We start from the raw sequence: 57,671 nt of genomic DNA, 5'->3' as shown, positions 1-57,671 counted from the left end.
GTGTCATCGACGACGCCATGTTGGAGTTGTCACCGGGTCTGACCGTGGTCACCGGTGAGACCGGCGCGGGTAAGACCATGGTCGTCACGGGGCTGGGACTGCTCTTCGGTGGTCGTGCCGATCCCCAGCGGGTCCGGCCGGGCGCCGACCGGGCGCTGGTCGAAGGCCGGCTGACGGTGCCCGAGGGCGGCCGCGTGGCGACTCGGGTGTTCGAGGCCGGTGGTGACATCGACGACGACGTGCTGATCCTCAATCGGACGGTGTCGGCGGAGGGGCGTTCGCGCGCGACCATGGGCGGTCGTTCCACGCCCGTGAGCCTGTTGGCCTACCTCGCCGATGACCTGGTGGCGGTGCACGGCCAGTCCGACCAGCAGCGTCTGCTGCGTTCGGACCGTCAGCGTTCGTCGTTGGACCGGTTCGCCGGTGACGACCTGGCCAAGACGATGAAGCGTTACTCGGTGGCCTACCGGCGCCATCGTGAGGTGTCGGCCGAGCTGGAGGAGTTGGTGGAACGGGCGCGTGAGCGTGCCCAGGAGGCCGACCTGCTCCGGTTCGGGGTGGAGGAGATCACCGCCGCCGAGCCGTTGCCGGGTGAGGACGCCGAGTTGCTCGCCGAGGAGACGAGGCTGGCGCACGCCGACGGGTTGCGGATGGCCTCCACCACCGCGCACGAGGCCCTCACCGGTGACCCGGCCGCCGCGGAGGTGCAGGCCGACGTGGTGGGGTTGTTGTCGGCCGCGCGTCAGGCGGTGGCCTCGGTGAGCGAGCACGACCCGGACCTGGCCTCGATCGGTGGCCGTTTGGACGAGGCGTCCTACATCATCACCGACGCCGCCACCGAACTGGCTTCCTACGCGGAGTCGGTGGACGCCGACCCGGGCAGGCTGGCCGCGGTGCAGGAGCGTCGTTCCCTGCTCACCCAGCTCTCGCGCAAGTACGGCGCGACCACCGACGAGGTGCTGACCTGGGCGGAGAACGCGGCCAAGCGTCTTTCGGACCTGGACGGCGACGACGAGCGCATCGACGAGCTGAGTGCGGAGACCGAGGAGCTGGCCGCCCGTATGGACGAGGCGGCCGTCGAGCTCACCGCGATCCGTGAGGCGGCGGCCGAGCGGTTCGGTACGGCGGTCACCGAGGAGCTGATCGCGCTGGCGATGCCGCACGCCCGGGTGATCGTGCGCATCACCACCGGTGAGGAGTTCGGTTCGCACGGGCGCGACGAGGTGGAGCTGCTGCTGGCCCCGCACCCGAGTGCGCCGCCGTTGCCGCTGCACAAAGGCGCTTCCGGTGGTGAGCTGTCCCGGGTGATGCTCGCCATCGAGGTGGTCTTCGCGGGTTCGGACCCGGTTCCGACGTTCGTGTTCGACGAGGTGGACGCGGGTGTGGGCGGTAAGGCCGCGGTGGAGATCGGACGGCGGCTGGCACGTCTGGCCCAGCGCGCCCAGGTGATCGTGGTCACGCACCTGCCGCAGGTGGCGGCGTTCGCCGACGCCCATCTGGTGGTGGAGAAGTCCACGGACGGTCTGGTCATCGAGAGCGGTGTGGTGCTGCTGGACCGTGGTGGTCGGGTGCGTGAGCTGTCGCGGATGCTCGCGGGTCTGGAGGACTCGGAGCTGGGGCGGGCGCACGCCGAGGAGCTGTTGACCAACGCCGACCCCGAGCGGGCGTATCCGGCGGCCTGAACCACCCGCTCGCGCGCACTCCGTCGCCGGTGTCCAGAATTCGGGCACCGGCGACGTTTCGTCCCGAAAACGCCGATCGGCCGACTGTCGTGACTCCGGGTGAATGAAATCTGACAGTATGCCACCGATGAAGGTATCCGAGGCGTTCAGAGGCACACTGCGATTTCGCCGCCCACGGGTGGAGCCCCCCGCCGGGCTGGTCGCTCCCGTCCGTTCGGACCGTCGAACCAAGAACCTGACCAAGCGCCTGCGCCCCGGTGACATCGCCGTGATCGACCACGTCGACCTGGACCGGGTCAGCGCCGAGGCGCTCGTGGGTTGCGGTGCGGCCGCCGTGGTCAACGTGGCCCCCGGCATCAGTGGCCGCTACCCCAACCAGGGGCCCGAACTCCTGGTGGGCGCGGGCGTCCCCCTGATCGACGACGTCGACCCCGAGGTGTTCACCCGCGTGCGCGAGGGCGAACGACTGCGCCTGGAGGGCGACACCCTGTACCGGGGGGTGGAGGTGGTGGCCCGCGGGGTCCGTCAGGACCGGGCCTCGGTCGGCGCCGCCATGGAACTCGCCCGCGCCGGGCTGGCCACCCAGCTGGAGGCCTTCGCCGCCAACACCATGGCCTACCTCCAGCGCGAACGCGACCTTCTGTTGGACGGCATCGGCATCCCCGCCATCGGCACGGCCGTGGAGGGCCGCCACGTGCTCATCGTGGTGCGCGGCTACCACTACCGCGAGGACCTCGCGGCGCTGCGCCCCTACATCCGCGAATTCCGGCCGGTCATCATCGCCGTGGACGGCGGTGCCGACGCGGTCATGGAGGCCGGGTGCCGGCCCGACATCATCGTCGGCGACTTCGACTCCGTCACCGACCGGGCCCTGGGCAGCGGCGCCGAACTCGTGGTGCACGCCTACCGGGACGGGCGCGCGCCCGGACTGCGGCGCCTGCGGGACCTGGGCCACGACGCCGTGGTCTTCCCCGCCACCGGTACCAGCGAGGACGTGGCGATGATGCTCGCCGACGGCGCCGGGGCGTCCCTCATCGTGGCGGTGGGCACCCACGCCACCCTGGAGGAGTTCCTCGACAAGGGCCGCTCGGGCATGGCCAGTACCTTCCTGACGCGGTTGCGGGTGGGCGGCAAACTCGTCGACGCCAAGGGAGTGAGCCGGCTGTACCGCTCGCGCATCTCGCCGTGGGCGCTTCTGACCCTGGTGGCCGCGTGCCTGCTCACCATCGTGGTCGCCGCGTACTGCTCATCGGCCGGTCAGGTCTACCTCACCTTCCTGGCGGCGCGTTGGGACGCGTTCGTCTACTCGTCGACGGGGCTGTTCACGTGATCGACTTCCGCTACCACCTGGTGTCCATCGTCGCCGTGTTCCTGGCCTTGACGGTCGGACTCGTCCTGGGCACCACGATGCTTCAGGACCCGCTGCTGGAGTCGATGCGGTCCGAGACCGCCGACCTGCGCGGCCAGAGCGAGGATCTGCGCGCCGAACGGGACGAGGCCGAACTGCTCAACGCCGGGGCGGACCAGCTGGCCGAGGCCACCGCCGATGACGTGCTCACCGACCGGCTCGACGGTGTCGACCTGGTCGTGGTCGCCGCGCCCGGCGCCGACGAGGACGTGGTGCGCGCGCTGGGGGCGCGTGTGGAGGAGGCCGGCGCGGAGGTCGCCGGGCGTGTGTCGATGCGGGACGCCTTCCCGGACGCCGAGGAGGCCACCTTCCTCGACGAACTCTCCCTCCAGGTCTCCGACACCCCCGACGAGCTGACCGGTGGGCCCTACGACAAGGCGGGTACGGAACTGGGGCGCGCCTTGTCCGCCCATGAGGACGACGACGAAGGCGGACACGACGCCGCCGCGACCCTGGCCGCCTTCGAGGAGGGCGGCCTGATCACCGTGCAGGGGTCGCCCGCGCGTTCGGCCCGGGCCCTGATCGTGGTGGCGCCCGCCGGACCGATCGAGGAGGACGCCGAGGCCGCCACCACGGTGTTGCTCACGCTCACCAAGGCGATGAACCGGGAAGTGGGGGCCACAGTCCTGGCCGGGGGAGCCGAGGCCGCGCGCGAGGGAGGGCCCATCGCCCGATCCCTGGCCGAGGATGCCCCCTACAGCACCGTGGACGTGGCGGGTCGCCCCGCCGGCGACGTGGTCGTCGCCCTGGCACTGGCCGAGGCCTTGGCGGGCGGGCGCGGTGCCTACGGTGTGGGCGAGGGCGTCTCCGGGTTCCTCCCCGAACCTCTGCCGGACGCCGCCGGGAGCGGGGAGTGAGCGTCGAGCCCGCCCTGACCTCGACGGCGCGCGGTCTCGCCGGAGCCGCTCTGGGCGGTCTGGCCGCCCGCTCCGTCTACCGGTGGCTGACGCGACGCCGTGACCGCGGGTGGGAACGGGTCAACTTCCGCGGTAGGACCGTCACCTTGAAGGAGGGGGCCGCGTTGACGTCGGGAATGTGCGCGGCCATGGCCCTGATCCCCGGGGCGAACCCGAGGGCACGGGCCGCCTCGGCTCTGGCCGTCACCGGTGCCGCCGCCTTCGGCGCCTACGACGACCTGTCCGGATCGGCCGACGTCAGGGGGCTGCGCGGCCACCTGGGCGCGCTGGCCCGCGGACGGGTCACCACCGGCGTGGTCAAGATGGCGGGCATCGGTGCCACCGGCCTGGCCGCCGCGTCCCTGTCGCGGCGGGGCCCGGTCGACACCCTGGTGGACGGGGCCCTGATCGCGGCCGGAGCCAACCTGGTCAACCTGTTCGACCTGCGCCCCGGCCGCGCGGTGAAGTTCTCCCTGCTGGTCGCCGCACCCGCGCTGGCCACCCCGGCCGCACCGCTGGTCGGCCCGGTGGTGGGGGCCTCGATCGCCCTGCTCCCCGACGAACTGGCCGAACGTTGCATGCTCGGTGACGCGGGCGCCAACGCCTTGGGCGCGGCGCTGGGCGTGGCGGCCGTGGCCCGGGCCCCGCGACCGGTACGGCTGACCCTGCTCGGCGGGGTGGTCGCTTTGACCTTGGCCGGAGAGGTCGCCGGCTTCTCCCGGGTGATCGACCGGACGCCGGTGCTGCGTCGCCTGGACCGTTGGGGTCGGTCGCCGACATGACCCGTGGGATCGCCGCGGCGGCCGCGCTCATCGCCGTGGTCACGGTGGGCGCGCGGCTGGCGGGCTTCGCTCGCACCGTCGTCTTCTCCCAGACGGTGGGGGACACCTGTCTGGGCACCGCCTACGTCACGGCGAATCAGCTGCCGGCGGTCTTGTTCGAGATCGTCATCGGTGGGGCCCTGACCGTCATGGTGGTCCCGGTGCTGGCGGTCGCGGTCAGGCGGGGCGAACACGAGCGGGTACGGCGGACCGTCTCGGCGTTGATCACCTGGGTCCTGTTGCTCTCCCTACCGTTGGCGGCCTTGTTGGCGCTGGTCTCGGTACCGGCGATGACGCTGATGCTGGGGGGCGGCGTCGGCTGTGGCCGTGCCGCGCTGATCTCCCTGGCCGCGCGCATGCTGGTGGTGTTCGCGCCCCAGGTCGTCTTCTACGGGCTGGCCGCGGTGCTCTTCGGGGTGTTGCAGGCCCACCGGCGTTTCCTGGGCCCGGCCCTGGCCCCGCTGGTCTCCAGCCTCGTGGTGGTCGCCGCCTACCTGGCGTTCGTTCCGTTGGGCTCCGATCACCGTCAGGAACCGGGGGCTCTGCCCTCGGTCGCCGAACTCACGCTGTCCCTGGGGACCACGGCGGGGGTGGCGGCGCTGTTCGTCACGGCGCTCCTCCCCACCCGGCGCCTGGGGCTGAGCCTCCGGCCACGATTGACCTTCCCGCCCGGGGTGGGGGCCCGAGTGCGGTACCTGGCCACGGCCTCCCTGCTGCCGTTGGTGGCCATGCAGTCGTCGCTGTTGTTGGCGGTGGCCCTGGCGAACCGGGGCGGTGGCGCCGGGGCGGCCGTGCACTACACCTACGCGTGGGCGTTGTTCACCCTGCCCTACGGGGTGATCGCCGTGCCCATCGCCACCAGTGCCTTCACCGAACTGGCGGTGGCGCACGCCGAACACGATCGGCCCGGGTTCGCCCGGTTGTCGGCGGCCGGGGCCAGGGCCGTGGTGGTGATCACCGCCGCGGCGGGTACCGCGCTCGCCGCCGCGGCCGGGCCGCTGTCGGTGGTCCTCGCCCGGGTCGATCCCCTGCCCCTGGAACGGGGACTGCTCGCCTACGCGCCCGGGGTGGTGGGGTTCGCGCTGATCGCCGTGACCGGTCGGGCCCTGTACGCCTCCCATGACGGCAGGCGGGCCGCCATCGCGCAGGTCGTGGGGTGGTCGGTGGTCATGGTGTGCTCCTGTGCCCTGGTGTGGGCGGTACCGGCCGGGTGGGCGATCACGGGGTTGGGCGCGGCCACCACCGTGGGGACGGGAACGGCCGCGGTCCTGTTGTGCGCCGGGGTGGTGAGCGTGCACGGACGTGACAGTCTGGCCGGACTGTCACGGTCCCTGGCCGCGGCGCTGCTGGGAGGGGTCGCCGGTACGGTCGCCGGCCGTGCCGTGGCGGTGGTGTCGGAGCCGAGCGGTGTTCAGACGGCCGTGGGGGCGGTACTCGTGTCGGGTGGGGCGGCTCTGGTGGTGTTCGGCGCGGTCGCGGCCCTGGTGGACCGGTCGGCGGTGCGCGTGGTGGCCGGTCGGGCCCAGGCGGTACTCGAACGCAGGAGGGGGACGCGGTGAACGGCAGGATCGCGCTGGTGGTCGGGACCAGTACCGGAGGTGTGGGTCGCCACGTGCGCTCGTTGGGCGAAGGGCTGCTGAGGCGCGGTCACCGGGTGGCGGTGGTGGGGCCGCCCGAGGTCGAGCGGGAGTTCGGTTTCGCCGAGGCGGGGATGAGGTTCTCGCCGGTGCGGGTCGGCAGGGGCCCGTCGTGGTCCGATCCCGGTGCGGTGCTGCGGCTGCGGGCACTGCTGGGCGGGGCGGACGTGGTGCACGCGCACGGTCTGCGGGCCGGAGCGATGTGCGCTTTGGCCGGGGCGCGTCCGCTGGTGGTGACCGCGCACAACGCGCCGCCCCGGGCGGAGGGGCCGTTGGCCGCGGCCTATCCGGCGCTGGAGCGGATCGTGGCGCTGCGCGCCGACGTCGCGTTGGGCGTCTCCGGTGATCTGGTGGAGAGATTGCGGGCCGCCGGGGCGGGGGACGCGCGCATGGCGGTGGTGGCGGCGCCGGACACGGGGCGGGCGCTCAAGGGCCGTGAGGAGACCCGCGGTGACCTGGCGGTGCCGCCCGAACGACCGTTGCTGCTCACGGTGGCGCGTCTGGCCGAACAGAAGGGGCTCGACACGCTGCTGGAAGCGGCGCCGGCGATCGCCGACAGAGTGCCCGAACCGGTGGTGGCGATCGCCGGGGACGGGCCGTTGTGGGGGGAGTTGCACGACATGGCCGCCGAGATGGACACGGACGTGCGCATGTTGGGGCGTCGCGGGGACGTGGCGGATCTGCTCGCGGCCGCGGACGTGTTCTGCCTCACGAGCCGGTGGGAGGGCCCCTCTCTGGTGATCATGGAGGCGTTGCGGGCCGGCCTGCCGGTGGTGGCCACCCGGGTGGGGGGCATCCCCGACCTGTACGCGGGCACGGTGCTGATGGTGCCGCCGGGGGAGCCGGAAGCGTTCGCCGCGGCGGTCGGGCGGGTGATCGACGACCCCGGGCTCGCCGCCGACCTGCGCGCACGTTCCCGTGAGACGGCGCGGGCACTTCCCACCGAGGACGACGCGGTGGAGTCGGTGTGTTCGATCTACAAGGCGGTGGCCCGATGGTGAGGGCGATACCACCGTCGGGGTGACTTCCTCCCGGGCGGGGTTCATGACATCCTGAGGACCGGCTCGGATGGCGTACTCTTTGCGAGTGCGCTTCACGCGCCTGCTTCACCACGTGAGGGGAGTATCCCTATCGCGGCGGCGCCGTCATCACGGAATACAAGGGCGTATTCCCGGTACCGTCGGTCCACACCGTCAAGGTGCGGGCGGGAGAGACCTCCGGTTAATCTTCGTGCGCGCACAACGCTCGCGCGCACCGGCCGGAGGAGAGTCAGTACGTGAACGTTCCCCTGTGGGTCTGGGCTGCCACCATCGCGGCCATGATCTTGATCCTCGCTATGGATCTGATCATCGTCGACCGCCCGTGGAGTAAGACCAAGGGCCCCATGGAATTCGGGATGAAGCAGGCCGCCTGGTGGGCGGTCTTCTACATCGGAATCGCCATCGTCTTCGGTTTCGGGGTCATGTACTTCGGCGGCGTCACCTCGGGTGCCGAGTACTTCGCCGGGTTCGTCACCGAGAAGAGCCTGAGTATCGACAACCTGTTCGTCTTCTATCTGTTGTTGACGGGGTTCGCGGTACCCAAGAAGTACCAGCACGAGGTGTTGCTGGTCGGCATCGTCATCGCGATCGTGATGCGAGGCATCTTCATCGTCCTGGGCGCCCAGGTCATCAATGCCTGGAGCGAGGTCTTCTACCTCTTCGGCGTCTTCCTCATCTACACCGGTTACAAGATCATCCGGGACCACCTCAAGGGTGACGAGGACGACAAGGACTTCACGCAGACCCCGGTGGTCCGCCTGGTCAAGCGTTTCTGGCCGGTGACGAAGGACTACCACGGCGCCAAGATGACCGTGAAGCTCGACGGCCGTCGCCACGTGACCCCGATGCTGCTGGTGATCGTCGCGATCGGCGTCATCGACCTGGTCTTCGCCGTCGACTCCATCCCGGCGATCTTCGGTCTGACCCAGGACGCCTACATCGTCTTCACCGCCAACGCCTTCGCCCTGATGGGTCTGCGTCAGCTGTACTTCCTGCTGGCCGGTCTCATGGACCGCCTGGCCTACATCAGCTGGGGCCTGTCGGCGATCATGGTCTTCATCGGTGTGAAGATGATCCTGCACGCGCTGCACGAGAACGGCGTGCAGGTCATCGAGGTCGGTATCGGCGCCTCGCTGACCGTCATCCTGGGCATCATGGCCATCACCATCGTCGGCAGCCTGATCAAGTCGCGTTCGGACGGCGACAAGAACGTCGAGGTCGAATCGGACCGGCCGGCCGACCGGTCCTGACCGACCCCGAAGAACTTCGAAGAATCCTGAATATTCGAACGACTGTTCGTTTATAGTGGTGGTGTCCTGGCGCTGGAGCGTCGTGGGCACCACCACTTCTGCGTGGTGGAAGAAACCGTCACGGGCGATCGTTAGTCTTGTCGGGCGGGGGAGGCGACCCCCTCCCCACATCCCCTGGAAGCGGCCGAATACCAGGCCGCCGTGGCCCGGACGGGCCTGCGATCGCCGTACCGCGAAGCCGCACACGGGTCAGCCGACGTCATTCGACGTGGTCCGATGTCCTGTGCGTCACAGCCGAAGGATGTCTCACTCGATGGTCGAACAACTGGTGGTCCGTGGAGCACGGGAGCACAACCTCAAGGACGTCTCCCTGGATCTGCCCCGCGACTCCATGATCGTGTTCACGGGTCTGTCCGGTTCGGGCAAGTCCTCGCTCGCCTTCGACACGATCTTCGCCGAGGGTCAGCGTCGCTACGTCGAGTCACTGTCGGCGTACGCCCGACAGTTCCTCGGCCAGATGGACAAACCCGACGTCGACTTCATCGAGGGTCTCTCGCCCGCGGTCTCCATCGACCAGAAGTCCACCAGCCGCAACCCGCGCTCCACCGTCGGAACCATCACCGAGGTCTACGACTACCTGCGTCTGTTGTGGGCACGCGTGGGCGTGCCGCACTGTCCCGAGTGCCACCGTGAGATCGCCCGGCAGAGCCCTCAACAGATCGTCGACCGGGTCATGGAGATGACCGAGGGCACCCGTTTCCAGGTGCTCGCCCCGGTCGTACGAGGCCGCAAGGGCGAGTACGTCGAACTCTTCAAGGACCTGCAGTCCAAGGGCTACACCCGCGCCATGGTCGACGGCCAGGCGGTGCGTCTGGACGAGACGCCCAAGCTGGGCCGCTACGACAAGCACGACATCTCCGTGGTCGTGGACCGGCTCAGCGTCAAGCCGAGCTCCCTGGGCCGGCTCACCGACTCGGTCGAGACGGCCCTGAAGCTGGCCGGGGGCACCATCGTGCTGGACTTCGTCGACCTGGAAGGCGACGACGCCGAGCGCGAGAAGGTCTTCTCCGAGCACCTGTACTGCCCCTACGACGACCTGTCCTTCGAACAGCTCGAACCGCGGTCCTTCTCCTTCAACGCCCCCTACGGCGCCTGCGCCGACTGCTCCGGTCTGGGCACTCGGATGGAGGTCGACGGGGACCTGCTGGTGCCCGACCCGGAGAAGACGCTCGCCGAGGGCGCCATCGCCCCCTGGTCGGGCGGTACCAACGGCGGCTTCTGGGAACGCATCCTCCAGGCCCTGGGCGAGGCCATCGGCTTCGACATGGACACCACCTGGGAGCGTCTGCCCCGGCAGGCCCGCAAAGCCATCCTGGAGGGGCACGACACCCAGGTCCACGTGAGCTACCGCAACCGATACGGGCGCAGGCGCTCCTACTACACCGAGTTCGAGGGCGTGGTGCCCTGGGTGCGGCGCCGTCACTCCGAGGTGGAGAGCGACCACACCCGTGATCGCCTTGAGGGCTACATGCGCAGCGTGCCCTGCCCCACCTGCGACGGGACCCGGCTCAAGCCGGTCGTGCTCGCGGTGACCATCGGCGGCAAGTCCATCGCCGAGGTCGCCTCGATGTCGCTGAGCGAGAGCGCCGCCTTCCTCTCCGAACTGCGGCTGTCGGACCGCGACATGGTCATCGCCGCTCAGGTGCTCAAGGAGATCAACGCCCGTCTGGGCTTCCTGCTGGACGTGGGGCTGGACTACCTCAGCCTGGCCCGCTCCTCGGGTTCGCTCTCGGGCGGTGAGGCCCAGCGCATCCGCCTGGCGACCCAGATCGGTTCCGGCCTGGTGGGTGTCCTCTACGTGCTGGACGAGCCCTCCATCGGCCTGCACCAGCGCGACAACGCACGTCTGCTGGAGACCCTGCAACGGCTGCGCGACATCGGCAACACCCTCATCGTGGTCGAGCACGACGAGGACACCATCCGCTCCGCCGACTGGGTCGTCGACATCGGCCCCGGCGCGGGCGAGCACGGCGGACACGTGGTGGTCTCCGGCATCGTCGACGAGCTGTACACCGCCACCGACTCGCTGACCGGCGACTACCTGTCGGGACGACGCGTCATCGAGCTGCCGGAGAGCCGCCGTCCCCTCACCAAGGGACACGAACTGGTGGTGCGCGGGGCCCGGGAGAACAACCTCGAAGGCATCGACGTCACCTTCCCGCTGGGCGTGTTCACCGCGGTCACCGGGGTGTCCGGTTCGGGCAAGTCCACGCTGGTCAACGAGATCCTGTACAAGGCGTTGGCCAAGGAGCTCAACGGTGCCCGCGACGTGCCCGGGCGGCATCTGCGGGTCAACGGCATGGGCAAGGTCGACAAGGTGGTGCACGTCGACCAGAGCCCCATCGGTCGCACCCCGCGCTCCAACCCGGCCACCTATTCCGGGGTCTTCGACCACGTGCGCAAGCTGTTCGCGCAGACCACCGACGCCAAGACACGCGGCTACCAGCCGGGCCGGTTCTCCTTCAACGTCAAGGGCGGACGTTGTGAGTCCTGCTCCGGCGACGGCACGCTCAAGATCGAGATGCAGTTCCTGCCCGACGTGTACGTGCCCTGCGAGGTGTGCCACGGCGCCCGGTACAACCGGGAGACCCTCCAGGTGAAGTACAAGGGCAAGAACATCTCCGAGGTGTTGGAGATGCCGATCGCCGAGGCCCTGGACTTCTTCGAGCCGATCAACGCGATCCGCCGCCACCTGCAGACGCTCGTGGACGTGGGCCTGGGGTACGTGCGGCTCGGCCAGCCCGCCACCACGCTCTCCGGTGGTGAGGCCCAGCGGGTCAAGCTCGCCTCGGAACTCCAGCGCCGCTCCACTGGCAAGACCGTGTACGTGTTGGACGAGCCGACCACCGGTCTGCACTTCGAGGACATCCGTAAGCTGCTGTCCGTGCTCGACCGGCTCGCCCAGAGCGGCAACACGGTGATCGTCATCGAGCACAACCTCGACGTGATCAAGACCGCCGACCACGTCATCGACATGGGCCCCGAGGGCGGTTCCGGCGGTGGCCTGGTGGTGGCGCAGGGCACCCCGGAAGAGGTCGGCGCGGTCGCCGAGTCCTACACCGGACGCTTCCTCGCCAAGATGCTCTGACTCTCGCCGACCGGGGGTCGGGACGGGGCACCCCACCTGGGCTACTACAGTTCGTAGTGGACTTACAGGCGTAGGCGAGGAGCGTTCGGTCGTGGCCGGAATGAGGACATGCGGGTGCGGAATGAGCAGGCGGCGCCTGCTCGGTACGGCGGGAGCGGCTACGGCCGTCGGCGCCGTGAGCGCTTGCGGAGAACCTCCCGAACCGCAGGAGGTGCGCCGCGGCCAGGTGGTCGGTCAGACCACCGAGGTTCCGGAGGGTGGCGGCACGGTGTTCAGCCACAGCAAACTGGTGGTGACCCAGCCGGAGAAGGGCGAGTTCAAGGCCTTCGACGCCGCCTGCACCCACGGTGGCTGCACGGTTCAGGAGGTGGAGGACGAGCTGATCCGGTGCCTGTGTCACGGCAGCGAGTTCGACTACACCTCCGGTGACCCGGTGGCCGGGCCCGCCAACGACCCCTTGGAGTCGTTCACCGTCACCATCGACGGCACCGACATCATCCTGGACTGAAGGCGTCGGAGCCGTACATGACGGAGCCCCGACCGGTGTGAGCGGTCGGGGCTCCGTCATGTACGGGGGGAAGGGGCCTCAGGCCTCGTCCGGGTTCCCGGAGCGGGCGTCACCGTTGCTCTCGTGCACGGCGCCGGAGGCGGCGGTGGCGCGGCGGAAAGCCGAGGTGGGGAACTCCGAGGCGTAGACGGAGTCTTCGTCGTCGCCGCTGGAGACGAACTCGGTGCGCTTGCGCGGCAGCGACTGCGGGTAGTTGGTGGCCAACCAGGTGATGAGGTGTTCGCGGATCTCACACGCGACGTTCCACTGGTCGCCGGTGTCGGCGGCGGTGGCCACCACGCGCACCACGATCTCACCGGTCTCGCTGATGTTCACGACCTGGCAGGACCAGCTGCGGCCGTCCCAGTGCTTGCTGGAGGTGACGAGCTTGCCTGCCTCCTCGCGAAGCTCGGCGACGGGCACTTCCCAGTCCAGGGGGAACTCGACCTTGGCGGTGATGTTGGTGCCGGCCTTGGTCCAGTTCTCGAAGCTGGTCGTGGTGAAGTTGACGACCGGGACCACCAGGCGGCGCTCGTCCCAGATCTTGATGGTGACGTTGACCAGGCTCAGTTCTTCGACCCGGCCCCATTCGCCCTCGACCACGACGACGTCCCCGATGCGCAGGGCGTCGCTGAAGGCCAGCTGGAGTCCGGCGAACAGGTTGCCCAGGGTCGACTGGGCGGCGACACCGGCGACGATACCGATGACACCCGCCGAGGCCAGGAGCCCGGCACCCAGGGCGCGCACGGCGTCGAAGGTGAAGAGGATCGAGGCGATCGCCAGGACCACGATGACGGACGTGATGACGCGGCGCAGCAGGCGGACCTGGGTCTGCAGCCTGCGGGCGCGACGGTCGGCGTCGCCGTTGCTGATGGACAGGCGCTGCAACACCATGTCGGTGGCGGCGTAGGCCAGGCTGAGACCCAGTGCGGTGAGCGTGCCGATCATCAGGATCCGCATCGCGTGCTCGATGGTCGAGTACGTGCTCCACCCCACGTCGCCCACGCCGGGCAGGGCCAGGTTGGCGCCGACCACCGCGGCCGCGGTGTAGGCGGTCACCGCCGAACGTGAGACCACGTAGCGGGTCATCGGCCAGACCTTGCCCAACTTGTGGTTGAGCACCCAATGCAGCACGAAGACCAGGATCATGGAGACCGCGACGGCGATGCCGATCGCGATCCAGTGCGCAACGGTCACGGCGTGGACCTCCTTGTCGTCAATGTCGGAAAGTTGCTGCGTTACCCGCCCAACCTAGAGCATGTGGATACCCAATCGTGACGTTTGGATGAACGATCATTGTGACGTGAGCGGGTCCATCCGCCCTCGTGAGCCGGGCAGGTGGCCGTCTGTCCCCACCACCCACCAGAATGGGGTCATGGCTGCGACTCCTCACCTTCGACCGGCACCCGGATCGATCCCGACAGAGCCCGGCGTCTACCGGTTCAGGGACACCGCCGGTCAGGTCATCTACGTGGGCAAGGCGAAGAACCTGCGGTCACGTCTGTCCTCCTACTTCCGTGACTTCGCCGGGCTGCACCCGCGCACCCAGCAGATGGTGTCCACGGCCGCCGACGTGGACTGGACCATCGTCGGCACCGAGGTCGAGGCACTTCAGCTGGAGTACTCCTGGATCAAGCAGTACAACCCGCGATTCAACGTCAAGTACCGCGACGACAAGAGCTACCCCTACCTGGCGGTGACCCTCAACGAGGAGTTTCCACGGGTGCAGGTGATGCGCGGCGCCAAACGCAAGGGGGTGCGGTACTTCGGCCCGTATTCGCACGCCTGGGCCATCCGCGAGACCGTCGACCTGATGCTGCGGGTCTTTCCGGTGCGGACCTGTTCGGCGGGGGTGTTCCGAGGCGCCCGAAACAGTGGCCGGCCCTGTCTGCTCGGGTACATCGGCAAGTGCGTCGCGCCGTGTGTGGGCAAGGCCACGCCCGAGGAGCACCGCGAGCTGGCCGAGGACTTCTGTTCCTTCATGGCCGGCGACACCGGACGGTTCATCCGCGGCCTGGAGGGCCGCATGAGGGACGAGGCCAAGGAACAGGAGTACGAGCGGGCCGCGCGGATCCGTGACGACATCGAGGCCCTGCGCGCCGCCCTGGAGAAGCAGGCCGTGGTCCTGCCCGACTCCACCGACTGCGACGTCATCTCCATGGCCGAGGACCCGCTGGAGGCCGCGGTCCAGATCTTCCACGTGCGCGGCGGACGGATCCGCGGCCGACGCGGATACGTGGTCGACCGTGTCACCGACGCCGACCCCGGCGAGCTCATGCGGACCTTCCTGCGCCAGATCTACGGCGCCCTGGGCGGTGAGGAGGAGGTCGAGGGCACCGGTACCTCGGTGCCACGCGAGGTCCTGGTCTCCCACGAACCCACCGATCGTGAGGCCGTCGCCCGGTGGCTGTCCGAGCACCGCGGTTCCACGGTGGACCTGCGGGTGCCGCAGCGGGGCGACAAGAAGTCCCTCATGGAGACGGTCGACAAGAACGCCCGAGAGGCGCTGGCCCGACACAAGACCCACCGCGCCGGCGACCTGAGCACACGTTCCCGGGCCCTCAACGAGATCCAGGAGGCCCTGGACCTGCCCGAGGCCCCGCTGCGCATCGAGTGCTTCGACATCTCCAACCTGCAAGGCGAACACGTGGTCGCGTCCATGGTGGTGTTCGAGGACGGGTTGGCGCGCAAGTCCGAGTACCGACGCTTCTCGATCCGCGGCAGCGGCGAGGGCGGGAGCGAACTGCACGACGTGGCCGCCATGTACGAGGTGGTCCGGCGGCGGTTCCGCCGTTACCTGGAGGAGAGCTCCAAGGCCGGTGAGCTCGCCCGCATGGGCGAGACCGGTGACCACGGCGCACAACAAGAGGCCACCGAGGGTGAGCCCACACCCGGTAAGTTCGCCTACCCGCCCAACCTGGTGGTGGTGGACGGTGCCCGACCACAGGCCGAGGCGGCCCGGCGGGCCCTGGACGAACTGGGCATCGAGGACGTGGCCGTGTGCGGACTGGCCAAGCGATTGGAGGAGGTGTGGCTTCCCGACGACGAGGACCCGGTGATCCTCCCGCGCAACGGAGAGGGGCTCTACCTCCTCCAGCGGGTACGCGACGAGGCCCACCGGTTCGCCATCCGTTACCACCGCCAAAAGCGCGCCAAGGCGCTCACCGGTAGCAGTCTGGACGAGCTGCCCGGGCTGGGTCCGTCCCGACGGAGCGCCCTCATCAAGGAGTTCGGCTCGGTGAAACGGCTGGCCGAGGCCGGCGTCGAGGACATCGCCGCCGTGCCCGGTATCGGTGCCAAGCTGGCAGAGGCCGTGCACGCACACCTGTCCGGTGGGGCGACGGCAGAGCAGAGTACTGACGGGGGAGGAGACAAATGACGGTCGAACTGGGTGGAGTGCTGCCACCCGAGGTGGTCATCGTCACCGGGATGTCCGGTGCGGGACGCAGCACGGCGGCCAGGGCCTTGGAGGACCTGGACTGGTTCGTGGTGGACAACCTGCCACCGGGACTGCTGCCGACGATGATCGAACTGGCGGGCCGCACCCATGGCGCGGTGCCGCGAGTGGCGGTGGTGGTGGACGTGCGTTCGCTGGCCTTCACCGAGGACCTGCTGTCCACGGTCGAGGAGCTGCGCAAGCGCGACATGACCGCGCGCGTGCTGTACCTGGAGGCCTCCGACGAGGCCCTGGTACGTCGTTTCGAAGGGGTGCGTCGCCCTCACCCGCTCCAGGGCGAGGGACGCGTCACCGACGGGATCGCCCGCGAGCGAGAGACCCTGCTCGCCATCCGTGGCGAGGCCGACCTGGTCATCGACACCTCCCAGCTCAACGTGCACCAGCTCAAGGCGCGGGTGATCGGGTTCTTCGGGGAGAGCGACGAGGCGCGCACCCGCGCCAACGTGGTCTCCTTCGGGTTCAAGCACGGCCTGCCGGTCGACGCCGACCTGGTGTTGGACTGCCGTTTCCTGCCCAACCCCCACTGGGTGCCCGAGCTCAGACCCATGAACGGGCGTGACGAGCCGGTGAGCGACTACGTTCTCTCCCAGGACGGCGCCAAGGAGATGCTGGAGGCCTATGTCGAGGTGCTCAAGCTGACCCTCGCCGGTTACCAGCGCGAGGGAAAGCACTACATGACCCTCGCGGTCGGCTGTACCGGCGGCAAGCACCGGAGCGTGGCCATGGCCGAACAGTTCGCCGAGCGACTGCGGGGACAAGGGGTGGACGTCAACGTCGTTCACCGCGACGTCGACCGAGAGTAATGACTGCGACCCCGGCCCGTCACCGCGCCGACACCGACCGGTCAACCGAATCGCCAAGAGGGGCGTCTTCCCTTACATTGGCCCGATCATGGTCGGTTCTGCGGATCCGTGCAGGGACTCGGGCACGACGGATCGGGGACGTGGCCGGGGTGTTCGTTGGACCAGGGGACGAGGGGACAGGCCGAAGGCATGCCGAAGAGCGCCGAGCCGGAGGAGCCGGATGAACCGGAGGGGGATGACACCGCGCGTCCGCCCCGGGTGGTCGCGCTGGGAGGCGGACACGGTCTGTACGCCTCGTTGTCGGCGCTGCGCAGGGTGACCACCGACGTCACCGCGATCGTGACCGTGGCCGACGACGGGGGGTCCAGCGGCCGTCTGCGCGAGGAACTGGGGGTACTCCCGCCCGGCGACCTGCGGATGGCGTTGTCTGCCCTGTGCGGGGACGACGAGTGGGGTCACACGTGGACCCAGGTGCTCCAGCACCGCTTCCGCTCCGAAGGCGACCTGCACGGTCACGCCGTCGGCAACCTGCTGATCGTCGCCTTGTGGGAGCTGTTGGGGGACTCGGTGGCCGGCCTGGACTGGGTCGGGCAACTGCTCGGCGCCCACGGCCGAGTGCTGCCGATGTCGTCGGTGCCGTTGGAGATCTCCGCGGAAGTGCTCGGGGTGGACCCCGAACGTCCCGACGACATCACCACGGTGCGCGGCCAGGTGGCCTGCGCGAGCACCAACGGCCGGGTGCGTTCGGTGTCGTTGCTGCCCGAGGAACCCCCGGCCAGCACCCAGGCGGTCAAGGCGGTTCGGGAGGCCGACTGGGTGGTCTTCGGCCCCGGGTCCTGGTTCACCAGCGTCCTGCCGCACCTGTTGGTCCCCGACCTGGCGCACGCCCTGATCACCACCCGCGCCAAGCGGATGGTGGCGTTGAACCTGTCGCCGCAGAAAGGGGAGACCGACGGCTTCCGCCCCGAGACCTACCTGGAGGTGCTGCGCGAGCACGCGCCCAAGCTGGGGGTGGACGTGGTGTTGGCCGACACCGGGACGGTCGAGGACCCGGCCCCGCTCGCATCGGTGGTCGCCGAACTGGGCGGACGGCTGGAGCTGGCCGACCTGAGCCTGGGAGACGGCACCCCCAGGCACGACACGGACAAGCTCGCCGCGGCGTTCGAACGTGTGCTGACCGCCCCCGAGGAACTCGACGAACACGAACCTTGATCGGGTCCGGGTTCGGATCGACCCTCGTCCGGGAAGGGCGATCGCATGGCAGAAAAGCACCGCATCCACCTGGAACGTGTCTACGACGAGGTCCGCGCCCTGAAACACCCGGACCAGGAGGAGAAGCCCCCGCCCGGCGAGCGTTTCCTCGTGGATCGCATGTGGCCGCGCGGGGTGAGTAAGAGCGCCATGGAGGACGCCACCTGGCTCAAGGACGTGGCGCCCAGCTCCGACCTGCGTACCTGGTTCGGGCACGATCCGGAGCGCTTCGACGAGTTCGCCGAGCGCTACCGCACCGAACTGGAGGACGCCCCCGAGGTACTCGAACCCCTTCTGGGCGCGGCTCGGCGCGGGCAGGTGACCCTGCTGTACGCGGCCAAGGACACCGAGCACAACCACGCCATCGTGCTGCGCGATCACCTGGAATCGTTGTCGGGCTCCCAGGGGTCCCAAGGCTCCGGGGGCAATTGACCGCACATCGCCACGAAGGCCGACACGCCGCCTGTGACCTGGGCCGGTGGATCGGCGACACGCCGTGCACGGGTCGGCGTCCAGGCCCGCGTCACGTAGTCTGCGACGAGTAGGTCGCCCGGTTCCCATACCGGGTGACGGTGGCCGGTGTCGGGTGTCGGACACCGGTTTCCTGACGGCTCAAGGGGGAGGATCGCGGCGATGGCGATGACCGGCGTGGTGAAGGACGAGTTGAGCCGCCTGGTGATTCTCAAGCCATGCTGCCGTAAGGCGGAAGTGTCCACCATCCTGCGGTTCACCGGAGGCCTGCACCTCGTGGGCGGCCGGATCGTGATCGAGGCGGAGTTGGACACGGGCGCGGCCGCGCGCCGGCTGCGCAAGGACATCTCGGAGGTGTTCGGACACGAGTCCGAGGTGGTCGTGCTGTCCCCGAGCGGGTTGCGCAAGGGCAATCGGTACGTGGTGCGGGTGATCAAGGAGGGCGAGTCCCTGGCCCGACAGACCGGGCTGGTGGACAACAACGGTCGTCCGGTGCGCGGGTTGCCGCGACACGTGGTCGCCGGTGGCGCCTGTGACTCGGAGTCGGCCTGGCGTGGAGCGTTCATCGCGCACGGCTCACTCACCGAACCGGGCCGGTCGATGTCGCTGGAGGTCACCTGCCCCGGGCCGGAGGCGGCGCTGGCACTGGTGGGCGCGGCCCGTCGACTCAAGGTGCACGCCAAGGCACGTGAGGTGCGCGGTGTGGACCGTGTGGTGGTACGCGATGGCGACTCCATCGGGGCGCTGCTGACTCTGCTGGGCGCTCACCAGAGCGTGTTGGCCTGGGAAGAGCGTCGGATGCGCCGTGAGGTGCGCGCCACCGCCAACCGCCTCGCCAACTTCGACGACGCCAACCTGCGGCGCAGCGCCCGCGCGGCGGTCGCGGCGGGCGCCCGCGTGGAGCGGGCCCTGGAGATTCTGGGGGAGGACGCCCCCAAGCACCTGGTGGCCGCCGGTCGGCTGCGACTGGCGCACAAACAGGCCTCCTTGGAGGAACTGGGACAGCTCTCGGTACCGCCGCTGACCAAGGACGCCATCGCCGGGCGTATCCGAAGGCTGTTGGCCATGGCGGACAAGCGGGCGAGCGACCTCGGTATCGAGGGGACGGAGGCGAACCTCACTCCGGACATGCTGGTGCCCTGAGGACGTACGACCCGGCAGGTCGGGCCGTACGCCCCCGGACACGGGAGCAACGGAGATGTTCGCCTTTGTTAACTGCGGAAACTCGGGGATAACTTCCGAAAATGGTATAGACCTCTTTGGTTCGTGGTGCCAGGATGGGTAATGAATCCGCGAGGGTGGAAGGGTCGTTGAGCGTGGGGTCCGAGCAGGTCTCCGTCGACGCTCCGCTAGGCTCTTTGTGAACACCTGTTATGCGTTCACGCTGTTCAACATGGTCGATTCGGGCCTTGCGGTACCGGATCCCCCAGACGTGAACGCCCGGGTGAAACTGCTGGGCGATAAATGAGGAGTTTGGTTCCGTGACCATCCGTGTAGGCATCAACGGCTTCGGTCGTATCGGCCGCAATTTCTGGCGTGCGGTCGCCGCTGGTGGCAGTGACATCGAAATCGTCGCGGTCAACGACCTCACCGACACCAAGACGCTCGCGCACCTGCTCAAGTACGACACCGTCCTCGGCACCCTCAAGGGTGAGGTCGAGGCGGGCGAGGACTTCATTCGCGTCGACGGCAAGACCGTCAAGGTCATCGCCCAGCGCGACCCCGCCCAGCTGCCCTGGGCCGACCTGAACGTGGACGTGGTCGTCGAGTCCACCGGCATCTTCACCAAGGCCGAGGCCGCCCAGAAGCACATCGACGCGGGCGCCAAGAAGGTCATCATCTCCGCCCCGGCCAAGGGCGAGGACATCACCCTCGTCATGGGCGTCAACGACGACCAGTACGACGCGGCGAACCACCACATCATCTCCAACGCCTCCTGCACCACCAACTGTGTGGCGCCGATGGCGAAGGTGCTGCTGGACAACTTCGGCTTCCAGCAGGGCTTCATGACCACGGTGCACGCGTACACCAACGACCAGGTCATCCTGGACCTGCCGCACAAGGACCTGCGTCGCGCCCGCGCCGCCGCGCAGAACATCATTCCCACCAGCACCGGTGCCGCCAAGGCCACCGCCCTGGCCATCCCCGAGCTGGCGGGCAAGCTGGACGGTATGGCCATGCGCGTGCCCGTGCCGGACGGCTCGGCCACCGACCTGGTCGTCACCGTGGACCGTGAGGTCACCCGGGACGAGGTCAACGCCGCGTTCAAGGCCGCCGCCGAGGGGCCGCTCAAGGACGTGCTCGTCTACACCGAGGACCCGATCGTCTCCTCCGACATCGTCGGAACCGCGCCCTCCTGCACCCTGGACGGCGGCATGACCATGGTCATGGGCAATCAGGTCAAGATCCTGGGCTGGTACGACAACGAGTTCGGCTACTCCAACCGCCTGGTCGACGTGGTCAAGCTGGTCGGCTCCAACCTGTAACCACGGGCTCTCACGGCTCGTGGCCGCATACGCGTGTTCCGGCACCCCTTCCGCTTCGCGCGGTGGGGGTGCCGTCGCGTGCGTGCACCCAGACTTCCCAACCCCAACGAGGAGACCAGCATGCGGACGATCGACGACCTCGACGTCTCCGGAAAGCGCGTGTTCGTCCGGGCCGACCTGAACGTGCCCCTGGACGGTGACCGCATCACCGACGACGGGCGTATTCGGGCCGCCCTGCCCACCATCACCAAGCTGCGCGAGCGCGGCGCCCGTGTCATCGTCGCCGCCCACCTGGGCCGCCCCAAGGGCGAGCCGGACCCGAAGTTCTCGCTGCGTTCCGTCGCCGTCCGCCTGGGGGAGCTGCTCGGCGCGGAGGTCGCCTTCGCCACCGACACCGCCGGCGAGTCGGCCCGAGCCACCGCGGAGGCCCTGGCCGACGGCGAGGTCGCGCTGCTGGAGAACGTGCGTTTCGAGCCCGGCGAGACCAGCAAGGACGACGCCGAGCGCGGCGAGCTCGCCGACCGTTTCTCGCGGCTGGCCGACCTGTACGTCGGTGACGCCTTCGGTGCCGTGCACCGCAAGCACGCCAGTGTCTACGACCTGCCCGGAAAGCTCCCGCACGCCGTCGGCGGTCTGGTGCTGACCGAGGTCGAGGTGCTCAAGAAGCTCACCGGTGACCCGCAGCGCCCCTACGCCGTGGTCCTGGGCGGGTCGAAGGTCTCCGACAAGCTCGGCGTCATCGACAACCTCCTGGGCACCGCCGATCGCCTGCTCATCGGCGGCGGCATGGTGTTCACCTTCCTCAAGGCCAAGGGCTACGAGGTGGGCTCCAGCCTTCTGGAGGCCGACCAGCTCGACACCGTCCGCGGCTACCTGGAGCGCGCCGAGCGTGAGGGCGTGGAGATCGTCCTGCCGGTGGACGTGGTGGCCGCCGAGAAGTTCGCCGCCGACGCCCCGCACGACGACGTCGACGTGGACGCCATCCCGGCCGACCGGATGGGTCTGGACATCGGCCCCAAGAGCAGGCTCCTGTTCGCCGAGAAGCTCGCCGATACCAAGACCGTCTTCTGGAACGGCCCCATGGGCGTCTTCGAGATGGAGCCCTACGCCGGCGGCACCCGCTCCCTGGCCAAGGCGCTCATCGACTCGGACGCCTTCACCGTGGTCGGTGGCGGTGACTCCGCGGCGGCCGTGCGCGCCCTGGGCTTCGACGAGGCGGCCTTCGGTCACATCTCCACCGGCGGCGGTGCCAGTCTTGAATACCTGGAGGGCAAGGCCCTGCCCGGTATCGACGCCCTCGCCGAATAGTTTCGCAGAACCGACAAGACGTTGAAGGAAGTGACGACGATGTCCAAGCGCCTGCCGCTCATCGCGGGCAACTGGAAGATGAACAACAACCACCTGGAGGCGATCGCGCTCGTCCAGAAGTTGTCCTTCGCCCTGAAGGACAAGGACTACGACAACGCCGAGGTCGTCGTCGTGCCGCCGTTCACCGACCTGCGCAGCGTGCAGACGCTGGTGGACGGGGACAGGCTGAGCATCAAGTTCGGTGCCCAGGACGTCTCCGCCCATGACAAGGGCGCCTACACCGGTGAGATCTCCGGTGCGATGCTCGCCAAGCTCGAATGCTCCTACGTACTGGTGGGCCACTCCGAGCGCCGCGAGTACCACGCCGAGGACGACGCCCTGGTCAACGCCAAGGTCAAGGCCGCGTTCAAGAACGACATCGTGCCGATCCTGTGCGTGGGGGAGGGCCTGGAGGTCCGCAAGGCCGGACGGCAGGTCGAGCACGTCCTGGCGCAGCTGGACGGCGCCCTGAAGGAGATCCCCGCCGAGCAGGCCGAGAGGCTCGTCGTGGCCTACGAGCCGGTGTGGGCCATCGGCACCGGAGAGGTCGCCACCCCCGAGGACGCCCAGGAGGTCTGCGCTGCCATCCGCGCGCGTCTGTCCGAGCTGTACTCCGGTGAGGTCGCCGAGGCCACGCGCCTCCTCTACGGCGGTTCGGTCAAGGGCGACAACATGGCCGGCATCATGGCCAAGGACGACGTCGACGGCGCCCTGGTCGGTGGTGCGAGCCTGAAGGCGGAGGAGTTCGCCAAGGTGATCCGTTTCGGTGAGAACGGCTGACCGAACGTCTTGTTTTGTCCCATCCGTCACGCTCCGATGTCCAAGTGTGACGGATGGGGTGCCCGACAGGTGCACTGTTCGGGCTAGACTTCGCTCAGGGGTCCACCGTGCCTCGCGGTTGACCCTTCCGTGTCCCCAGGACGCGGTAAAGTCCGAAAACGTCCCCGGCTCTCCTCCTTCTACGGCCCGTTCCCGGTCGGCACCCTCATGTCGTCGCAGGTGATGGGTGGGGAAAGGGGGGCCGAGGTGTCCATCCCCCCGCTGCGGGGTCGAGCTACGGGTGAGCGTGTGATCCTCGGTCTGTCCATCTTCGTGATGCTTCTCAGTGTGCTTCTGATCCTCCTCGTGCTGATGCACAAGGGTAAGGGCGGTGGCCTTTCCGACATGTTCGGCGGTGGCGTCACGTCCTCGCTCGGTGGGTCGTCGGTGGTCGAGCGAAACCTCGACCGGATGACCGTGGGCGTGGGCGTCGTGTGGATCGTGACGATCGTCGTTCTCGGCCTGTTGATCAACCGGGGAATGTAGCACCGCCCGATCGCGGTCCCCTCGTCCACAGTCAAGCTCGCCCGAGTCAACCGGTGAGCGAGTTCGCCGAAGGAGTTTTTCGTGGGTAGTGGCAGTGCCATCCGTGGCAGCCGAGTCGGAGCCGGCCCGATGGGCGAGGCGGAGCGGGGCGAGGCCGCTCCGCGTGTGAGGGTTCCGTTCTACTGTGCGAACTTGCACGAGGTCGTCCCCAGTTTCGCCAGCGAGGCCGCGGTCCCCGACGAGTGGGATTGCCCGCGTTGTGGTTTCCCCTCGGGCAAGGACAAGGCCAATCCGCCCGCGCCGCCTCGTACCGAGCCGTACAAGACGCACCTGGCGTACGTGAAGGAGCGGCGCAGCGAGGAGGAGGGCAAACTCATCCTGGATGAGGCGCTCGCCAAGCTGCGCGCCGATCGTGCCGCCGTGGAGGCTCACATGAAAGCCTCCCAGAACTGACCTTCCGGTTCCTCAAGGCTCGTCATCGGGGCCCGTCGCTGAACGCGCGGGCCCCGACGTGTTCTCACGCGGCCGGGTATATGAGAAGCATGGGGACTTTCTCATTCCCGGGACCCGTGTGGCTGATGGGAAATACGATGTCCGACACACCCCCGAAGCCCCCCTTGCCTTGAGGAGATGGTGTCGATGTCCACGTGCCCCACCGGAGGAGACCACGACTGGATCCTCGGCGACGACCGTAAGTTCCAGTGCGCCAAGTGCGGGGCTCAGAGCGCCAGGCGGCTCTGAGGAGTCTCGCCCGGTCGGGCCGTCCCACCCTCCTCGGGCTCGTTCTTGGCCCTGGCCCGCCACGCCACCGGCACGCCCAGGCTCTCGGCCACGCCCTTGGCCCACCGTTCCAGCGGCGCGAATCGGTCGGGGCCCTCCTCGGGGAGCATCGTCCACCCTCGGTAGATCACCCCGTCCTGAACCAGGACCTCACCGTTCACCTCAAGGGCCGTCTCGTACTCACGTGTACCGCGTCTCATGAGCAGGACTGTAGCGGTCGGCGCCGCTCGGCATCAGGCATTCCACGCAACTTGTATCCCAAGTCGGACACAACCCCACAAAACCCGGCATGGCAGGGTGAGTCGGCGCACAAAGCGCCCCCGGAACTTGGAAGAATGGGGGCATGGCTTCCCCCGAACCTCCGGAACTCCCTTCCGACGCGCCGGGCGTTCCCTCGGACCTGACCAGGGCCCCCGCGAGCGTGTCCCACCTGCGTCGTTACGTCAGTCTGCGCGGACCCAACACTCGCATGTGGATGACCGCCGCCTACTTCTCCGCCGCGCTCACCTTGGGTTTCCTCCTCGTGGTGGGCTCGATGATCTGGCACGTCGCCCGAGAGGAGACCACGGTCGGTTCGGTGTCCCTGTGGGCCTTCGCCGCGCTCGTCATGTTCTTCATCGGGCCGGGCGGCAACGTGTTCCTCGTGCGAGGGCTGCCCCAACGCATCACCAGTCAGGGCATCAACGCCGACAGTGACGGCGTCACCGTCCTGCAGGAACGCAAGTGGTGGTTCCCCGGGGAGGGCACGTTCATCGCCTGGCCGGAGATCCACCGCATCCGTGAGGTGCACACCGGCGGGCGCAGGATCCTGTACTTCATCGAGTTCGCGCTGGACACCCACCGCGTCGAAGCCGAGCTGCCGAGCTGGGCGGAGAGCGCCGAGAGTCTCGACCTGGAGGCGGACCCCGCAGCGGCCACACAGTTCTACGTGCAGGTTCCCCTCGAACGGAAGGAACAGATCCTGCGCATGATGGAACGCACCGCTCCGTTGCCCGCCATCGTCGAACGCAGCGCGCCGCTACGCTGAACGACCGTTGAGCCGGCGGGTGAGCTCGTGGGCGGCGTCGCGCACCCGTGCCGCCAGCGCGCCCGGCGTCACCGGCCGGGCGCTGGGAACGGTGAGGCTGATCGCCGCCGCCGGGCGCCCGTTGTGGTCCGAGGCGGAAGCGGCCACCGACACGAACCCCTCGGTGACCTGGCCGTCCTCCAAGGACCAGCCCTGCCCGCCCTCCTCGGCCAGTAGCGTTCGCAGGTCGCCGGGGGTACGCGGTCCCTGCCCCGTGCGGTCGGTGAAGGCCGCCACGTTCGGGTACAGGGCGCGCACCTGGGCTCGCGGCAGCCGGGCCATCATCGCCCGCCCCGACGCCGTCAGGTGGGCGGGAAGCCGCACGCCCACCCCGGTGATCAGCGTGGGTGCGTGCGGTGGCTGTTCCTTGAGCAGGTACAGGGTGTCGGCCCCGTGCAGGACGCCCAGGTGGGCGGTGGCCCCGGTGGACTCGGTGAGTTGGTGCAGCAAGGGGCGGGCCAGCCGTTCGACGCCGTCGTGGCGAAGGTAGGCGGAGCCGATCTCGAACGCCGCGACCCCCAGTCCCCACCGGCGTTCCTCGGGCAGGTGGGTCACGAACCCTTCCTCGGCCATGGCCTCCAACAACTGGTAGACACTGGATCGAGGCAGTCCGAGCCCGTTGGCGATCGCCGTGGCCGATACCGGGCCCGGCCGAGTGGCCAGGAACCGCAGTAGCCGCAACGCCCGCGTGGCCGCCGGAACATGGCTCATGCCCTGATCGTCCCACAACCCTCGAACCACGGTGTCCGGTATTTCGGACGGAAGTCACGTGTCAGCGCTTCCGGCGAAGCGGTGGACGGGGTCGAATGGGGGCATGTCCACAGCAGTCGCTTCCGTTGCCGTCGGTGGTGCCCCGCTCACCCCGGCCCAGGTCCTGGCCGTCGCCCGCGACGGCGCCCATGTCATCCTCGGTGAGGAGACCCGCAAGGCCGTCCGCCACGGCCGGGAACGGGTCGAGTCCCTCGCCCGCGGCGAGGTCCCCACCTACGGGATCAGTACCGGGTTCGGTGCCCTCGCCACCCGGCACATCGCCCCCGAGATGCGGGCCCGTCTCCAACGTTCACTGATCCGTTCGCACGCCGCCGGCGCCGGACCCGAGGTGGAGACGGAGGTCGTGCGCGCCCTGATGCTGCTGCGTCTGCGCACCCTGGCCTCGGGCAACACCGGGGTCCAACCGGTCACGGTCGACACCCTCGCAGGCCTCCTCAACGCGGGGATCACCCCCGTGGTGCACGAGTACGGCAGCCTGGGCTGCTCCGGCGACCTGGCGCCGCTGTCCCACGTGGCGCTCGCACTGATGGGGGAGGGACGGGTCCGCGACGCCTCCGGCGAACTCAAGGAGGCCGCCGAGGCCCTGACGGCGGCCGGGATCGCCCCCGTGGAACTGGGTGCCAAGGAGGGCCTGGCCCTGATCAACGGCACCGACGGGATGCTGGGCATGCTCGCCATGGCCTGTATGGACCTGGCGAGGCTGCTCAAGGTCGCCGACGTCACCGCCGCCATGAGCGTGGAGGCCCTGCTGGGCACCGACCGGGTCTTCGCCGCCGAACTCCAGGCGCTGCGACCCCACCCCGGACAGGCCGCGTCGGCCGCCAACCTGCGCGCCCTGCTCGCCGACTCCCCGGTGGTGGCCTCCCACCGAGGCCCCGACTGCAACCGGATCCAGGACGCCTACTCGCTGCGTTGCGCGCCCCAGGTGGCCGGCGCCGCCCGCGACACCCTCACCCACGCGTTGTCGGTGGCCGGACGTGAACTGGACAGCGTCATCGACAATCCCGTCGTGCTCGACGACGGCCGGGTGGAGTCCAACGGCAACTTCCACGGCGCCCCCGTCGCCTACGTGCTGGACTTTCTGGCGGTGGCCGTGGCCGATGTCGCCTCCATCGCCGAACGCCGCACCGACCGCATGCTCGACGTCTCCCGTTCCCACGGGTTGCCCGCCTTCCTGGCCGACGACCCCGGCGTCGACTCGGGCCACATGATCGCCCAGTACACCCAGGCCGCCATCGTCTCCGAGCTCAAGCGCCTGGCCGTGCCCGCCAGCGTCGACTCCATCCCCAGTTCGGCCATGCAGGAGGACCACGTGTCCATGGGGTGGGCGGCCGCCCGTAAGCTGCGCCGCGCCGTCGACGGGCTCACCAACGTGCTGGCCGTGGAGCTGCTCACCGCCGCACGCGCCCTGGACCTGCGCTCGCCCTTGGAACCCGGGCCGGCCACCGGCGCCGTGCTGAAGCTGGTGCGCGAGAGGGTCGCCGGCCCCGGCCCCGACCGCTATCTGGCCCCCGAGATCGCCGCCGTGGCGGATCTGGTCGCCGACGGTTCCGTGATCGAGGCCGCCGAGTCCGTCACTCCGCTCGTCTGAGACCCCCCGAGGAGACCTTCCATGAGTACGCCACGCACCGTACGCGCGGCTCGCGGCACCACCCTGTCGGCCAAGGGTTGGCAGCAGGAGGCCGCCCTGCGCATGTTCCACAACAACCTCGACCCCGAGGTCGCCGAGCACCCCGAGGACCTCGTGGTCTACGGCGGCACCGGCAGGGCCGCGCGCGATTGGCGCAGCTTCGACCGCATCACCGCCTCCCTGCGCGACCTGGAGGGCGACGAGACCCTGTTGGTACAGTCCGGGCGGCCGGTCGGCATCATGCGCACCCACGAGTGGGCGCCGCGCGTGCTGCTGGCCAACAGCAACCTGGTGGGCGACTGGGCGAATTGGCCCGAGTTCCGCCGTCTGGAGGCCGAAGGCCTGACCATGTACGGGCAGATGACCGCCGGTTCGTGGATCTACATCGGTACCCAGGGCATCCTCCAGGGCACCTATGAGACCTTCGCCGCCGTGGCCGCCAAGTTGGGTTCGAGCGGGCACGGTGAGGGCACGCTGGCGGGCACCATCACCCTCACCGCCGGGCTCGGTGGAATGGGCGGCGCCCAGCCGTTGGCCGTCACCATGAACGACGGTGTGGCGATCGTGGTCGAGTGCGACGGCAGCCGCATCGACCGCCGTATCGAACACCGCTACCTGGACGTGCGCGCGGGCAGCCTCGACGAGGCCCTCGAATTGGCCGAGCGTGCCCGCGTCGAACGCCGCCCGCTGTCCATCGGTGTCCTGGGCAACGCCGCCGAGGTCTTTCCCGAGCTGCTCCGCCGCGGCGCCCCGATCGACATCGTCACCGACCAGACCTCCGCCCACGACCCGCTCGCCTACCTGCCGGTGGGCGTGCCCTTCGAGGACTGGAAGGAAGCGGCCGCGGCCGATCCCGAGGGGTTCACCGTCCGCGCACGCGAGTCCATGGCCGCGCACGTGGCCGCCATGGTGGGCTTCCTGGACGCCGGAGCCGAGGTGTTCGACTACGGAAACTCCATCCGCGACGAGGCCCGCCAGGGCGGCTTCACCCGCGCCTTCGACTTCCCCGGCTTCGTGCCCGCCTACATCCGGCCCCTGTTCTGTGAGGGCAAGGGCCCCTTCCGCTGGGCCGCCCTGTCCGGTGACCCGGCCGACATCGCCCGCACCGACCAGGCCGTCCTCGACCTGTTCCCGGACAACGACCACCTGCGCCGGTGGATCCGGATGGCCGGCGAGAGGGTCGCCTTCCAAGGGCTCCCCGCCCGTATCTGCTGGCTGGGCCAAGGGGAACGCGCCGCCGCCGGGCAGCGCTTCAACGAACTCGTCGCCTCCGGTGAGATCTCCGCGCCACTGGCCATCGGCCGCGACCACCTGGACTCCGGTTCGGTGGCCTCGCCCTACCGGGAGACGGAGGGAATGAAGGACGGTTCGGACGCCATCGCCGACTGGCCGTTGCTCAACGCCCTGGTCAACACCTCCTCCGGCGCCTCCTGGGTGTCCATCCACCACGGTGGTGGTGTGGGCATGGGCCGCTCCATCCACGCGGGTCAGGTCAGCGTCGCCGACGGAACCGACCTGGCCGCCGCCAAGCTCCAGCGCGTGCTCACCAACGATCCCGCCATGGGCGTGGTCCGCCACGTCGACGCCGGTTACGAGGAAGCCGAACGGGTCGCCGACACCCACGGCATCCGCGTGCCGATGAGGGAGGGCGAGTGAGCTTCGACCGGCTCTGGGCCGAACTGGCCCCCGTCGGACGCTCCGCCCACGGCGGCTACCACCGGTACACCTGGGCGGGCGCCGACACCGACGCCCGCGCCTGGTTCACCGATGCGGCCGCCGCCCGTGGCCTGGACGTGCGCACCGACCGCAACGGCAACCTGTGGGCCTGGTGGGGCACGCCCGGACCGGGCGCCGTGGCCACCGGTTCCCACCTGGACTCGGTGCCCGACGGTGGGGCCTTCGACGGTCCGCTCGGAGTGGTCGGCGCCCTGGCCGCCGTCGACGAGTTGCGTTCACGTGGATTCACACCGGGCCGCCCGCTGGCGGTCGGTGTGTTCGTGGAGGAGGAGGGCGGCCGGTTCGGGGTGCCCTGCCTGGGCAGCCGCCTGGCCACCGGGGGGATCGATCCGGACCGGGCCCGCGCGTTGACCGACGCCGCCGGTACGACCTGGGCCGATGCCATGGCCGCCCGCGGGATGGACCCGGACGGCATCGGACCCGACCCCGACCTCATCGGGATGTTCGACGTCTTCGTCGAACTGCACGTGGAACAGGGTCGCGCCCTGGCCGACACCGCCCACCCGGTGGGGGTGGCGGGTTCGATCTGGCCGCATGGGCGCTGGCGCATGGACTTCACCGGACGAGCCGACCACGCGGGCACCACCCGGTTGGTCGACCGGTCCGACCCCATGCTGCCGCTCGCCCACACGATCCTGGCCGCACGGGCACTGGCCGAGAGCCATGACGCGCGCGCCACCGTCGCCAAGACCCATGTCACCCCCAACGGCACCAACGCCATCCCCTCACTGGTCAGCGCCTGGTTGGACGCCCGAGCGGCGGACCAGACCGTCCTGGCCGCGGTGGTGGAGGGGGTGCGCGAGGCCGCGGAGAGGGCCGCCCACGAGCACGGGGTCGCCCTGGCCGTGGCGGCCGAGTCCACCACGCCCCTGGTGGAGTTCTCCCACGACCTGCGCGACCGTCTGGCCGCCACCGTGGCCGACCGGGTCCCCGAGTCGGCGGGTCCGGTGCCGATCCTGCCCACCGGTGCCGGGCACGACGCCGGTGTGCTGTCCGCGCACGTGCCGACCGCCATGATGTACGTGCGCAACCCCACCGGGGTGTCCCACTCGCCGCTGGAGTGGGCCGACCCGAAGGACTGCCACGCCGGGGTCACGGCCCTGGCCGACGTCCTCGCCGACCTGCTCGGCGAGCCGGGGAGGACCACGTGAACCGACCGCGACGCCTGTGGTGCGAGTGGGCGTGGCTCGGTGGCCGCGTCCCCGAGCACGGGGTGCTCCTGACCGTGGAGTCCGGCCGGCTGATGTCGGTGACCTCCGGTGTGGAACGCCCCGCCGACGCCGAACACCTGACCGGACTCACGCTGCCCGGCCTGGCCAACGCCCACTCGCACGCCTTCCACCGGGCGCTGCGCGGACGCACCCACGCCGACGGCGGGTCCTTCTGGACCTGGCGCGAGGTGATGTACCGGGTCGCCGAGCGCCTGGACCCCGACTCCTACCACCGGCTGGCCCGGGCGACCTTCGCCGAGATGGCCTTGGCCGGGGTGGTGTGCGTGGGCGAGTTCCACTACCTGCACCACGGGCCCGGAGGCCGTCGCTACGCCGACCCCAACGCCATGGGTCACGCCCTGGTCGCGGCCGCCGCCGACGCCGGTGTGCGCATCACCCTGTTGGACGTGTGCTACCTGGCCGGAGGCCTGGGCGAGGACGGCCGGCACCTACCGCTCGTCGGTCCCCAACTGCGCTTCGGCGACGGCACCGTGGAGGCCTGGGGGGAACGCGTGGCCGACCTGGATTTCGGCGGTGACCACGCGCGCTCGGGCGTGGCCGCCCATTCGGTACGGGCCGTGCCGGTGCGGGACCTGCCCGAGGTGGCGCGCTTCGCCACCGGAGGGGGACTGCCCCTGCACGTCCACGTCTCCGAACAGCCCGCGGAGAACGCCGCCTGCCTGGCCGCCCACGGGCTCACCCCCACACGACTGCTGGCCGAGGCCGGTGCGCTCACCGAGCGCACGACCCTGGTGCACGCCACCCACCTGACCGACGACGACGTCGCCACCGTCCGGGAACACGGCTCGGCGGTGTGCCTGTGTCCCACCACCGAACGCGACCTCGCCGACGGACTGCCCCGTACCGGCGACCTCGTCGCGGGGCCGCACCCGGTTCCGCTGAGCCTGGGCAGCGACCAACACGCCCAGACGGACCTGTTCGAGGAGGCGCGGGCCGTGGAGTTGCACGAACGACTGCGCACCCACCGGCGCGGCACCCTGGACGCCGGGGCGCTGCTGCGCGCCGCCACCGTCGACGGTCACTCCGGTCTGGGGTGGGACGACGCCGGCACGTTGGCGCCCGGGTCCCGGGCCGACCTGGTCAACGTTCCCCTGGACGGTGTGCGCCTGGCCGGGGCCGATCCGGCCAGGGCCACCGACGCCGTGGTCTTCGCGGCCACCGCCACCGACGTGCGCCACGTGATGGTGGACGGAGCCTGGACCGTCCGCGACGGAGTCCACACCCGACTGCCCGACACCGCCCGCGAACTCGACTCCGCGATCAAGGAGCTTCTGTGAGCACCGACGTCCCCGGCACCGTCCTCGTCGACGGCATCGCCACCCTGGTCACCAACGACCCCTCCCTGGGGGAGGGGCCGCTCGGCGAGATCTCCGACGCGGCCCTGGTCATCGAGGAAGGACGCGTCGCCTGGGCCGGACCGCGCGCCTCGGCCCCGGCCGCCGACGCGCGGATCGACGCCGACGGCCGCTGCGTCATCCCCGGGTTCGTGGACAGCCACTCCCACGTCGTCTTCGCCGGGGATCGCAGCCGCGAGTTCGCCGCCCGGATGAGCGGCGTCCCGTACTCGGCGGGCGGCATCCGCACCACGGTCGCCGCCACCCGCGCCGCCTCCGACACCGAACTCCTGGCCGGTGCCCGACGCCTGGTCCGCGAGGCCGGCGCCCAGGGCACCACCACCCTGGAGGTCAAGTCCGGGTACGGGCTGACCATCGAGGACGAACGCCGCTGCCTGGAGGTGGCCGGTCGTGTCACCGACGAGGTCACCTTCCTGGGCGCGCACGTGGTGGCCCCCGAGTACGCCGACGATCCGGAAGGCTACGTCGACCTGGTCACCGGGCCCATGTTGGACGCCTGCGCGCCGTACGCCCGCTGGGTGGACGTGTTCTGCGAACGTGGAGCCTTCGACGAGGAGGCCTCTCGCCGGGTGCTCACCGCCGGTAGGGAACGAGGGCTGTTGCCCCGGGTGCACGGCAACCAGCTGGGGGAGGGGCCGGGGGTGCGCCTGGCCGTGGAGCTGGGCGCGGCCTCGGTGGACCACTGCACCTATCTGAGCGCCGAGGACGTGGACGCGCTGGCGGAGGCCGCCCGGCGCCCCGAACCCACCGTGGCGACCCTGCTGCCCGGCGTGGACTTCTCCACCCGCCAGCCCTACCCGGATGCCCGCGCGCTGATCGACGCCGGCGCCCTGGTGGCGCTGGCCAGTGATTGCAACCCGGGTTCGTGCTTCACTTCCAGCCTGGCGTTCTGTGTCGCCGTGGCGGTCCGGGACATGGGGATGACCCCGGACGAGGCGGTGTGGGCGGCGACCAAGGGCGGGGCGATGGCCCTGCGCCGCACGGACGTGGGCCACCTGGCCCCCGGCGCGCGCGCCGACCTCACCCTGCTGGAGGCGCCCAACCACCTGTACCTGGCCTATCGGCCGGGTGTCCCCCAGGTGGCGGCGGTGTGGAAGGACGGCGCGCTCATCTCCGGACGACCCTAGGATCCCGGACACGAAGACGGGGGCCGGCGAGACCATGGGTGGTCACCGGCCCCCGTTTCACGGCGTGGGAGCGTGCTACTCGTCGTCGCCGGCGTCGGCGCTCTCGGCCTCGGACTTCTCGGCCGAAGCGGCCTTCTTGACGCGGCGCTTCTTCACCGGACGGGAGTAGTCGACCAAGGGCTCATAGCGAGACTCGTGCTCCTTGAAGCACTCCTCGCAGGCGTCGACCTCGCGGACGGCGCCTTCCCAGGCGAACTGGATGACCTCAGTCGCCTCGACCTTCTCCTCGCGAACGGCGTGGGGATCGCAGTACTTGCGCGTGAAGACCTCGGTGACCACGGCGGGGATTTCCCTTCGGTTTCGCGTGAACAGTGTGGACCCCTTAATCATACACATGTACGAACGACGAGACCGGGATTCATCCGGTTCGCCGTCATGGGTTCGGGGTCGTCCCGAAGCCTAGCGAAGACAGAGGGGTCTCCGCGCCGCACGGCGACCCGCACGTCCCGGGTGACCTGCTTCTCCGGCGGACGACCCTCGGGGCTGTGATCCATCGCGCTATTCGCGCCAACCGATTTGTGCATTTGGTGAACACGGGAGTCCACCCCTCGTTAGGGTGATCCTCGATCGGAACGGTGCACGGTGAACCGCGCGCATCGACGCAGCGACGGCCGAACCGTTCCGAAAGGGGAGACGCCGCGGGGGAGCGGTGCCCGGAAACCGCGCAGAGATCGTTGGGGGACGAGTCGTGGTCGAGTACATGGAAGGCACGTCCAGAAGGCGTACCGAGCCCGAGGGCGGGGGTGATCGGCCCGGTGGGAGGTCGGCTCGGGCCCGTGCACGCGCCGAGGCCGACATGGCGCACACCTGCGAACGCGTCTCCGTCGACCCGCGTTTCGTGAAACTACGGCGGCGGTTCGCCCTCCAGTTCACGCTTTTGGTCACCACCTTCCTGGGCGGGTACATGGCCTATCTGTTCCTTTCCGCCTACGCGCGCGATTTCATGCGCGTGCAGATCTTCGATTCGATCAATGTCGCGCTGATCCTGGGAATAGGGCAGTTCCTGCTCACCTTCGTTCTCGCCTGGGCCTTCGGCCGTTTCTCCGCCCGTGCCATCGATCCGCTGGCCGAGGAGATCCGCGACCACGCACGTGTCGAGGACGGGATCGACGGACGGGTGATGAACTGATGGGAACCCTCGATCACACATACGACCTGAGCAGTGTCCTCGGCGGACAACTCAGCGCCGCCCACGCCTGGACCATCGGCCTGTGCGCGGTGTTCGTCCTCACCACCCTGGTCATCACCATCCGGGCCCGGAGCACCACCAAGGGCGCCGTCGACTTCTACGCCGGTGGCCGCGGTTTCTCCAGCACCCAGAACGGACTCGCCCTCACCGGCGACTACCTGTCGGCGGCCTCCTTCCTGGGCATCGCCGGGATGATCTCGCTCCAGGGATACGACGGGTTCCTGTACTCCATCGGATTCCTCGTCGCCTGGCTGCTGGTCCTGCCCATGGCTCAGCTGATGCGCAACACCGGCCGCTTCACCATGGCCGACCTGCCCGCCTTCCGGATGCGCCGGATGCGCGTGCGCCTGGCCTGCACGGTCTCCACCGTCACGGTGTGCGTGTTCTACCTGGTGGCCCAGATGGTCGGCGCCGGAGCCCTGGTCGCGGTCCTGCTCGGCCTGCACGACGGTGGCACCTTCCTCGGAATGAGCGCCGGCCAGACCCGCACCGGCGCGATCGTCCTGGTGGGCGTGCTGATGATCGTCTACGTCATGTACGGCGGGATGAAGGCGGCCACCTGGCTTCAGATCATCAAGGCCGTCGTGCTGCTGTCGGCCACCGGCCTGTTGACCGTCATGGTGCTGGCCCTGTTCTCCTTCGACCCGCGTGCCCTGCTGTCCGGGGCGGCCGAGGCCAGCGGCCACGGGCAGGCCTTCCTCGAACCCGGGTTGGGCTTCGGGGTGGAGGTGCCCGGCGAGCGGGCGCAGACCTTCTTCAACAAGATGGACCTGATCAGCCTCGGGTTGGCCCTGGTACTGGGCACCGTCGCCCTGCCGCACATCCTCATCCGCTTCTACACGGTGCCCGACGGCCGCTCGGCGCGCTCCTCGGTCAACCGCACCATCGTGATGGTCGGCGCGTTCTACCTGATGACCCTGGCCATGGGGTTCGGTGCCGCCGCCCTGGTGGGCTCGGAGCGCATCATGGCCCTGGACCCCTCGGGCAACTCCGCGGTGCCGATGCTCGCCGAGGAACTGGGACGGCTCACGGCCGGTCCGGTGGGCGCCGCCGTGCTGCTCGCGCTCATCTCCGCGGTCGCCCTGGCCACCATCCTCGCGGTCATCGCCAGCCTGACCCTGGCCTCCTCGTCCTCCATCGCGCACGATCTGTTCGGCCACATCCTCATGTGGGGGCGCCCGCGCGAGTCCCAGGAGGTGAGCGTGGCCCGCTTCTCCGCCTGCCTGATCGGCGGGATCTCCATCGTCCTGGCGGTCCAGGCCCAGGAACAGAACGTCGCGTTCCTGGTGGGGTTGGCCTTCGCGATCGCCGCCGCGGCCAACCTGCCCGTCATCGTCCTCACCATGTTCTGGCGCCGCTTCAACACCAACGGCGTGGAGTGGGGCATCTACGGCGGGCTGTCGGCCACCCTGCTGCTGATGCTGTTCTCCCCGGTGATGTCGGGCAAGACCGACCCGGTCACGGGCGAGAACCTGTCGATGCTGCCGGCCTGGATCGACATCCAGTACTTCCCCATGGAGAACCCGGCCCTGGTCGCCGTTCCCCTCGGGTTCGCCTGCGCCATCATCGGCAGTCTGCTCTCCTCCGAGCACAACAACGCCCGCTACACCGAACTCCGGGTGCGTTCCCTCACCGGTTGGGGCGCCGAGCGCGACTGACGGTTCAGGGTAGGCGGTGGCGGGCCCGGGCCATCGCCTCGGCGACCTCCTCCAACAGCTCCGGCAGGGCGGGCAGGGCCCGCGCCGTCTCCGCCCAGGAACGCTCCACCTCGGCCACCCACTGCTCCACCGACATCTCCTCGGACCGGCGCATCGACCGCAGCATGGCCCAGGCCGCGACCGCCACCAACGGTCGGGCCGGGCCGCGACCCCGCACCTCAAGGGAGGTGGCCACCGACCACCGACCGTCCGGGGCGGGGGAGGGCAGCGCCTCGCCGACGGCGCGCACCAAGGGATGCCTCACCTCGAACCGGGCGGGGGCCGCCGCGCCCGGTTCGCCCGACAGCGCCGCGTACCAGCCGGGTAGGTCGACGTGGAACGACACCTCCACCTGGAGCAGGGAGGAATTCTTACCGACCATGCTCATCGGCGCGGGGAACCGCATCCGGCCGTGGACGGACAGGGTCCGGGCGGCCCGGTCGTGCACCACGGTGCCGGTCGTCACCGGGTCGTCGAAGCCGGTGACCGCGGGGTCCTCGCGCATGGCGAAGTCGACCGCGCACCGTCCCTCCGCGTCCCAGGAGTCGACGGTCAGGTCGGTGCCCACCCACCCCTCGGCCTCGTCGGGGAAGTCCGGTTCGCCGTCCTCGCCCAGGCTGCTGAACAGGTAGTGGGCGCCCGGGGTCAGGTGTTCGCCCGACAGCAGCCGCAGCGAGTGCTCCACGTCCGGCAGGTCCGCCTCGCGTTTCCTGCGTTCCCGCGTCTGCTCGGGATCGATCACCCCGAGCTCTTCGGCGCGCCGCTCCAGGCGTTCCTGTTCCGCCTCGTCGGGGATCAGCAGGTGCCCCTCGTCGTCGAACCGGGCGTCGCGCAACACCCGGTGCACCTCGTCGAGCGAACCGGTGACGTCCTCGCGCTCCAACGCGTCCAGGTCCAGGGTGTGGCTCAGGCGGGGCATGTCCCCTCCGCTTCGGCTGGTGGATCGGTACGGGCCCGCTCATTGTGGTCTCCTGGGGCGACGGTGGACAAGCGACGACCGGACACGGGTGGGGAACGAGTGCCGGATGGTACACCGAACCGGCACCATGGAGACCACGAGGGGAACGTTCGCCCCGGGACTGTCCGAGAGGAGTTCCCGGTGAGCCGAGGACGGCGGGGCGACCGCCGTCACGATCATGGAGGGGGTGGAGTCGGTGCCCAGACGGTGGACCGTGATCCTCAAGGATCGGGCCGACACGGCACGTCCGATCCGTCCGGAGGACTGCCATGGGTTGCTCAACCACTGGTGGCCCCAGCCCGATCGAGAGCACACCGCGGCCAAGCGCTGGGCGATGAACGGCTGGCCCCTGCCCCTGGGGAACCGTCTGCACCACTGGACCCTCACCTGGTTGGACGACGAGGATCCCGCGCCCCTGGACCCCGCGGAACTGGTCGGGGTCCCCCAACGCATCGGCGACCACCTGCTGGAGCCGCTGTCGGTCACCCGGACCTTCGAGCGCACCTACGCGGAGATGCTCACCGAGGGATACGGCCACTTCTCGGCTCGCGCGGCCGAGATCCGCGCCATGACCCCCGTGGTGACCACCACCCGCGACACCACCGGCGAACGCGTCCCGCACATCTGGCCCAATCCCCGGCGGCTCTTCGGCGCGGTGCACCGGTCCGGCGGCGGGATCGTCGGCGGCAGCGGCGCGGTGGGCGCGGTGGCCCGCTTCGCCCCACCGACCCTGGCCGCGTCCTGGTTGGAACGCGCCCTGGTCGACCTGACCCAGATACGCCGCTCCCCGCTGCCGGGGGAGGACGTGCGCCTGACCGAACACCACCACGCGGAGAAGCGCAACGTGCTGGGCTGGTTGGGCGGGCTGCGCCTGGACTCCACCGCCGGGGCGCGTCGCCCCGTCGACACCTTCTCCACCCTGTTGGAACTGATCGAACTCACCGGGGTCGGCAAGTACACCGCCCAGGGTTTCGGCGCGGTCCGGGTCGACAGTGTCGGCGGCGGACGCCCGGCCGTGGAGGTACCCGCTCCCCGAGACGGTCACGCCGCGCACCCGGTCCGTCGTGCCCGGCCTCGTCACGTGGGCGGCAACCGCGACCATGCGGTGGCCGAGGCGGAGGAGTTCGGCGGCGCCCTGTTCGACTGACCCCCAGACCGCCGGTTCCCGCCCTAGGACGGAGGGCGGGGGCCGGTGTGGAAGTGTCGGCTCCCACCCGGTGGACGGGGTGGGAGCCGACCTCTTCCTCCCGCGCCTCACACCCGCCGTGTGTGCGGGGCCGGACCGTGCTCGGCCCCTTGTTCTCGCAGGGCGCGGGCCAGATCGCGCAAGTGCGGAACGAGGTCCTGCGGTGTCGGAGGGGGGCCGGAGAGCTTGGTGGCGGAGGGGCGCTCCCGCTCGGACAGTCCGAGTGGTTCGTGTGGGTGCGGGATCGGCATCGGCGGCCTTTCTCGAAGGTGGGGAGGTGCACGTGCGAAGGCGGTACCCGGGAAAGACGGTGGGGCATCGACGCGTCCTCAACGACGTCTCTCGGACAGTCCGCCGTTCACGGGTGACCGGAAGGGGCCGGCGGGGTGCCGCTGCGGCGTGACTCCTGGTATCGGTGGTGAGGTCGGCGTCGCCGTCCGAGAGGAACCCTCGAAGGACACGTCGGCCTCGTGACATCCACGCATAAGGAGTCCGCCACGGTGCCCCCTGCCCCCGCCCACCGAGAGCCACCGACCGAGGCCCCCACCCGCGGGGTCCTCGTCGGTGTGGACCTGCGGGGCATCCAGGCCTACGTCTACAGCGGACGCCGGATCCTGGACGCGGTCGGCCGGGCCGCGCTCGTCGCCGAACTCACCGACACCTCCGACCTTCGCCACGGGGTGGCCGACCTGGTGCCCGAGGGCTGCCTGGTCCTGCGCGACGCCGGTGGGGCGCTCACCGTGGTCCTGTCGGACGTGGACACCGCCCGTACCTTCACCGCCCGCTACACGCGAAGGCTCCGTGACCGCGCCGGCGACCTCACCCCGGTCGTGGCGTTCGTCCCCTACGGGCCCGGGGCGCCGCGGGTGGACGGAGAGGGCGCCGAGCCCGACCTGGACTCCGCGCTGACGATGTTGCCGGTGCGTCTACGCCGGGCCCGACGGCACATGTCGGCGCTGCACGCCCCGGCGCACGGGTACGGGATCACCGCGGTGTGCTCGGTGAGCGGGGCGCCGGCGGAGTCCGTCGACAGCAGCCGTTCGAACCACACCCGGGCACACGAACGGGTGTCCGCCGACGTGGCCAGGGCCCGCGGCATCGGCCGCCGCTGGCACCGGGCGCACGGCGACGCCTGGCTGGCGGACGCGGTCACCGCCACCGGCTCCCCGGAACTGGCGCTGCCCATGGAGGTGGACCGTCTCGGCCGCGACCACGGGGGCGTGAGCCGGGTCGCCGTGATGCACCTCGACGTCAACGGGCTGGGCGCGATCCTGGGCGAGTACCGGGAACGGGCCGGCGATCCCGACCGGCCGGGATCGGGCGCGCTGGCCCAGCGGGGGTTGTCCACCCGTATCGCCGGACTCACCGGGGGGTTGGCCCGCGCGATGGTGCGGGCGGTGGCCGCCATGGTGCGCGCCGCCCCCGGGGAGACGCCCCACGTGCCGGGGACCGGGAGCGGGGGCCCCATCACCCTCGACCACGAACCCGGAGGCCCGGTCCGGTTGCCGGTGCGGCCGATCGTGGTCGCGGGCGACGACCTCACGGTCCTGTGCGACGCCCGCCTGGCCCTGGCCATGGTGCGGTACGCCCTGCGTTGGCTGGACACCGACCCCGACCTGATCGAGGACGTCGACGATCCGCGGGTGGCCCTGCACCGGACCCTGGCCGCCGCGTACGGAGTCGGAGGTCGTCGGGTCCCGGAACGTGGGCACACCACCTTCGTGCCCACGGTCGGTGTCGGTGTCGCGATGCAGCCGGTGGGCGCTCCCCTGTCGCTGGGATACGACCTGTGCGAGGCGATGTGCCGGATCGCCAAGACGCACCGGGTGGCCCGCGCCGAACACGATCCCGTGGCCGCGGAGGACCACACGGTCGCCTGGACGACCCGTTTCGACGGGGTCGAACGGGTCCTGCGCCGGATGGAGGACGCCCGACGGGCGACCCCGCCGCGCACCGCCCGACCGATGAGCGGCACCGACTTCACCCGATTCCTCGACCGCTACCTCGGTGGCCGTGACGGCGGACCGCTCGTGGACGGTGACACCCGCAGACGTGGTTGGCTGGTGTCCTCGCTGGTCCCCCTCCTGGAGTCGGGGGTCGATCCCGCCCCCGAACTGGCCCGCCGTGCCCGGGTGACCGGGCGCCCCGTCGCCCTGCCGCAGGGGTGGACCACCGGTGAACTGCTGGACGCCGTCGACGTGATGGACCTGTACCTGGATCCGGGGGGTGAGGGCTCGTGAGCGCACCGGACCGAATCGTGGTGCGTCTGGTCTCCCCGGCCCTGTTCGTCGGTGCCAGCGCCGACGGTACGGGCGCCGACACCGACGTGGTCACCGACGGGCACGGCCTGCCTCACCTGCCCCGCCACCGGTTGGCGGCACGGCTTCGGGTCGGGGCGCTCGACGCGCTCACCGTCGCCGCCGAACTGGGCGAGGCGGTGGAGCGGGTCTTCGGTCGCGGACGCTCGCACGGCCCGGACCGGATCCTGCGGGTGGGCCACGCGGTCACCGGCGACCCCGTGCGCGCCGCGGTCGCCCACGCTCTGGCCGGCCGCTCCGAACCCCTGCGTTCCACCCTGCGACGTGCCGTCACCGGCGCCTACACCACCCTGGAGTCGGGGGTGGAGATCGGCCCCGACGGCGCCCCCGAGCCGGGGCGGCTGCGCACCAACCGGGTCCTGCTCCCGGGGCTGACCCTGGTGTCCGACCTGACCTGGTCCACGCCACCGGTGGCGGACGACTGGCGCTGCCTGGCCATGGCGTGCCTGGCCACCGACCAGATCGGACTCAAGGCCACCCGGGGGCGTGGCCGGGTCGACGTGCGGTTGTCCACGCCGCGGGACCCCGACCCGCACGCCACCACCCTCCGATTGGCCGGGGCCCCGGGCCCCGGAGAGGGGCCCGGGCCATGAACCACCCGGTCGTCGCCTACCTGCCGCTGCGGTACGTCCTCACCGACTCGGTCGCCGTGCGCACCTCCTTCGACCCGCTGCACACCGACCCGGTGCTGAGCGGTCGCGCCCAACGGGGCATGCTCGCCGCGGCGCTGACCCGCGCCGGCCTCCGGGAGGAGCTGACCGCGTGGGTGGCGCGCGGCGAACACGTCCACTTCTCACCCGCCCACCCACGGCTCGAACAGCACGCGCGGCCCGGTGTCCAGGTGGTCGCCCACCCATCGCCCACGTACCTGTACACCCCGGGCAAGGACGGCGACACCCTCGTGGACGCCTTCGCCGGGGCCACCGACGACCCGAACCTGCCCTACCGTGCCGTCCGCGACCCCCTGACCCCGGACCGGTCGTTGCGCGCGATGGTGCGCACCACCGCCGAGCGTTATCTGGGCCGATCCCGGACCGGGGAGAGCGGACGCGGGGTGCCCTTCTTCACCACGAGCCTGGACCCCGGCCAGGTCTTCGAGGCCCGCTGGCGACTGAGCGGTCCCGACCACGCGTTCCTGCGCGCACTGGCCGAACGGATCCTCGGGGTGCTGGAGTCGGCCCGCGGCGCGCTCACCCTGGGCGCGGGGGGCACCCGCGCGCACGGCGGGGTGGACGTGGGACCGGTGGACCCCGAGCGTCCCCTGTCCCCGGACCGGGTGGCGTGGCCCCGCCCGGATCGCTCCCGTGCCGCCGGCCAGGAGGTCGACCTGCTGCTGCTCTCGCCCGCGATGGTGGTGGGCGCCCAGGGGCAGCACCGACCGCACGCCCTGGTGCCCGCCGTGCGCGAACTCTGGGAACGGCGCCTGCCCCGCGTCCGCCCCGAGGTGGTGGCCGCGCACGTCGAACCCGTGCTCGTGGGCGCCTACCACCGCGCCTATCGGGGCCCGATGATCGAGCGCAGGGCCGCCGCCGCGGGTTCGGTGGTGCGGCTGCGAACGGCCACGGAACTCACCACCGCGCAGGTCCGCGACCTGGAGGCGTACACGCTGGGCGAACGGGCGGTGGACGGGTACGGCCAGTTCGTCCTCCTGGATCCGCCGCCGGGCGATCCCGAACCGTTGGTGCCGCCCTCGACGCCGGCGCCCGCCCGCCGACCGGGGACCGTGACCCTGACCGACGGCAGGGCCCTGCCCGAGCCGGGACCGCTGGACCCGGCCGCCGACCCGCACCTGGCCGTCCTGTACGACGCGCTGCTGTGGAACGCCGCCGCGCAACCGGTCCGCGACCACGCCCGCGCCCTGGCCCGGGCCTCCACCGCCACCCTCGCCCCGCTCACCCCCAGCCTGCTGGGTCGGCTGCGCGAGGTGGTCGCCCACCCGCACCGCACCCCCGACGAGGCGCTGACCGCCCTGCACACCACCCTGACCGGGGACTCCGGGCAGGGCGCGCACAAGGTCCTGCGCGAGCGTGCGGTGCGTACCCTGGAACGAGCCCACCTCAAGCGCCCGGGCCGGGGTGGACGGATCACCGTCCACCGGTGGCTGAGCGAACTCGCCGGCGGCGAGACGGCCGTGTCGTGGTGGCGATCCCATCGCCCCGGCGACGCGCCCGACTCCGCCTACCCTCGCGCCCTGGCCGCCGTCGACCTGGCCCGCCCCGACGGCCTGCCCGACCTCGCACGCGACAACGGACTGTCCCCCCGGGCCGAGGAATGGGAACGCCAGGTCGCGCCACGGCTGTGCCTGCTGCTGGTCTCCTCCTGGATGGCGGAGGCGGCGCGGGTCCTGCGCGCCACCCCCGACGGAGGTGGCACACGGTGAACCACCTGGTGTGGGAGTTCACCACCCGTCTGCTCCTGCTCGGCGACGCCCACGTGGGCGCGGCCCGGGCCACGCCCCGGCACGCCGCCGAGAGCGACGTGGATCTGGCCCTGGACCGTGACCCGCGCAGCGGTCTGCCCCGACTCCGCGCCACCACCCTGGCCGGACTGCTGCGCCACGAACTGCTGGCCCGCACCGACCAGACGGCCGTGACCTCGCTGTTCGGCATCGACGACGGAAGTTCGGGGTTCGCGACGGCGGAGGCGGCCCCCGTGCCCAGCGCGCTGGACCTCGACGACGCCCACGCCGTCCTGCCCGACGACACCTCCGTGACGGTTCGGGTCGGCACCCGCGTCGACCCGACCACCGGGACCGTGCACCCCGGACGCATGTGGCAGTGGGAGGTCCTGCCCGCCGGAACGGAGTTCACCTGCCATCTGCGCCTACGGGTGCCCGATCCGGTCGACGAGGCCCGCCTGCTCACCCTGCTGGTCCTGGCCACCCGAGGCCTGGAGGGGGAGGGGCCCGGTATCCGGATCGGTGGGCGCACCGGTCGCGGGTACGGCGCGATCCGCGCCACCCACTGGGCGGCCCGCCGGCACGACCTCACCGATCCGGGCGGGTGGTTCGACTTCCACGCCCGCACGTGGGACGAAAGGTCGAGCCACGGCACCGAGGCGCTCACCGACCCCCCACGCGGTCTCACCGAACTCCTCGACACCCGGTTGCGCGGGAACGGCCGCGCGGCGGTCGCGGCGCACGTGCGGGACCGCTCGGCCGGCCCCGACCCCCGGCACCGGGCCGAACTACGTCTGGAAATGCGCGTGGCCGAACGCGCCGATCCCCTCGGTTCGGGGTCGTTGCGTCCCGGGCTGCTCATGATCGGCGACGTGCCCGAGGCCGACCGGCTCGCCGAGGTCGACCGCGCCCACCGGTGGCGGCCCACGGTCACCGACGACGGGAAGGTGCGCCGGGCACCGGTGCTCGGGGACACGGCCCTGTTCGCCCTGTTCAAACGGATCGGTGGCCGCCTGGTCCGGGACGCCGCCGAACACCTCGGCGCACCGGCGGAGCGGTGGCGCCGATGGCACGGCCACTGGTGGGGAGCCGACCCCGCGGAACAGGGCGCGCCCAGGCCCTCCCGGATCCGTCTGCGGGCCACACCCACCCTCACCGGAGGGGCGCCGCTGACCACCACGCGCATGACCGTGGACGCGCTGTTCGGCGACGCCGTGGACGGCCGCCTGTTCACCACCGACGTGCACTGCGGGGGCGGCGCCGAGGTCGTCCTGGACGTGCCAGAACCCGATGACGCCGTGCTCGGTCTGTTCGCGCTGGTGGTCCGGGAATTGTCCACCGTTCCCCTCGACACCCTCGGAGCCGGGGCCGGAGGGGGCAACGGTCGACTCACCGTCACCCGCGCGACCCTGGTCACCCATGGTCGGCCCGGGGACGGGACGGACACCGTGGACCTGATGGCGGCCCTCGACGACCCCGACGGTCACGAGGGTGGGATCGTCCGAGGCCGGCTGCGCGCCCTGCACACCCGACTCACCGAGGAGGGACCCCCATGAACGTCCACGCCCACGAACCACCGGACCCGGTGGGGATCGACGTCGACCGGCTCGCCCCGGAACGGATCGACACCGTACTGACGGACGTGTTCGGCCACGGTGTGCGCTGTCGTGAGCTGGACCGGGCCCTGGACGGCGCCCCTCCCGGCCCCCAGTGGCTCTTGGCCGAACTCGGCGACGGACGCGTCACCGGAGCCTGCCCTCGGGGCCGCTGGCGGCGCTCGGACGGCGATGTCGCCGACCGATGGCGGATCCTGGAGGTCCTGGTCTTCGCCGCGCACGCCCAGATCCGCCTGGGCGAGGGCGCCGGGTCCGGATGGATCGCCACCGACGCCACCGGGGACCACCCCGAGTGGCTGCGCCCCCGCGATCGTTCCTTCCTGCTCCAGGGGTGGGTCGGTGACGAATACCGGAACAGCCTGGGAGGGGAGGTGCCGATGACGGTCACCCGGGAACCCTCGGGTACCGAAGCGGTCCTCCCCGTGCCCTGGACCGACTTCTCCGGCCGACTGCGCCCCCTGTCGGAGCCGGGACGCAGCGCCTTGGAGAGCACCGGGACCTGGCTGACCGTCCGGGAATACTGGGCGGCCGACCCCGCCACCGGTGCGGTAGGGGTGGCCTTCCACCGACTCACCGGGATGTACGCCGGAACCAAACCCACCGGTCCGGAGTTCGAGGTCGGCACCGGGGACCGGATCGAGGAGCACTGATGGTGGACCCCCGAGACGTCGCCCACCGCGCCACGGCGCCCTACGGGCTGGTCCGCCTGGCGGACGGCCCCGTACCCGCCACGGCCCTGCACCCGGACCACGACACCGACGCCCTCCTGCGCTCGCACGACCGCACCGTCCCGGGCACCCACACCGGATGGATCGACCTGACCCTGACCACGCTGACCCCCACGTTCGTCGGACAGACCCGACGCGGCGAAGGGGTGGCCCGCTCGGTCCGTCTTCCGGACGGCGACCGCGCGCTGCCGACCGTGCCCGGCACGACCCTGCGCGGCCTGGTCCGCCACACCGTCCGGGTACTCACCGGCGGGGAGACGGGGCCGGTCAACACCCCCATGCTGTTCTTCCGGGCGCCGGTGCGCATCGACCCCGACAAGGCCGACAGCTCCCTCTCGACCCGGGCCCGCCACGTGATGGCCCGTAGGCACGCCCACTACCGCGAACGTCGCGCCGGGCTGCGCACCGCGCAGGGATTCATGTACCGATCACCGGAGGACGAAGGCTGGTACGTCGTGGAGCTCCCGGCGACCGCGTTGGAATCCTCGCCGGGGAAGGCGCTCAAGGTTCCCTTCCCCGTGCTGCGCGAGAGTGTGGCCACGTGGGACTTCGGTGTGGAGAAGTTCCCCGACCCGCCGCACGGCGCCGGGTACGTACCCACGTCCCACGAACAGCACGGCCGGTTGCAGCACCGCTGGGTGCACGCCGTCCACCGCCGGAACGGTGTGGTCGCCGTCGCCCCCACCGAGAAGGAGGCCCGTGCCCACCCGGTGGCCCGCACCGACGGGGGCGGGGTGATCCGGGCGCTACTGGTACTGACCGGGGTGGCGGCGGGGGAGCGCCGCAACGCCTATCTGTTCCCCCGCCCGCCGGATCTGCGAAAGAACCGTCACCCGGTCCCGGAGCCCCTGGTGGACCTGTTCGAGTCGGCCGAACAGATCACCGGTTACCAGCGGGCCGCCTTCCCCGACACCCTTTCGGCGGGCGGCGGTGATCCGGCCCGGCCACCGGTGGCGGGGACCCCGGGCGGTGGACTGCCTCGACAGAGCCTGGAACCGGTCTGGTTCGACGTGGACGTGTCCGGCCGGGTGGTCTCCTTCGGACGTTCGGGCGGCTACCGCATCGCCGTGGGCGACGAGGAACCCGTCCGCCGGGCGGTCCCGGAGCCCGTGCTGGGGCCCCAACACGGAGACCCCGACCGCGCCGGCCGGGCCGGCCGCCTCGTCGACGTGTGCCGCGCGATGTTCGGTGACACCGACGTGTTCGCCGGGGAGGCCGGGGCGCTCAAGGGCCGGGTCGCGTTCGGCAACGCCGTCGCCGAGGACACCGACGCCGACCTGACCGACCCCGACCACCCCGAGGGGACGGTGCTGCGGGTGCGACTGCTGTCCCCGCAACGCGGCTGTTTCGCCAACTACCTGGTGCAGGGACCCGACGCCGCGTCGGGCGACCGACCCGACATCGTCACCTGGTCGCACGAGGGGGACGTGCGTCTGGGCGGTTACAAGGTCTACCTGCACCGGCACCGGCCCACCGGCGGCCCGTACCCCTACGACGAACGCGCCGAGCAGGAACTCGACCTGGAGGTCCTGCCCGCCGACGGGTCCGCTCCGCGACCGCGCGAGACCCAACGCGACATCGTGCCGCTGCGCGAAGGGCTGGCGCTGCGGTCCCGGATCACCTTCACCAACCTCACCGACGCCGAACTCGGCGCACTGATGCGGGCGCTGCTGCTGGACAACCCGGAGGACGGCGGTGACCCGGCCGACCCCGAGCACGCCCACAAGGTGGGGATGGGCAAGTCGCTGGGGATGGGCAGCGTCCACCTGCTACCCGAGCTGTACCTGGTGGACCGGGGCGCCCGCGCCGCGGACCTGTCCCTGCGTCCCGACGCCGGGGTGGTGCGCGCCGACCACGCGCGGGTCCGGTCGTTCCTGGACGCCTTCTCGGTCGCCCTGGTCGGCCACCGGCTTCCCGGGCCGGCGGAGCCGCGGCGTTGGCGCGAGGTGGACCAGACGGTCGACGTGTGCCTGGCCACCCGATGGCGGCACCGGCTGCCCCCGGAGGAGACCGCGGTCATGTCGCTGCGCCACTTCGCCGAATACCCGATCCTGCCCCCGCTGGTGGACCGGTTCCGCTCGCCGGATCCCTGACCGGCCGGTTCACCCCGGTCGGTCGCCGGTGATGATCGTCTCGGTCAGCGCGTCCAGCAGGTCGGCTCTCAGCTCCGGGTCGTCTTGGGCCTCGCGCCACCGTTCGGGGACGGTGGGTCCGGTCTTGGACAATCGGCCCAGCAGGGCTTCGAGCGTGCCCCGCGGGTCGGCGTCGAAGGCCGCCCGATGGCCGTGGGCCTCAGCGGCCAGTTCCCGCCCCAGCCAGGCCAGCCACCGGCGTTCGTGGTCGGCCAGGACCTCCCGCCTGGGTGCGTCCTCGCCCGCCGGTGACGGTTCCGGGACCGGGTTGTAGGGGGCGCTGCGCGCGCGTCCCCGGGCCTGCTGCACCAAGGTGAAGTGGGTGGGCATGAGCGTGGCCATCCGGGACAGGACATCGGTGAGCCGACGGGCCAGGTCCTCGCCGGTGAGTTCGGGGAGGAACCCACGGAGCAGGAGACGGCGGCGCTGGTCGGGGGTGCGGGCGGGGTCGGCGTCCCGGCCGGAGGCGAGCTCGGCCATCTTGCGCAGCAGGTAGTCGCCGGTGGCGGTGGAGACCATGGGCGGTTCGCACACGGTGCCCGAGCGGCGTCCGTACAGGTCGGCCACGGGCACGGCGCTGCCGTCCTCGGTGAAGGAGACGGACTCGCCGGGGCAGATGTCCTCGGGCAGATCGGCGGCCGGGTTGCCCCGCCCGGCGGTCAGCACCAGCATGGCCAGGGCCTCCTGCTCGACCACGTCGGTGGCGACCCGGGACACGTCCCGGCGTTGGGCCCACCGGCGGGGGCGTTCGGAGAAGGCGCTGCGTTCCTTGCCGTTGGGTGCGGGGCTCGGGTACACCCGGCGCAGGTTCTTGTAGGAACGGTCGCGGCGCACGTCGTCCAGGGCGTCGCGCAGCCGGTGCGCGGCGGTGCGGTCCACCCCCGTGACGGAGGGCAGCGCGCGGGCCATGCGCACGGCGATCACCCCGTGCGGGTCGCCGCCGTGCTCGGGGCACGGGCAGTGCTCGACGCACAGGTCGATGTAGTCCCAGAACTGCTCGGTGTGGCCGGCGCAGCCCTGAGCGGTTCCGTCTGTGGAGCAGGGGCCGCACCCCAGCACGCGGGTGAACACGCGCAGGAAGGTCGTCGACCCGTACAACTCCCAGGCGGAGCAACGGTGCTTGCTCACGAACTCTTCTCCCCGGATCGTCCAGGGCCGGGACGCTTCCCCAGCCCTTCCGGGGAAACGTGTGCGCGAGTCGAGAGCGAGCGGATGACACTCCTGAGTGAACGGGAGGTCGTACAACAAACTAGGGCTTCCGTGGGAGGAAAGTCAATTGTCGACGATCGCCTCTAAAGAGACGAATCATATTCTTATTCTAGAAATCGGTCATGAGGAAACAGCCGTCACAGAAAGAACACGGGGGAGTGCCGGTCGGTCCCACGCGCATGTGTCCGAGAGACTGCGGTGAGGACCTTGGAACAGGCACGTCGGCAAGAGGAAACGGGAGGTCCGACGGATGAGGGTGATCAACCTGACGCCGCATGAGGTACGGGTGGTCGACGCACAGGCGCGAGTGATCCGCACCTGGAAGAGCGCGCCCCGGCCCGCCAGGGTCGAGACCGACCGGAAACCGCTACACGAGATCGACGGGATCCCCCTCCTGTCCGAGGCGCGCACCCGCGCCGCCAACCTCCCCGACCCCGAGGAGGGGGTCTGGTACATCGTCTCGTCCGTGGTCAGTTCCGCCCACCCCGAGCGCTGCGACCTCCTGGTCCCCTCCGACCTGGTGCGCGACAGCAAGGGGGTGGTCACCGCTTGCCGTTCTTTCGTCATCATGTCCGAACCCGCGAGGGAGAGAGAAGTGGTGGGAACGGTCGCCTGAAGCCGGCCGTTCCGCAATGAGTACTGTGGGACCCACTTCTGTGGGAAAGGACAACGTGGACGAACCCTCCGCAGCCGTCGTCCTCGTAGGACAGAACCCCACTCCCGCGTTGCTGGCCTCGCTGACCCTTCCCGTCGACCACCTGTTCCTGGTCTGTAGCGACGGCACCGTGGCGGTGGCGCGCCGGGTCGCCGTGGCGGTGGAACGCCTGCGTGAGAACCGTGCCGTACGCGTCCTCAGCGTCGGCCCCGACCCGCACGACCCCGACGCGGTCACCGCGCTCCTGGACCGGGTGCGCGAGGCCCTCGCCGGGCGCCCCTGGCACCTGGACTACACCGGCGGCACCAAGGTCATGAGCGTGGCCGCGGCCCTGCACCACGAACGCTCCCTCCCACCCGAGGCGCATCGCCTACGCCACTACCTCGACCCCCACCGCGACCCGCCCGGAGCGCTCGGGGTGGACCTGGCCACCTTGGCCGGGATCCACGGAGCCCACTGGGAGGAACGTCGCGACCCGGCGCCGGTGCGTCGCTACCTCGGCGGTGGAGAGGACGCCCTGCGCCGGGCCTATCCACGCCTGCCCACGGGCGAACTCAACGGCGTCATCGCCGAGGGACGAGTCCTGTCCCACCTGCGCCGACTCACCGGTGGCCGGCCCGACACCGAGGTCCTGGGCGCCCGCCGCGTGGTCGACCCCTACCGACCCGGTGGTTCCATCGCCGACTTCGACGCCCTGCTGCGCCACCGCCACCGAGTCCTGTGCGTGGAGGTCAAGAGCCGAGCCGAGGACGTGGTCGCCCGGGCCGGCTGGACGGTCGCCAAGTCACGGCGCGTGTTCGGCGGGGCCACCCAGGCCCTGTTCGTCTACACCGGCCCGGTCGTGGACGACCTGCGCGAACGCATCACCGCCTACAACCCGGCCCTGTCCGCCCGCAACGTGCACGTGTGGCACGCCAAAGCGTTCTGGGAACGGGTGACCTCCTTCGACGCCCTGTGCAAGGCCTTCCTGCCGGCCCTGGACACCGGCCACGGGACCTCACCGGCGACGCCCGTGCCCCTGGCCCCGGCCGCCGGGCCGCCCCACCACCCGGAACCGGAACAGGGCCCCCTCCTCGTCACCCCTCTGGGCGGCAGCCGCCTGGGCGCCCTGACCGCGCTGCACGCCCACCGGCCCTCCCGCACGCTTGTACTGCCCTCCCGGCAGAGCCTGCGCGCCAACGTGCGAGAGGCCGCCGCCCGCACCCTGTACGCGGTCGAACGCCCGGGCCTGCCCGCCCCCGACGCCGACACCCTGCGCGCCGAGGGGTACCGCGACCGGGTACGCCTGGCCGCGGACCCGGTCGACGGGTTCGACCCCGAGGCGGTCGCGGCGGTGGCGGGGGAGTGGATCGACCGCGAACGCGACGGGGAACGCCCCGTGGTCGTGGACTTCACCACCGGAACCAAGGCGATGAGTCTGGGCCTGACCAAAGCGGCCCTCAACGGTGGGGCCTGCGCCACCTACCAACTGGCCCGCGACCGGGCCGTGGTGTGCCTGCGCCATGGTCGGCGCCGTCTGCGCGGTCGCGCCGGCCCGGACTGGTCGTTGGTGCTGAGCGGCTACGAACCGCTGGCGTCGGACCTGGCCGAGGTGGTCGACGGTCCGGTGCTCGACGAGGTCGAGGTGGAACTGCTGGACCTGGTCGCGCGAAGGCTCTCCACGGCCGCTTCGGGACCCTGCCGGGTGTGGTGGGACCCCTCTCTTGCCGACGACACGGCCTTCCTCACCGCGCGGGAGCGGCCCACCCTGGTGTTGGCCTTCGACGATCGGGCGGTGGGACTGGCCGCCCCCGCCTGGCGCCGGCGCCGCACCCCCGACGGGCCGCGTCGTGAGGTGAGCCCGGGCGGGTGGGCGCAGAGCGTGTTCGCCGCGACCACGCACCTGAGCGTGCGCTGTGACGTGGCGGGCACCCTGCTGGCGCTGACCCGCCCCGGCCGGGACGTGACCCGGGCCGGTGAACTGGTGGACTGGATCGCGGAGGGCATCTCCGAAGGGGCCGATACCCAAGGGATCCGGTTCGGCGACCCCAGTCGACCTCTGGTGGTGGAGGTCGATCCGCAGGCGCCACCGGCGTTGTCGGACACCGACGTCAGCCTCCTCTGAACGTCGCGCCATCACCCGGCAGGTAAAACACCTCGGAACGGACTGTTGACCCTGGTCACGGCATGTTCACCACGCGTGGCGACGCGCTCGCTCCGAGTATGTAGGGGTGAGGGGTCGACTACTCGGAGTGAGGTCCGGTGTGCGAGTGCGGGTGAGACGGCGACTGTTCGGTGCCGGAGTGCTGGCGACGATCCTGGCGCTCACCCCCGGAGCACCGTTCGCCGACGTCAAGGACGGGCCCCACCCCTTCCACGGACAGCACATCGACTGGGAACCCTGCCTGGACCAGGACGAACTCGCCGAGGCCGGACCGATCGAGGGCGACCCCGACTGGCGGGCCCGCCTGGAGTGCGGCACCATCACCGTCCCCGTCGACCACGGCGACCCCGAGGGCGAACTCCTCGAACTGGCCCTGATCCGCCAACCCGCCCGAGGCGCGAGCCGGGGCTCGCTCGTGTTCGACTTCGGTGGCCCCGGGGTCTCCGGGATCGACACCTTCCGCGCCGGCGCCCTGCCCCTGGGCCGCGGGGTGCGCGAGAACTTCGACCTGGTCTCCTTCGACCCCCGAGGCGTCGGCGACAGCGGCGGTTTCACCTGCCGAGGCCACGCCGACCTGGACGGACTCCTGGCCCAAATCCGCGGCATCGACCCCGACGACCTGCCCGAACGCGCCCTGCGCAAATTGGAGAGGATCGCCCACGACTTCACCACCGGTTGCGTCGACGCCGTGGGCGAGGACTTCCTCTTCAACATGGGCACCGTGAACGTCGCCCGCGACCTCGACCTGGTGCGCGACGCCCTGGGCGACGATCGGCTGCGCTACGTCGGCTACTCCTACGGAACCTCCATCGGCGCCCACTACGCAGAGATGTACCCCGAACGCTCCGGCGCGCTGGTCCTGGACGGTGCGGTGACGATCGACGGCGACGTGATCACCGACACCGTCGAACAGACCGCGGGCCTGCAGACCTCGTGGGAGGCCTTCGTCGCCTATTGCCTGGACACCGCCCCGGAATGCCCGTTCACCGGTATGGAGACCGCATCCGAGGAGTTGGAGACCCTCCTGGACGGCCTCGACACCGAGCCGTTGCGTATCGACGGTCGTGAACTGGACAGGTACGACCTCCTGGACCTGCTGCGCGGCACGCTGCACACCGAACAGCTGTGGCCGGGCGCCGCGCTGCTGCTCGCAGGTCTGGCCGCCGACGAACGCGACGGGTTCGTCACCGACTACCTGTCGAGCCTGAGCGACGACGCGACCGAGGAACCCCCCGGCGCGGACGAGGCCGCCCACATCGCGGTGCGCTGCGCCGACCACCCCCGACCCACCGACACCGCCGACTACCTTCAAGGCGCCCGCGAGGCCGAGGACGCCTCCCCGCTCTTCGGCGGATCGGAGGTCTGGCGGATGCTGCCCTGCGCCACCTGGCCGGACACCGAGGTGACGCCCACCGCGCTGAGCGCCCCGATGGCCCCACCGATCCTGGTCGTGGGCACCGTGGGCGACCCGGCCACCCCCTACACGTGGGCGCGGGAACTGACCGAACAGCTCGGTTCCGCAGGCCTGCTCACCTACGAGGGCGGCGGCCACACCGCCTACGGGGCCGGCCGCGCCTGTGTGGACGAGGCCGTGGAGAACTACCTGCTGGGCGGTGGGCTCCCGGGCCGGGACACCACCTGCCCGAGCGTGCTCTGACCGACGCACCTCACCCCATCGGACGAACGATCTCCCCCGCCCGGGGGAGGTGACGGCGCTCCGTCTTCGGCAGACTCGTTCACGAGGCACCGAACGGAGAGGGAGAAGATCATGGGCGCACGACGATGGGTGGGGTGGGCCGCGGCCGGATCCGGGGTGGTCCTGGGCGCGGCGCACCTCGCCATCACCGGCGGGCCCGTACTCACCGGCGCGCAGGAACCCACCCTCGGTCACCTGGTCTGGGTGTTCGTCCCGGTCCTGGTCGCCCTGGCCTTCTCCGCCGCGGCGCCGGCCCTGGCCGACACCCGGCGTGACCGGGGACGTTGGCCGCTCTGGGTCGGTGGGACGGCCGCGGTCTCGACCGGTGCGCTCACCCTGCTCGGGTTCGCGTCCCTGGCATCGGGCGCGGACCCGGCCACCTACTTCCTCGGCCCGGGGCCCTACGCGCTGCCGTGCGCGGTCCTGTTCACCACGCTCACCCTGAGCCATCGAACCGCTCGGACCGCGTCCCCTCCCGATAGCGGCCCGGGGACACACCGAACTCCCGCTTGAACGCGTTGGCGAACGCGAACTGCGAGGAGTACCCGACCCTCGTCGCGATCGAGCCGACCGGCGCGTCCTCCTCGTTCAACAGCCGGGCCGCGGTGGTCAACCGCCACCAGGTCACGTAGGCCAGCGGCGACTGCCCCACCAGGGCGGTGAAGCGTCGGGAGAACGCGGCCCGCGACAGCCCGGCGCGCCCACCCAGTTCCGCCACGGTCCAGGGGCGCGACGGGTCGCGGTGCACCGCCTGGATCGCCTCGTGCACCCCGGGGTCGCGCATGGCGCCCGCGAAACCGCACCCGGCCCCCGCACCCGACGCACGTTCCTGCTCCAGGTGGGTCCGCAGGATGTAGACCACCAGCATGTCCAACAGGTGCGGGATCACCGTGTCCCCGCCCGGACGCCCCGACCCCAGTTCCCTGCCGAGCAGGCCCACCGCCAGCGGCAGCTCGGAGCGTTCCCCCACCCGAGACGGCAGGTGCACCACCGACGGCAACTGGGCCAGGAGCGGGTGGGGACGCGTCACCCCGGCGAAGTAGGAACCACCGACCGTCACACAGGTGGGTTCGCCCCGCACCTCGCCCGCCACGGCCTCGGCCACCCCGCCCTGCTCCCGTAGGGACTTCACGCGGTCCAACCCCTCGACGGGCGCCTGGGGATCGCTCACCAACGCGTGCTCGGCGCCCCGGGGCAGGAAGAGGACGTCGCCGGCGCCCAGCTGAAGTGGTTCGCGGCCCTCCACCAGCGCCCAGCACGCCCCCTGCAACACCACGAGGAACTTGCCGCCGGGTACTTCCGGGAACCGCATGCCCCAGGGCGCGTACCACTCGATCCGCGCCGACCGTGGCCGACCGGTACGCATGGTCGAGATGACGTCGCTGAGTACATCCATGCCGCCAGCGTATCCAGCATGATGGCCAACATGGACGATCGCGTATACATCGGAGCCGATCACGCATAGGAAGTCTCTTTCCGGGTCCGTACGGTCATGAAGGAACCGACCCGAAGCGAGGAAGTCCCATGACCGTCACCAAGACCCGCACCGCCCGATCCACCTGGCGTCCCCGCCTCGTCGCCGTGGTGGCCGTGGCCGTCGTCAACGCCCTCGTGGCCCTGGCCGGGCCCCTGATCGGAGCGGACATGGTGGTCACGTCCCCCGGCCAGGAACCCGCCCCGATCGACTGGCCGGCCTTCGCGATCTTCAGCGCCGGTTTCGCCCTCCTGGGCTGGGCCGCGCTGCTACTCGTCCAACGTGTCCTGGGTGCCGACCGTGGTCGCCTGGTGTGGACCATCGTCGCGGTGCTCATCACCGTGCTGATGTTCCTGCCGCCCCTGGCCGTGAGCGCCTCGACCGCCACCGCCATCGTCCTGGAGCTGTCCCACCTGGTGGTCGCCGCCATCGTCATCCCGGTCTTCTGGCGCACCGCCGGAGACTAGTCCGCTGTCCGAATCATGAGGGCGACACCGTTCCCTCCTCCACGTTCCGTAAGGAGTCGGTGCCGATACGTGGGTCGATGAGGACAGGGGCGTATGCTTCGGACATACCGGCTGTCGATCGCATCCGCGGTCGCGCCGCCTTCGAAGGGACACCCCCTGCAACTGAGCGCATTGCTCAACGGCCATGCCCACCAGGTCATCCACGGGGACCCCGACATCCCCATCACCGCGGCGCCCAGCGTCGACATCGATCGAGTGGCTCCGGGTTCGCTCTACCTCGCGCTCCCACGGCACCCCGAAGGCGGTCCGGAGGGCATCGCCACCGCCTTCGCCAGGGGTGCCGTCGCCGTCCTCGTGCAGGAACCCCTCACCCTCGCCGAGGAAACACCACCCGGGGCCTGCGTGGTCCGGGTCGCGGACACCCGGATCGCCGCGGACCTCGTGTCCGCGCGCCACCACGGCGAACCCGGTCGGGACATGGACGTCGTCGCGGTCACCGGCACCAACGGCAAGACCTCGGTGTCGTCCATGTACGAGTCCCTGCTGCGGATCGCCGCCGGTGCCCGAGTCGGGGTCATCGGTACCTCCGGGGCCCGGACCGGCGGTGACCCGATTCCGATGCCCCGGACCCTGCTCAGCACCCCGGAGGCCCCGGACCTTCAGTACCTACTGGCCCGCATGCGGGCCAGGGGCGCCCGGAGCGTCGTGCTGGAAGCGACGTCCATGGGGCTGCTTCAGCGCCGGGTGGACGGCGCCCACATCGACGTCGGGATCTTCACCAACCTGACCCAGGACCACCTGGACGACCACGGGACCATGGAGAACTACCGGGACGCCAAGCTACGGCTGTTCCAGGGCTTGTGCCGTCAGGCCGTGATCAACGTGGACGACCCGGTGGGCGCCACCATCCAGGCGATGATGCCGGGGGCCACGGTGTCCTACTCCGTCGAGGGACCGGCGGACTACCAGGCGACCGACCTGGTGGTCGACGCCTCGGGCGCCCGCTTCGTCCTCCGGCACGAGGGTCGCAAGTACCCGGCCGCGATCCCGACCCCGGGGCGTTTCTCGGTGTCCAACGCGCTCGCCGCGCTGGCCGCCTGCCACATCCAGGGGCACGAGCTCTCCGGACTGGTGGCGGCGCTGGAGCGAATGCCCCAGATCCCGGGTCGCTTCGAGCACTTCGCGGCCCCGCTGGGCATCTCGGTGATCGTCGACTACGCCCACTCGCCGGACTCCCTGGACAAGGTCCTGGACACGATCCGCGGCTTCGCCTCCGGTCGGGTGTTCACCGTCTTCGGCTGCGGCGGGGACCGCGACACCACCAAGCGAGCCGAGATGGGTCGGATCGCGGGCACCTACTCCGACCACTGCGTGCTCACCTCGGACAACCCGCGCCACGAGGACCCGGAGTCGATCATGGACCAGGTCGCCTCGGGCATCGAGGAGACCGGGACCCCGTTCACCCGGATCACCGACCGCCGGGCCGCCATCGCCCGTGCCCTGTCCACGGCCCGGACCGGCGACGTCGTACTGATCGCGGGCAAAGGCAGCGAGCGCTACCAGATCGTCGGTGACGAGATGCTGCCCTTCGACGACATGACCACCGTCCACGAACTCGTCGCCGCACATTGACGTGCCCCCGCACATTGACGTGCCCCCCGGATATAGACGTGCCCCCGGATATATAAGGGAACCGGTTTCCGCTGACCCCCTGGTGCATCCCTGAACAGAAGGCGACCCCCATGCGCCGTCCCGAAGCCACCTCCTGGTGGTTCGTCCTCCTTCTCTGGTCGGTACTTCTACCGTTGGCCGTCAGCGCCCTCTCCACCTACCTGAGGGACGGTGTTGTCACCTATCTCTTCTCGTTCATCACGCATCTGGTCCTGCTCTTGGGACTTCCCGTCACGTCTTTTCTTTTCCGTGCCCGGAACCCGAAGGAGAGAGTGGCCTGGGTGTCGACACTCACCGTCTATCTGGCGACCACCGTGCCGATGTTCCTGTGCGCGGCCCTGGTCCTTGTCGCTGTGGTGGGCGAATGGTGGTCCGATGGTGCTTCGCCGGCTGAAATGGTGGTGACGTTCGCCGGGGTACTGGTATTTTGCTTGGCCCTGGTATTGAGAGTTCTGGAATTCCCCCACGTTCGGGATCCGGAATATCGGATCTGACCGTTTCTCCACGCCCTGCGCGAGGTGGGTGTGTGGGGCGCCTTGGGTTGTGTTCCTTGGGGTTGTGGGGCGTTTTGTAGGTGTGTTGGTGGTGCGCCTGAGGTCGTGTTCCTTGGGGTTGTTGGGCGGGGTGGGGTGTGTTGGTGGTGCGCCTGAGGTCGAGAGCCCTGGGGTGGTCTGGCGCGGTGGGGGTGGGTTTCCCTCCTTCCCCGCCGCGTGATTGTTGCCGCCCGCACCGCACGCGTCAAGGCGATGTTGTGTTGCTGTGGCAGCGGGGTGGGTGACCTTGACCCGCACGGCACGGGCGGCGGTTGGCGGCTATCGGGGAAGGGG

General features: G+C 70.7%; 49 protein-coding genes (1 of these 49 running past the window's edge). 41 read left to right on the top strand and 8 right to left on the bottom strand.

Annotated features, from left to right (window positions below; all coding sequences use genetic code 11):
• The 9 genes from recN to BQ8420_RS09555 form a co-directional block, all read left to right on the top strand.
• Positions 1 to 1,682: the 3' portion of a DNA repair protein RecN gene (gene recN, locus BQ8420_RS09595; RefSeq protein ID WP_087097487.1), read on the top strand. The gene continues 31 nt to the left of window position 1, outside the view; the window shows 1,682 of its 1,713 coding nt (coding positions 32-1,713); the start codon falls outside the window, past its left edge; the stop codon is at positions 1,680 to 1,682.
• A 127-nt stretch (positions 1,683 to 1,809) separates the two neighbouring features.
• Positions 1,810 to 3,012, top strand: a complete 1,203-nt coding sequence (gene steA, locus BQ8420_RS09590) for a putative cytokinetic ring protein SteA (protein ID WP_369825492.1) — start codon at positions 1,810 to 1,812, stop codon at positions 3,010 to 3,012.
• Complete coding sequence (locus tag BQ8420_RS09585; RefSeq protein ID WP_087097486.1) at positions 3,009 to 3,947, top strand: copper transporter; 939 nt, start codon at positions 3,009 to 3,011, stop codon at positions 3,945 to 3,947. The genes steA and BQ8420_RS09585 overlap by 4 nt, the downstream gene beginning before the upstream one ends.
• The gene (locus BQ8420_RS09580; RefSeq protein WP_235006021.1) at positions 3,944 to 4,768 is read left to right on the top strand and encodes a hypothetical protein; all 825 of its coding nucleotides are present in this window, start codon (positions 3,944 to 3,946) and stop codon (positions 4,766 to 4,768) included. The genes BQ8420_RS09585 and BQ8420_RS09580 overlap by 4 nt, the downstream gene beginning before the upstream one ends.
• Entirely contained in the window at positions 4,765 to 6,366 is a 1,602-nt protein-coding gene (murJ, locus tag BQ8420_RS09575) for a murein biosynthesis integral membrane protein MurJ (protein WP_087097510.1), read from the top strand. Before BQ8420_RS09580 ends, murJ begins: the two co-directional genes overlap by 4 nt.
• Positions 6,363 to 7,445 carry a glycosyltransferase family 4 protein gene (locus BQ8420_RS09570; RefSeq protein WP_087097485.1) on the top strand — a complete coding sequence of 361 codons (1,083 nt, stop codon included), beginning with the start codon at positions 6,363 to 6,365 and terminating at the stop codon, positions 7,443 to 7,445. The genes murJ and BQ8420_RS09570 overlap by 4 nt, the downstream gene beginning before the upstream one ends.
• Positions 7,446 to 7,720: 275 nt before the next feature.
• A complete protein-coding gene (locus BQ8420_RS09565) occupies positions 7,721 to 8,734 on the top strand; it encodes a TerC family protein (protein ID WP_087097484.1) in 1,014 nt (337 codons plus the stop codon).
• A gap of 313 nt (positions 8,735 to 9,047) precedes the next feature.
• Positions 9,048 to 11,882 carry an excinuclease ABC subunit UvrA gene (gene uvrA, locus BQ8420_RS09560; RefSeq protein WP_087097483.1) on the top strand — a complete coding sequence of 945 codons (2,835 nt, stop codon included), beginning with the start codon at positions 9,048 to 9,050 and terminating at the stop codon, positions 11,880 to 11,882.
• A 121-nt stretch (positions 11,883 to 12,003) separates the two neighbouring features.
• Positions 12,004 to 12,390, top strand: coding sequence for a Rieske (2Fe-2S) protein (locus BQ8420_RS09555; protein WP_087097482.1), 387 nt, complete (start codon positions 12,004 to 12,006; stop codon positions 12,388 to 12,390).
• A 78-nt stretch (positions 12,391 to 12,468) separates the two neighbouring features.
• Here the strand turns inward: BQ8420_RS09555 and BQ8420_RS09550 are convergent, their stop codons facing one another.
• Entirely contained in the window at positions 12,469 to 13,626 is a 1,158-nt protein-coding gene (locus BQ8420_RS09550) for a mechanosensitive ion channel family protein (protein WP_087097481.1), read from the bottom strand.
• A 178-nt stretch (positions 13,627 to 13,804) separates the two neighbouring features.
• Between BQ8420_RS09550 and uvrC the strand changes: the two genes are divergently transcribed.
• From uvrC to BQ8420_RS09500, 10 genes are all read left to right on the top strand, one after another.
• Positions 13,805 to 15,808: an excinuclease ABC subunit UvrC gene (gene uvrC / locus BQ8420_RS09545; RefSeq protein ID WP_087097480.1), complete on the top strand. Its 2,004-nt coding sequence runs from the start codon at positions 13,805 to 13,807 to the stop codon at positions 15,806 to 15,808.
• Positions 15,805 to 16,689: an RNase adapter RapZ gene (gene rapZ, locus BQ8420_RS09540; protein ID WP_087097479.1), complete on the top strand. Its 885-nt coding sequence runs from the start codon at positions 15,805 to 15,807 to the stop codon at positions 16,687 to 16,689. The genes uvrC and rapZ overlap by 4 nt, the downstream gene beginning before the upstream one ends.
• A 189-nt stretch (positions 16,690 to 16,878) precedes the next feature.
• Positions 16,879 to 17,901: a uridine diphosphate-N-acetylglucosamine-binding protein YvcK gene (gene yvcK, locus BQ8420_RS09535; RefSeq protein WP_235006020.1), complete on the top strand. Its 1,023-nt coding sequence runs from the start codon at positions 16,879 to 16,881 to the stop codon at positions 17,899 to 17,901.
• Between the two features lie 45 nt (positions 17,902 to 17,946).
• Positions 17,947 to 18,372, top strand: a complete 426-nt coding sequence (locus tag BQ8420_RS09530; RefSeq protein WP_087097478.1) for a DUF488 domain-containing protein — start codon at positions 17,947 to 17,949, stop codon at positions 18,370 to 18,372.
• Positions 18,373 to 18,573: 201 nt separating this feature from the next.
• Positions 18,574 to 19,554 (top strand): DNA-binding protein WhiA, encoded by a 981-nt coding sequence (gene whiA / locus BQ8420_RS09525; protein ID WP_087097477.1) that lies wholly within the window; start codon positions 18,574 to 18,576, stop codon positions 19,552 to 19,554.
• A gap of 338 nt (positions 19,555 to 19,892) precedes the next feature.
• On the top strand, positions 19,893 to 20,897 hold the full coding sequence (gap, locus tag BQ8420_RS09520) for a type I glyceraldehyde-3-phosphate dehydrogenase (RefSeq protein WP_087097476.1): 1,005 nt from the start codon (positions 19,893 to 19,895) through the stop codon (positions 20,895 to 20,897).
• 120 nt (positions 20,898 to 21,017) lie between these two features.
• Positions 21,018 to 22,205 (top strand): phosphoglycerate kinase, encoded by a 1,188-nt coding sequence (locus tag BQ8420_RS09515; RefSeq protein ID WP_087097475.1) that lies wholly within the window; start codon positions 21,018 to 21,020, stop codon positions 22,203 to 22,205.
• 39 nt (positions 22,206 to 22,244) lie between these two features.
• Complete coding sequence (gene tpiA, locus BQ8420_RS09510; protein ID WP_087097474.1) at positions 22,245 to 23,024, top strand: triose-phosphate isomerase; 780 nt, start codon at positions 22,245 to 22,247, stop codon at positions 23,022 to 23,024.
• Between the two features lie 288 nt (positions 23,025 to 23,312).
• Complete coding sequence (gene secG, locus BQ8420_RS09505) at positions 23,313 to 23,549, top strand: preprotein translocase subunit SecG (RefSeq protein ID WP_087097473.1); 237 nt, start codon at positions 23,313 to 23,315, stop codon at positions 23,547 to 23,549.
• 81 nt (positions 23,550 to 23,630) lie between these two features.
• A complete protein-coding gene (locus BQ8420_RS09500) occupies positions 23,631 to 24,002 on the top strand; it encodes an RNA polymerase-binding protein RbpA (RefSeq protein WP_087097472.1) in 372 nt (123 codons plus the stop codon).
• Positions 24,003 to 24,268: 266 nt separating this feature from the next.
• On the opposite strand, the gene BQ8420_RS09495 is transcribed toward BQ8420_RS09500, so the two are convergent.
• Positions 24,269 to 24,529 carry a hypothetical protein gene (locus BQ8420_RS09495; RefSeq protein WP_087097471.1) on the bottom strand — a complete coding sequence of 87 codons (261 nt, stop codon included), beginning with the start codon at positions 24,527 to 24,529 and terminating at the stop codon, positions 24,269 to 24,271.
• Between the two features lie 143 nt (positions 24,530 to 24,672).
• On the opposite strand from BQ8420_RS09495, the gene BQ8420_RS09490 reads away from it, so the two are divergent.
• Positions 24,673 to 25,356, top strand: a complete 684-nt coding sequence (locus BQ8420_RS09490) for a hypothetical protein (RefSeq protein WP_087097470.1) — start codon at positions 24,673 to 24,675, stop codon at positions 25,354 to 25,356.
• On the opposite strand, the gene BQ8420_RS09485 is transcribed toward BQ8420_RS09490, so the two are convergent.
• Positions 25,348 to 26,106 (bottom strand): IclR family transcriptional regulator, encoded by a 759-nt coding sequence (locus tag BQ8420_RS09485; protein WP_087097469.1) that lies wholly within the window; start codon positions 26,104 to 26,106, stop codon positions 25,348 to 25,350. The two genes, BQ8420_RS09490 and BQ8420_RS09485, sit on opposite strands and share 9 nt — an antisense overlap.
• A gap of 103 nt (positions 26,107 to 26,209) precedes the next feature.
• Between BQ8420_RS09485 and hutH the strand changes: the two genes are divergently transcribed.
• From hutH to hutI, 5 genes are read left to right on the top strand one after another with little or no spacing between them, the layout of a single operon-like run.
• Complete coding sequence (gene hutH / locus BQ8420_RS09480) at positions 26,210 to 27,757, top strand: histidine ammonia-lyase (RefSeq protein WP_087097468.1); 1,548 nt, start codon at positions 26,210 to 26,212, stop codon at positions 27,755 to 27,757.
• Positions 27,758 to 27,778: 21 nt separating this feature from the next.
• Positions 27,779 to 29,452 (top strand): urocanate hydratase, encoded by a 1,674-nt coding sequence (hutU, locus tag BQ8420_RS09475; protein ID WP_087097467.1) that lies wholly within the window; start codon positions 27,779 to 27,781, stop codon positions 29,450 to 29,452.
• Positions 29,449 to 30,684 (top strand): allantoate amidohydrolase, encoded by a 1,236-nt coding sequence (locus tag BQ8420_RS09470; RefSeq protein ID WP_087097466.1) that lies wholly within the window; start codon positions 29,449 to 29,451, stop codon positions 30,682 to 30,684. Before hutU ends, BQ8420_RS09470 begins: the two co-directional genes overlap by 4 nt.
• Positions 30,681 to 32,042, top strand: coding sequence for a formimidoylglutamate deiminase (locus BQ8420_RS09465; RefSeq protein WP_087097465.1), 1,362 nt, complete (start codon positions 30,681 to 30,683; stop codon positions 32,040 to 32,042). The genes BQ8420_RS09470 and BQ8420_RS09465 overlap by 4 nt, the downstream gene beginning before the upstream one ends.
• Positions 32,039 to 33,247 carry an imidazolonepropionase gene (gene hutI, locus BQ8420_RS09460; protein ID WP_087097464.1) on the top strand — a complete coding sequence of 403 codons (1,209 nt, stop codon included), beginning with the start codon at positions 32,039 to 32,041 and terminating at the stop codon, positions 33,245 to 33,247. The genes BQ8420_RS09465 and hutI overlap by 4 nt, the downstream gene beginning before the upstream one ends.
• Positions 33,248 to 33,322: 75 nt before the next feature.
• On the opposite strand, the gene BQ8420_RS09455 is transcribed toward hutI, so the two are convergent.
• Positions 33,323 to 33,586 (bottom strand): hypothetical protein, encoded by a 264-nt coding sequence (locus BQ8420_RS09455; protein WP_087097463.1) that lies wholly within the window; start codon positions 33,584 to 33,586, stop codon positions 33,323 to 33,325.
• Between the two features lie 409 nt (positions 33,587 to 33,995).
• Here BQ8420_RS09455 and BQ8420_RS09450 point away from each other — a divergent pair, with 409 nt between their 5' ends.
• Both BQ8420_RS09450 and BQ8420_RS09445 read left to right on the top strand, forming a co-directional pair.
• Positions 33,996 to 34,436 (top strand): DUF485 domain-containing protein, encoded by a 441-nt coding sequence (locus BQ8420_RS09450; protein ID WP_087097462.1) that lies wholly within the window; start codon positions 33,996 to 33,998, stop codon positions 34,434 to 34,436.
• Complete coding sequence (locus tag BQ8420_RS09445; protein ID WP_143847177.1) at positions 34,436 to 36,154, top strand: cation acetate symporter; 1,719 nt, start codon at positions 34,436 to 34,438, stop codon at positions 36,152 to 36,154. Before BQ8420_RS09450 ends, BQ8420_RS09445 begins: the two co-directional genes overlap by 1 nt.
• A 4-nt stretch (positions 36,155 to 36,158) precedes the next feature.
• Here BQ8420_RS09445 and BQ8420_RS31840 read toward each other — a convergent pair whose 3' ends face one another.
• Entirely contained in the window at positions 36,159 to 37,112 is a 954-nt protein-coding gene (locus BQ8420_RS31840) for a hypothetical protein (protein ID WP_087097461.1), read from the bottom strand.
• Between the two features lie 235 nt (positions 37,113 to 37,347).
• On the opposite strand from BQ8420_RS31840, the gene cas6 reads away from it, so the two are divergent.
• Entirely contained in the window at positions 37,348 to 38,298 is a 951-nt protein-coding gene (gene cas6, locus BQ8420_RS09435) for a CRISPR system precrRNA processing endoribonuclease RAMP protein Cas6 (RefSeq protein ID WP_087097504.1), read from the top strand.
• A gap of 107 nt (positions 38,299 to 38,405) precedes the next feature.
• On the opposite strand, the gene BQ8420_RS09430 is transcribed toward cas6, so the two are convergent.
• Positions 38,406 to 38,588, bottom strand: a complete 183-nt coding sequence (locus BQ8420_RS09430; RefSeq protein ID WP_087097460.1) for a hypothetical protein — start codon at positions 38,586 to 38,588, stop codon at positions 38,406 to 38,408.
• A gap of 249 nt (positions 38,589 to 38,837) precedes the next feature.
• Between BQ8420_RS09430 and BQ8420_RS09425 the strand changes: the two genes are divergently transcribed.
• The 6 genes from BQ8420_RS09425 to BQ8420_RS09400 are packed head-to-tail and all read left to right on the top strand — an operon-like array spanning position 38,838 to position 47,490.
• Positions 38,838 to 40,577, top strand: coding sequence for a hypothetical protein (locus tag BQ8420_RS09425; RefSeq protein ID WP_087097459.1), 1,740 nt, complete (start codon positions 38,838 to 38,840; stop codon positions 40,575 to 40,577).
• Positions 40,574 to 41,248: a hypothetical protein gene (locus BQ8420_RS09420; RefSeq protein WP_087097458.1), complete on the top strand. Its 675-nt coding sequence runs from the start codon at positions 40,574 to 40,576 to the stop codon at positions 41,246 to 41,248. The genes BQ8420_RS09425 and BQ8420_RS09420 overlap by 4 nt, the downstream gene beginning before the upstream one ends.
• Positions 41,245 to 43,035, top strand: coding sequence for a type III-B CRISPR module-associated Cmr3 family protein (locus tag BQ8420_RS09415; RefSeq protein ID WP_087097457.1), 1,791 nt, complete (start codon positions 41,245 to 41,247; stop codon positions 43,033 to 43,035). Before BQ8420_RS09420 ends, BQ8420_RS09415 begins: the two co-directional genes overlap by 4 nt.
• Entirely contained in the window at positions 43,032 to 44,609 is a 1,578-nt protein-coding gene (locus BQ8420_RS09410; protein WP_235006019.1) for an RAMP superfamily CRISPR-associated protein, read from the top strand. Before BQ8420_RS09415 ends, BQ8420_RS09410 begins: the two co-directional genes overlap by 4 nt.
• Positions 44,606 to 45,319, top strand: a complete 714-nt coding sequence (locus tag BQ8420_RS09405) for a hypothetical protein (protein WP_087097455.1) — start codon at positions 44,606 to 44,608, stop codon at positions 45,317 to 45,319. The genes BQ8420_RS09410 and BQ8420_RS09405 overlap by 4 nt, the downstream gene beginning before the upstream one ends.
• Entirely contained in the window at positions 45,319 to 47,490 is a 2,172-nt protein-coding gene (locus tag BQ8420_RS09400) for a TIGR03986 family CRISPR-associated RAMP protein (RefSeq protein WP_087097454.1), read from the top strand. Before BQ8420_RS09405 ends, BQ8420_RS09400 begins: the two co-directional genes overlap by 1 nt.
• Positions 47,491 to 47,499: 9 nt before the next feature.
• Here BQ8420_RS09400 and BQ8420_RS09395 read toward each other — a convergent pair whose 3' ends face one another.
• Positions 47,500 to 48,657: a hypothetical protein gene (locus BQ8420_RS09395; RefSeq protein ID WP_087097453.1), complete on the bottom strand. Its 1,158-nt coding sequence runs from the start codon at positions 48,655 to 48,657 to the stop codon at positions 47,500 to 47,502.
• Between the two features lie 331 nt (positions 48,658 to 48,988).
• Between BQ8420_RS09395 and BQ8420_RS09390 the strand changes: the two genes are divergently transcribed.
• The 4 genes from BQ8420_RS09390 (at position 48,989) to BQ8420_RS09375 (ending at position 53,745) form a co-directional block, all read left to right on the top strand.
• The gene (locus BQ8420_RS09390) at positions 48,989 to 49,354 is read left to right on the top strand and encodes a hypothetical protein (protein WP_087097452.1); all 366 of its coding nucleotides are present in this window, start codon (positions 48,989 to 48,991) and stop codon (positions 49,352 to 49,354) included.
• A 55-nt stretch (positions 49,355 to 49,409) separates the two neighbouring features.
• Complete coding sequence (locus BQ8420_RS09385) at positions 49,410 to 51,497, top strand: CRISPR-associated protein (RefSeq protein ID WP_087097502.1); 2,088 nt, start codon at positions 49,410 to 49,412, stop codon at positions 51,495 to 51,497.
• Between the two features lie 151 nt (positions 51,498 to 51,648).
• Positions 51,649 to 53,193: an alpha/beta hydrolase gene (locus tag BQ8420_RS09380; protein ID WP_235006018.1), complete on the top strand. Its 1,545-nt coding sequence runs from the start codon at positions 51,649 to 51,651 to the stop codon at positions 53,191 to 53,193.
• Positions 53,194 to 53,304: 111 nt separating this feature from the next.
• Positions 53,305 to 53,745: a hypothetical protein gene (locus tag BQ8420_RS09375; RefSeq protein ID WP_087097450.1), complete on the top strand. Its 441-nt coding sequence runs from the start codon at positions 53,305 to 53,307 to the stop codon at positions 53,743 to 53,745.
• On the opposite strand, the gene BQ8420_RS09370 is transcribed toward BQ8420_RS09375, so the two are convergent.
• The gene (locus BQ8420_RS09370; RefSeq protein ID WP_087097449.1) at positions 53,669 to 54,628 is read right to left on the bottom strand and encodes an AraC family transcriptional regulator; all 960 of its coding nucleotides are present in this window, start codon (positions 54,626 to 54,628) and stop codon (positions 53,669 to 53,671) included. The genes BQ8420_RS09375 and BQ8420_RS09370 overlap by 77 nt on opposite strands.
• A gap of 128 nt (positions 54,629 to 54,756) precedes the next feature.
• Between BQ8420_RS09370 and BQ8420_RS09365 the strand changes: the two genes are divergently transcribed.
• From BQ8420_RS09365 to BQ8420_RS09355, 3 genes are all read left to right on the top strand, one after another.
• Positions 54,757 to 55,173 carry a DUF6069 family protein gene (locus BQ8420_RS09365; RefSeq protein WP_087097448.1) on the top strand — a complete coding sequence of 139 codons (417 nt, stop codon included), beginning with the start codon at positions 54,757 to 54,759 and terminating at the stop codon, positions 55,171 to 55,173.
• A gap of 93 nt (positions 55,174 to 55,266) precedes the next feature.
• Positions 55,267 to 56,805 (top strand): UDP-N-acetylmuramoyl-L-alanyl-D-glutamate--2,6-diaminopimelate ligase, encoded by a 1,539-nt coding sequence (locus BQ8420_RS09360; RefSeq protein ID WP_200815868.1) that lies wholly within the window; start codon positions 55,267 to 55,269, stop codon positions 56,803 to 56,805.
• 110 nt (positions 56,806 to 56,915) lie between these two features.
• A complete protein-coding gene (locus BQ8420_RS09355) occupies positions 56,916 to 57,338 on the top strand; it encodes a hypothetical protein (protein WP_087097447.1) in 423 nt (140 codons plus the stop codon).
• The last annotated feature ends 333 nt before the right edge of the window (positions 57,339 to 57,671 follow it).

Source organism: Nocardiopsis sp. JB363 (assembly GCF_900143625.1).
Classification (GTDB): domain Bacteria; phylum Actinomycetota; class Actinomycetes; order Streptosporangiales; family Streptosporangiaceae; genus Nocardiopsis.
Note: the sequence above shows the minus strand (reverse complement) of the source record. Positions and strands in the feature narration are given on the sequence as shown.

Coding starts and splice junctions, on each gene's coding strand:
- hutU (WP_087097467.1), top strand. CDS start 27,779: ATGAGTACGCCACGCACCGTACGCGCGGCTCGCGGCACCACCCTGTCG.
- BQ8420_RS09390 (WP_087097452.1), top strand. CDS start 48,989: ATGAGGGTGATCAACCTGACGCCGCATGAGGTACGGGTGGTCGACGCA.
- yvcK (WP_235006020.1), top strand. CDS start 16,879: ATGCCGAAGAGCGCCGAGCCGGAGGAGCCGGATGAACCGGAGGGGGAT.
- BQ8420_RS09365 (WP_087097448.1), top strand. CDS start 54,757: ATGACCGTCACCAAGACCCGCACCGCCCGATCCACCTGGCGTCCCCGC.
- tpiA (WP_087097474.1), top strand. CDS start 22,245: ATGTCCAAGCGCCTGCCGCTCATCGCGGGCAACTGGAAGATGAACAAC.
- BQ8420_RS09445 (WP_143847177.1), top strand. CDS start 34,436: ATGGGAACCCTCGATCACACATACGACCTGAGCAGTGTCCTCGGCGGA.
- BQ8420_RS09415 (WP_087097457.1), top strand. CDS start 41,245: ATGAACCACCCGGTCGTCGCCTACCTGCCGCTGCGGTACGTCCTCACC.
- uvrA (WP_087097483.1), top strand. CDS start 9,048: ATGGTCGAACAACTGGTGGTCCGTGGAGCACGGGAGCACAACCTCAAG.
- BQ8420_RS09360 (WP_200815868.1), top strand. CDS start 55,267: ATGCTTCGGACATACCGGCTGTCGATCGCATCCGCGGTCGCGCCGCCT.
- BQ8420_RS09370 (WP_087097449.1), bottom strand. CDS start 54,628: ATGGATGTACTCAGCGACGTCATCTCGACCATGCGTACCGGTCGGCCA.
- BQ8420_RS09495 (WP_087097471.1), bottom strand. CDS start 24,529: ATGAGACGCGGTACACGTGAGTACGAGACGGCCCTTGAGGTGAACGGT.
- murJ (WP_087097510.1), top strand. CDS start 4,765: ATGACCCGTGGGATCGCCGCGGCGGCCGCGCTCATCGCCGTGGTCACG.
- BQ8420_RS09490 (WP_087097470.1), top strand. CDS start 24,673: ATGGCTTCCCCCGAACCTCCGGAACTCCCTTCCGACGCGCCGGGCGTT.
- BQ8420_RS09530 (WP_087097478.1), top strand. CDS start 17,947: ATGGCAGAAAAGCACCGCATCCACCTGGAACGTGTCTACGACGAGGTC.
- steA (WP_369825492.1), top strand. CDS start 1,810: ATGAAGGTATCCGAGGCGTTCAGAGGCACACTGCGATTTCGCCGCCCA.
- hutH (WP_087097468.1), top strand. CDS start 26,210: ATGTCCACAGCAGTCGCTTCCGTTGCCGTCGGTGGTGCCCCGCTCACC.
- BQ8420_RS09400 (WP_087097454.1), top strand. CDS start 45,319: ATGGTGGACCCCCGAGACGTCGCCCACCGCGCCACGGCGCCCTACGGG.
- BQ8420_RS31840 (WP_087097461.1), bottom strand. CDS start 37,112: ATGCCCCGCCTGAGCCACACCCTGGACCTGGACGCGTTGGAGCGCGAG.
- BQ8420_RS09405 (WP_087097455.1), top strand. CDS start 44,606: ATGAACGTCCACGCCCACGAACCACCGGACCCGGTGGGGATCGACGTC.
- BQ8420_RS09485 (WP_087097469.1), bottom strand. CDS start 26,106: ATGAGCCATGTTCCGGCGGCCACGCGGGCGTTGCGGCTACTGCGGTTC.
- rapZ (WP_087097479.1), top strand. CDS start 15,805: ATGACGGTCGAACTGGGTGGAGTGCTGCCACCCGAGGTGGTCATCGTC.
- BQ8420_RS09355 (WP_087097447.1), top strand. CDS start 56,916: ATGCGCCGTCCCGAAGCCACCTCCTGGTGGTTCGTCCTCCTTCTCTGG.
- BQ8420_RS09555 (WP_087097482.1), top strand. CDS start 12,004: ATGAGCAGGCGGCGCCTGCTCGGTACGGCGGGAGCGGCTACGGCCGTC.
- uvrC (WP_087097480.1), top strand. CDS start 13,805: ATGGCTGCGACTCCTCACCTTCGACCGGCACCCGGATCGATCCCGACA.
- BQ8420_RS09515 (WP_087097475.1), top strand. CDS start 21,018: ATGCGGACGATCGACGACCTCGACGTCTCCGGAAAGCGCGTGTTCGTC.
- whiA (WP_087097477.1), top strand. CDS start 18,574: ATGGCGATGACCGGCGTGGTGAAGGACGAGTTGAGCCGCCTGGTGATT.
- BQ8420_RS09430 (WP_087097460.1), bottom strand. CDS start 38,588: ATGCCGATCCCGCACCCACACGAACCACTCGGACTGTCCGAGCGGGAG.
- BQ8420_RS09375 (WP_087097450.1), top strand. CDS start 53,305: ATGGGCGCACGACGATGGGTGGGGTGGGCCGCGGCCGGATCCGGGGTG.